Source organism: Leifsonia sp. NPDC077715 (genome assembly GCF_040686855.1).
GTDB lineage: Bacteria > Actinomycetota > Actinomycetes > Actinomycetales > Microbacteriaceae > Leifsonia.
The window spans coordinates 603,670-659,798 of the sequence record NZ_JBFBOG010000002.1; the positions used below are offsets into that span (position 1 = coordinate 603,670).

Below are 56,129 nucleotides of genomic sequence, written 5' to 3' on the forward strand. Positions count from 1 at the left end.
GTCAACAACGCCGGCGTCACGCACCGGGCAGGCATCGCCGACACCGCCCGCGACGACTGGGACCGCGTACTCGCCGTGAACCTGACCGGGCCGATGCTCGGGATGCGCGCCCTCGCACCGCTCATGTCCGCGGGCTCGTCGATCGTGAACGTCGGCTCGGTCGCGGGCCTGAGCGGGCACTACACGGCCGCCTACACCGCATCCAAGTGGGGCCTGCGCGGGCTCTCGCGTGTCGCCGCCACCGAGTACGGCCCGCGCGGCATCCGCGTCAACACCATCCACCCCGGCTTCATCGAGACCGGCATGACCGCGAACGCGCCCGGCGCCATGCGGGAGGCGCAGCTCGACCTCACGCCGCTCGAACGGCTCGGCGAGCCGGCCGACGTGGCGGGCCTGGTCGCGTTCCTCCTGTCGGACGCGGCGGCCTACATCTCCGGCGCCGACATCCCCGTCGACGGGGGCTTCGCCTCGTCGGCCGGCGCCAAGCACCTCGCCGATCGCATCGCCGCCGGCGCCCGCTGACCACAGGCAAGAAGGAGTCCCCTCGTGTTCATGTACTTCCCGACCAACTACGTGTGGAGCCTCGCGGTCGTCGCGACGCTCAACAACGGCGGATACATCGACGAGGTCGACCGCGCGTGCAAGCCGGTGCTGCTCGCCTCGCAGAACGGCGACGATGCCGGCACCGCGGAGCTGTACGCTGCGTGGGCCGCGGTCGCCGACCGGCTGGTCGCGAAGGCCGCAGACGACGAGGCCGCCGGGCGGCGGATCGGCGCGGGCGAGACGTACTACCGCGCCTCCCTCTACACGTCCCAGGCCGAGCGCCTGCAGTCGCCGCGGTGGGAGGGCCGGAACGCCGCCTACCAGAAGTCCATCGACCTGCTGCTGAAGCACGTCGAGCTGAGCCGCATCCCGCTCACCCGCGTCGAGGTGCCGTACGAAGGGTCCTCGCTGCCCGGCTACTTCTACCGCGCGCCGGGCGAGGGACCGCATCCCGTCGTCATCCAGTGGAACGGTCTCGACTCGACCAAGGAGATGATGTACTACTCCGGATTCCCGAAGATGCTCGCTGAACGCGGCATCTCCACCCTCATGATCGACACGCCCGGCTCCGGCGAGGCGCTGCGCCTGCGCGGGCTGACCGCGCGCTACGACACCGAGGTCTGGGCGGCGGCGATCGTCGACTGGATCGAGGCGAACGCGACAGAGCTGAACGCCGACGTCGGCCGGCTCGGCATCGTCGGCTGGTCGCTCGGCGGCTACTACGCGCCGCGCGCGGCCGCCTTCGAGAAGCGACTGAAGCTCGCCGTCGCGTGGGGTGCCAACCACGACTGGGCCGCCGTGCAGGAGGCGCGCCGCAACCGCGAGGGCGAGAACCCGGTGCCGCACTACTGGGACCACGTGTTCTGGGTCTGGGGGGTCGACTCCATGGACGCCTTCGTCGAGAAGACCGCGGCGATGCACCTGAACGGCGTCGCCGAGCAGATCACCGTGCCGCTGCTGATCACCCACGGCGCCGGCGACCGGCAGATCCCGGTGCGGTACGCGCACGAGACGTTCGACCAGGCGGTGAACAGCCCCAAGCGCGAGCTGCGGATCTTCGACGACCCCGAGGGCGGCACCGAGCACATCTCGATCGACAACATGCCGTACGTCGCCGGCATCATCGCCGACTGGGTCGCCGAGACGTTCGAGACGGTGGGCAACGAGGGCTGACGTCAGCGGGCGGCGCCCTCCCGTGCGGCGCCCTCCCGTGCGGCGCCCGCGGCGGAGTCGAGGATGAGGTCGAGTCCCGAGCGGAACGCCTCGATATCGGTCAGCTCGGAGAGGCTGTCCCGGGTCTCCGCCAGCCGCGGATGGCGGTCGGCGTCGACCTCCTGCGGCAGCTCGATCCAGAGGCCGTCGTCGGGTTCCGTCGCCCGCGCGCGGACGGCGGCCGCTCCACCGGCGAAGGACAGCACGAACAGCGAGTAGATGCCGTAGTAGTGCGCCGCCTGCGATCGGTCGAGGCCCGCATCCCGGAAGGCCTGGAGGATGCTCTCGACCAGCCCGAGCTCGTTCTCGCCGCCGGTGCTCAGGTGAAGCGCTTCGGCACCGATGGCCGGGTAGCGCAGGTAGACGTCGAGGGTGGCCTCCGCGTTCCGGAGGAGGAACCGGCGCCAGTCGTCCTCGTCCGCGGACTCGGCGCGGATCATGCCGGTCAGCCGGTCCAGGAGGATGCGCATCAGGCCGTCCTTGCTGCCGACATGCCGGTAGATCGCGGACGGGTCGGCGCGGAGCTCCTTGCCGAGTTCGCGCACCGTGATCGCCGAGACCCCGTCGCGGGCGGCCAGGGTCAGACCGGCGCGCGCGATCGTGTCCACGTCCAGCCGGCCGATCGGGCCGCGGCGCCGGGGCCGGGGAGCATCCGCGCGGGTATCGAGGGCGACATCGTCGGTCATCCCGCCATCATCCCACCTCGCCGAGAAAAATAGACAACGCTGTTGACTATTACGTGGTGCGTCGCCTACTCTCGCTTCCATCGGTCGCGCCGAAGCGGCCGGCGACAGGAATCGCGGAGGGTCGATGAGTGCTCAGCCAGTGCTGCTGACCGGGGGTCGGGTGTTCACCGCCGGTATGGCGGCCCCGCGCCAGGCGGACCTCCTCCTCGAGGGCGGGCGCATCGCGGCGATCGGCGCCGACCTCGAGCCGACCGGCGGCGCGCGCGTGATCGACAGCCGCGGATCGCTGATCGTCCCGGGCTTCCAGGACGCCCACGTGCACCCGATCGTCGCTGGCGTCGAGATGCTGCGCTGCGACCTCACCGCCGCCCGCGACGTCGAGGACTGCGTGCGCATCATCCACGACTACGCGGCCGAGAACGCCGACGCCGAGTGGATCCTCGGCGGCGGATGGTCGATGGACTTCTTCGCCGGCGGCCTGCCCAGCGCGGAACTCCTCGACCGCATCGTCCCGGACCGTCCGGTGTTCCTCAACAACCGCGACCACCACGGCGCCTGGGTCAACACCCGCGCCCTCCAGCTGGCGGGGATCGACGGCACGAGCCCCGATCCGCACGACGGCCGCATCGAGCGGCACTCCGACGGGTCGCCGTCCGGCGTCCTGCACGAGGGCGCCGCCGCGCTCGTCGAGCGGCATGTGCCCGAGGTGGACACGGCCTTCACGGTGGATGCGCTGGTGCGGGCGCAGCAGACCCTCTTCTCCTTCGGCATCACCGGCTGGCAGGACGCCATGGTCGGCGCCGTGAACGGCCTTCCCGACACCATCGAGACCTACGTCGAGGCGCTGACGACAGGCCGCCTCCGCGGCAGGGTGACGGGGGCCCAGTGGTGGCTGCGCGACGATGGTCTCGGGCAGACCGCGGCGCTGCGCGACCGCCGGGCCCTCGTGGCGGCGCTGGGCAGCCCGGACCGCCTGGCGCTCGACACGGTGAAGATCATGGTCGACGGGATCGCGGAGAACTACACCGCGGCGATGACGCAGCCCTACCTCGACGCGGACGGCCGCCCCACCCGCAACAGCGGCCTCTCCTTCATCGACCCCGGGCGGCTGAGGGAGATCGTCCGGGAGCTCGACGCGGACGGCTTCACCGTCCACTTCCACGCGCTCGGCGACCGTGCCGTGCGCGAGGCCCTGGACGCCGTCGAGCACGCGCGCCGCACCAACGGAGCGGCGGGTGGACGCCATCACCTCGCGCACCTGCAGGTCGTCCACGCCGACGACGTCCCGCGCTTCGTCGATGTGGATGCGACGGCCAACATCCAGGCGCTCTGGGCCGCCCACGAGAAGCAGCTGGACGAGCTGACACTGCCGTTCCTCGACCCCGAGCTGCGGCCCCGGCAGTACCCGTTCGGCGATCTGCATCGCGCGGGCGCCCGCTTCGCCGCGGGAAGCGACTGGCCGGTGTCCACCCCGGATCCGCTCGCCGCCATCCACGTCGCCGTGAACCGCACGGCTCCCGGCTCCTCGGCTCCACCGCTCGGCGAGCGCCAGGGCCTCGACCTGGCGACCGCGCTCACCGCCTACACGGCGGGCAGCGCGCGCGTCAACGGCCGCGACCGGATGACGGGCCACCTCCGCGTCGGCGCGTCCGCCGACCTCGCCGTCCTCGACCGCGACCCCTTCCTCGGCGATCCGCTCGCCATCGCGGAGACGCGCGTCTCCACCACCTGGGTGGACGGCGAGCCCGTCTTCACCCGTTCCGAGCAGTAACCCGCCACCGCCGCCTGGAGAAACCATGAAGACATCCACCCTCATCCGCCTGACCGCAGCGTCGGCCGGGCTCGCCCTCGCCGCGGTCGGCCTGACCGGATGCGGCGCGTCGAGCAAGGACAGCGCCCCGACGTCGGCCACGCGCGCCTTCCAGCTCAGTTCCACGACACCGGCGGCGAAGGGGGACATCGACTCCTTCACCTGGTCGCTCCCGGCCGAGCCGCAGTCGCTGGCCTACTTCTACGCGTTCGACTACCCGCCGAACCAGATCCTGGCGAACGTGTGCGAGTCGCTGCTGCGCTGGAACCCGGACCTCTCCGTCTCGCCCGGCCTCGCGGCCTCGTTCTCGAACCCCACGCCGACGACCTGGGTCTACGACATCCGGTCGGGCGTCACCTTCCACGACGGTTCCCCGCTGACGGCGGCGGATGTCGTGGCCAGCCTGAAGATGCACCTGGATCAGAAGGTCGGCTCCTACTGGGCCAGCGCCTACCAGAACGTGACCGACATCGCCCAGACCGGGCCGATGCAGGTCACCGTCACGACGCGCATCCCGGACTCGCAGTTCAACCAGTTCATGGCCGCAGCGCCGGGCGTCATCGAGTCCGCCAAGACCCTCGCAGAGGACGGCCAGGACTACGGGAACCCGTCGAAGGGCGTCAACTGCACCGGGCCCTTCCGGTTCGACAGCTGGAAGCCCGGCTCCTCGATCACGCTCACGCGCTACGACGGCTACTGGGACAAGGATCTGAGAGCGAAGGCGGGCAAGGTCACGTTCGTGTTCCTCGGCGACCCGACCGCCCGGGTCAACGCCTTCCAGTCGGGCGACGTCGACGGCGGCTGGCAGGTGCCGTCGAGCGGCATTTCGAAACTCACCTCGTCGGCCGCCGGAAAGGTCTACTTCGGCGTCAACACCGCGGTGTCCGCCGAGATCGTCGGCAATCAGGAGGGTCCGCTGGGCAACCCGAAGGTCCGCCAGGCGCTCCTGATGGCGACCGACCGCAACGGCATCATCTCGGCCGCGCAGAACGGCTACGCGACCATCGCGAACGCCCTCACCACGCGCTCGGTCTGGGGCGCTTCGGGCAAAGCCGCGGAGGCGAAAGCGTTCGACGACCTGGCGCCCTACCGCTACGACCCGGCCGCCGCGAAGAAGCTCGCGAAGGACGCCGGCGTGAACGGCCAGAAGGTGGTCATCGCGACCTCGCCGGCCACCGTGTCCGAGGGCATCATCGCCCAGGCGATCCAGGCCGCCGCCAAGACGATCGGGCTGGATGCGCAGATCAAGACCATCGCCCCCGACAAGTACGGCGCGCTCTTCGTCGACCCGGAGGCGCGGAAGGGCATCGACCTCTTCTACACCGACTGGTACGCGTCCACCTCCGACCCGATGGAGACCCTCGGCGTGCTCCAGTCCGGCAACTTCAGCAACTACGGAGGCTGGTCCGACCCGAAGTACGACGCGCTCGTGACCAAGGCGCAGGGCGAGCTGGATGCGACCACCCGTGGTGGGACCTCCGCTCAGCTGCAGCAGATCACGAACCAGCAGCTTCCCTGGCTCCCGCTCTACTCGGCGCCGACCACGGTCTGGCTGGGCAAGCGGATCACCGGTGTCGCCCCGTCCATCGACTTCCTGTACTTCCCGTGGGCGGCCACGATCGGCGCGGCCTGACATGCCGGTCTGGCGGAACGTCCTCCGGCACCTCGCCGGGCTCGTCATCACCCTGCTCGTGGTCTCGGCGCTCGTCTTCCTGTGCCTGTACCTCGTGCCGGGCGACCCCGCGAGCTTCCTCACCCAGGGCAGGAACGTCGACCCCGCCACCTTGGCGGCGGTGCGCGCCCACTACGGGCTCGATCAGCCGATCGTCGTCCAGTACCTGACCTGGCTCTGGGGAGTGCTGCACGGCGACCTGGGGCGTTCGCTGCAGTTCCACGACAGCGTCGCGAACCTGATCGGGTCGCGGATCCCGACGACCGTCGAGCTGATCGTGATGGCCGGCGCGATCATCGGGGTGGTGGGGCTCCTCGCGGGGATCGTCGCGGCCGCGAAGAACGGGACCACGCTCGACAAGGGCATCCTGATCGTCCTGAGCGCCTTCTCGGCCATCCCGCCGTTCGTCGCGGCGATCGCCCTGATCTTCGTGTTCGCCGTGCAGCTCGGCTGGTTCCCGGCCTTCGGCGCGGGCGACGGCTTCATCGACAGCGTGTGGCACCTCGTCCTGCCCTCGATCGCTCTCGCCCTGACCTTCATCGCACTGGTCGGCCGCGTCACGCGGACGGTCATGGCCGAGCAGCTGGGGCGGGAGCATGTGGAGGTGGCGACCAGCCGCGGCGTGCGGCGCGGGACGATCGTGCGACGACATGCCCTGCGCAACGCGGTCGGCCCGATCGCGACGGTCAGCGGACTGATCGTGGCGGGGATGCTGGTCTTGACCTCGGTGGTCGAGTCGAGTTTCGGCCTCTCCGGGTTCGGGTCGCTGCTCATCCAGGCGGTCCAGCGCAAGGACTTCCCGGTGGTCCAGGCGATCGTCCTCATCGTCGTGGTCGCGTTCGTCGTCGTGAACGCGGTCGTCGACCTGCTGATGCCGTTCATGGATCCGCGCGCGGCGGCAGGGGCGGCGGCACGATGACCGCGGGCACCGTTCTGGCGGAGCGTGCGCGCTTCCGCATCCCGCACTCCGGCCGCGCCCTCTTCTGGGCCGCCGTAGTCGTGCTCGGGATGATCGTCCTCGCGGCGTTGTTCGCGCCGTTGATCGCTCCGTACGACCCGGACGCGCTCGATCTCGCCAACCCGAACGCCGGTGCCTCCGCCGCGCACTGGCTCGGGACCGACGCGTCCGGCCGCGACATCCTCTCCCGCACGCTGTACGGAGCCCGGATCTCGCTCACCGGTCCGGCGATCGCGGTCGTGGTGACCACGATCGTCGGCATGGCCCTCGGGCTCACGGCCGCCTGGGTCGGCGGCGCCGTGGACTGGGTCCTCACCCGGATCTTCGACATCCTGTTCGCGTTCCCGGCGCTGCTGCTGGCGATCCTGGTGGTCGCTCTGTTCGGGACGGGGACCGTCGGACCGGTGATCGCGATGTGCATCGCCTACATCCCGTTCGTCGCCCGGCTGACCCGGTCGCTGGTGCAGTCGGAGCGCTCGCGGCCCTACGTCGCCGCGTACCGCGTGAACGGCTTCAGCGGCGGGTGGATCGCGACGCGCCGGGTCGCCCCCAATGTCGCCCCGACCGTGCTCGGGCAGGCCGGGCTCAACTTCGGTTACATCCTCATGGACCTGGCGGCGCTGAGCTTCCTCGGCCTCGGGGTGCAGCCTCCGACCTCCGACTGGGGCTCCATGGTGCAGGAGGGCGCGCCCGCCGTCCTGGTCGGCCACCCGCTGCCCGCGCTCGTCCCCGCGGCGGCGGTCGTGATCACCGTCGTCGCCGTCAACATCGTCGGGCAGGAGCTCGCCGACCGCATCGGCGCCGGAGGTGCGTCGTGACCCGGCTGCTCGACATCCAGGACGTGACACTCGCCCTGCACGAGAAGACGCTCCTCGACGGAGTCAGCCTCCATGTCGAGGCGGGTGAGACCGTCGCCGTCGTCGGCGAATCGGGATCGGGCAAGTCGCTCACCGCCCGTCTTGCGCTGGGCCTGCGACCCTCGGGCGCGCAGGCCGGCGGGACGCTGAGGCTGGGCGACGTCGAGATGCTGACCGCCACTCCGGCCGAGATCCTGCAGCAGCGCCGGACCTTCGCATCGATGATCTTCCAGGACCCGCGGGCCGGCATCAATCCGATGTACCGCGTCGGCGCATTCCTCCGGGAAGCACTGGTCGCCCGTGGGGCCGGTCACGAGGAGGCAGGGCGGCGCAGCGCCGAGCTCGTGGAGGCGATGAGGTTGCCGCCCGAGAGCCTGGACCGCTACCCGCACCAGTTCTCCGGCGGGATGCTCCAGCGCATCATGATCGCGGGCGCCCTCACCACCAGCCCGTCGCTTCTCCTGTGCGACGAGCCGACCACCGCGCTCGATGTGACGACCCAGGCCGAGATCATCCGGCTGCTCGCGTCGCTCACGGCGAGCTCGCGCATGGGGATGCTGTTCATCACCCATGACCTCAACCTCGCGGCGGAGCTCGCAAGCCGGGTCTACGTGATGCGCGGCGGGCGGATCGTCGAGGAGGGCGCCACTGCCGACGTGTTCGCGCATCCTCAGGCCGAGTACACGCGGATGCTGCTCGCCGCGACGCCGTCGCTGGACGGCCCGGCCGTCCCGGCTCCGGCGGAGGCGGGCAGGTGCCTGGTGCGGTTCAGCGACGTCGAGAAGAGCTATCGCGTCGGCCGTTCGGACGTCCCGGCGCTACGCGGTGTGTCGTTCGAGCTGCGCAGGGGAGAAGCGCTCGGAGTCGTCGGGGAGTCCGGTTCGGGCAAGTCGACGGTTGCCCGGCTGCTCGTCGGGCTGGAGGAGCCGACCGCCGGGACGATCGAGCTGCCGCGTGATGCCGTCCTGCCGAGGGGCCGGGCGGGACGGCTCCAGCGTGCAGCGGCCGTGCAGATCGTGTTCCAGGACCCCTACCTCTCGCTCGACCCGCGGATCACTGTGCACCGCGCGATCGGCGACGTGCTCCTGCTGCACGGGAAGTGCGCCAGGGGCGGGGTCCGCGAGCAGGTCCTTCGCCTGCTGCACGACGTCGGGTTGCCGGAGGCGGTTCTGGAGCTGACTCCACGCGCCCTGTCGGGTGGCCAGCGGCAGCGGGTCGCGCTCGCGAAGGCGCTCGCCGTCGAGCCGGAGCTGCTGGTGCTGGACGAGGCCACCAGTGCACTCGACGTCTCCGTCCAGGCGCAGCTGCTGGCTCTGCTGGCCGATCTGCGGACGCGTCGCGACCTCACCCTGGTCTTCATCAGCCACAACCTCGCGGTCATGCGCGAGACGTGCGACCGCCTCATCGTCATGCGCGAGGGCGTGATCGTCGAGGCTGCACCGACCGGCGAGATCCTGCGTCATCCGCGTGAGGAGTACACCCGACGCCTCCTGGACGCGGTGCCGAGCGATCATGCAACGGTGGTGAAGCAAGCTGGGCCCGGGGTCTGATCTAGGCTGACGGCATGGCCGGAGGGGCAGCGGATCACCGGAGCGTCGCCGCTCGGGTCTTCGCCATCGCCGACGCCTTCGAGAGCGGTGACGAGCTCACTCTGAGCGAGGTGTCCCGCCGAGCCGGCCTGCCGATCTCGACCACCCATCGGCTCCTGTCCGAGTGGGTCGAGTGGGGCGGCCTGGTCCGGGGAGAGGACGGCCGCTATCGCGTCGGCATCCGGCTGTGGCGGCTCGGCGCGCGGCAGCCGACCGCCCGGCGGCTGCGCGAGGTGGCGCGTCCGTACCTGGACGACCTCCTGGAGGCGACGGGGGAGCACGTCCACCTCGCCATCCGGGACGGCCTCGGCGCCGTCTACCTGGACCGCCTCTCCGGTCGCGGCGCCGTCTCCGTCATCAGCGACGTCGGCACCGAACTGCCCCTCCACGCGACGGGCGTCGGACTGGTGCTGCTCGCGCACTCGGGACCGGAGACCTTCGACGCGGTCGTCGCGGCCGGCCCGCGCAAGTTCCTGCCCAACACCCTGACGGGTGAACGGGAACTGCGGTCCCGCCTCGCGGAGATCCGGGCGACCGGCCTCTCGGTCACGGTCGAGGAGCTGACGCGCGGAGCATTCTCAGTCGCGGCGCCGATCCGGGATGCGGCCGGCGAGGTCGTCGCCGCGGTGTCGATCATCGCGCACGCGGAGCGGAAGGACGAGCCGCAGTTCGCGTTGGGGGTGCGGATGGCCGCTCGCGGCATCACGGACGCCCTGCGGGTGGGCGCGCCGTAGGCGACGGGATTCGTCTTCCACTGGACGGAAACCACACCCCGCACCCCTCCCACCGCGGCGAGCATGGATCCACCTTCCCGATGTCGTGAGAGGCGGAGCATGCGCACCCAGGTCGCAATCGTCGGAGCCGGTCCCGCGGGGCTGCTCCTCGGCCACATCCTGCGCCGTGCGGGCATCGACTTCGTCATCCTGGAGCAGAAGAGCCGCGACTACGTGCTCGGGCGCATCCGCGCCGGGGTGCTCGAACAGGGCTCCGTCGACATCCTGCGCGATCTCGGGCTCGACGCCGACCTGGCGGCGCGAGGGCTCACCCATCACGGCATCTACCTGCAGTACGAGGGCACCCGCCACCACCTCGACTTCGTCGACCTGGTCGGCCGCACGGTCACGGTCTACGGCCAGCAGGCCCTCGTGACGCACCTGCTCGCGGAGCACGACCGTCTCGGCTCCGACGTCCGCTTCGAGGTGGAGGGCGTGAGCCCCCGCGACATCGACACGGACGCGCCGTACGTCCGCACGGCCGACGGCGAGCGGATCGACTGCGATCTCGTGGTCGGCGCGGACGGCTACCACGGCGTGTGCCGCCCGGCCATTCCCGGCGTCACGGCGCTGGAGCGGGGCTACCCGTACGCCTGGCTCGGCATCCTGGCCGACGTGGCGCCGTCGACGGATGACCTGATCTACGCGCTGCATCCCGACGGCTTCGCCATGCACTCGATGCGTTCGCCGCAGGTGTCGCGGCTGTACCTCCAGGTGGACCCGTCGGAGACTATCGACGAGTGGTCCGACGACCGGATCTGGGACCAGCTCCAGAACCGGCTCGGCGTCGACGGCTGGACGCTGCACGAGGGGGCCATCACGGAGAAGTCGATCACCCCGATGCGCAGCTTCGTGGCCTCGACGCTGCAGCACGGCCGGCTGTACCTGGCGGGCGACGCGGGCCACATCGTGCCGCCGACCGGCGCCAAGGGCCTCAACTCCGCCATCGCCGACGTGACCCTGCTCGGCCGCTCGATCGCGGCGTCGTACCGGGGTGACCCGTCGCTCCTGGCCCGCTACAGCACGGCGGCGCTGGCCCGCCAGTGGAAGGTGCAGCAGTTCTCGCAGTGGATGACGGAGATGCTGCACGTGCACCGGGAGATCGAGGATGCGTCGACCCGCGCCTTCCGGTACCGCAGCCAGGTGGGCCAGCTGGAGTACACGACCGGTTCCCGTCACGCTCAGGCGGCGCTCGCCGAGCAGTACGCGGGACTTCCCTTCTGAGGTGGAACGATGACCGAAGCGACCCAGGACCAGATCACCCGCGAGATCGCGGAGGCGCAGGCGGCCGCCGCAGCGGCGGGACCGCTGCCGACGCACCCGCTGCGCGACTTCGCGCCCTACCGGAGTTCGGCGCTGCGCCACCCCACGCATGAGCTGGTGCGCGCGGACCCCGAGGAGATCGAGCTCGCCTCGCCGGCGTTCGGCCACTCGGATGTGGCGCCGGAGGAGAGCGACCTGACCATCCAGCACAGCGGCGAGCCCCTTGGCGAGCGGATCATCGTGTCCGGCCGGGTGCTCGACGGCGAGGGCCGGCCGGTCCGGGGCCAGCTCATCGAGGTGTGGCAGGCGAACGCGTCCGGCCGGTACGTGCACAAGCGCGACCAGCATCCCGCGCCGCTCGACCCCAACTTCACCGGGGTCGGCCGCGCCATCACGGGCGACGACGGCTCGTACCGCTTCGTCACCATCAAGCCGGGGCCGTACCCGTGGAAGAACCACCGCAACGCGTGGCGGCCGGCGCACATCCACTTCTCGCTGTTCGGGTCGGAGTTCACGCAGCGGCTCGTCACCCAGATGTACTTCCCGACCGATCCGCTGTTCGCCCTGGACCCGATCTACCAGTCCATCGTCGACCCGGCCGCCCGCGAGCGCCTGAAGGCGAGCTACGATCACGACCTGAGCGTGCCGGAGTGGGCGATGGGCTACCGCTGGGACATCGTGCTGACCGGCAGCAGGGCGACGTGGATGGAGCCGGAGGAGGGCGACCATGCCTGAACAGACCCCCTCGCAGACGGTCGGGCCGTTCTTCGGCTACGCGCTGCCGTACGACGGCGACGCGGAGGTGGCGTCCAGGGCGGATCCCGCGTCCATCCGCCTCCACGGCACGGTCTACGACGGCGCGGGCGAGCCGGTGCCGGATGCGATCCTCGAGATCTGGGGGCCGGATGTCGCAGGAGCGCCGATCCGCGAACGCGGGAGTCTGCACCGCGACGGGTACACGGTGACCGGATTCGGCCGGGCCGCCGTCGACCGGGCGGGGCACTACAGTTTCACCACCGTGCGACCGGGCGCGGCGGCCGACGGGCGCGCGCCGTACATCCTGGTGACCGTGTTCGCGCGCGGTCTGCTGCACCACCTCTTCACGCGCGCGTACTTCGCGGAGGGCGACCCCTTCCTGGAGCGTGTCCCCGTCGAACGCCGGCGCACCCTGCTGGTCGAGCAGGACGGCGAGCGCAGCTACCGCTTCGACATCCGCCTGCAGGGCGACGACGAGACCGTGTTCCTCGACTTCATGGGAGACGGCCGTGGCTGACGCGTTCGACTGGGGGCTGCTGGAGCCCGCGGGGGAAGGGGGGACGATCGCCTCCGACGACCGCATCCTGGACGCCATGGTCGACGTCGAGCGCGCGCACCTCGGTGCCTGGAGCGCCCTGCTCGGGGCGGAGATCACCTCCACTCTGGATGCGGGAGTCCTGGACCGCGACTCGCTGCTGCGGGAATCCCGGCGCGCGGGCGTGCCCGTGGTCGGCCTGGCGCAGGCGCTGCGCCAGCAGGGCGGCACCCTCGTGCATCAGGGCATGACGAGCCAGGACGTGATGGACACGGCGCTCATCCTGATCTCACGCGACGCTCTGACGGCCGCACGCGCTGGTCTCGTCGCCGCCGGGTCGAGCTTCGCCGCGCTGGCGCGCGAGCACCGCGGGACGCCGTTCGCGGTCCGCACCCTGACGCAGGAAGCGGAGACCACGACCCTGGGAGCGGTGATCGGAGGCTGGCTCGACGTGATCTCCTCCGCCCTCGAGACGGTCGACGCGGTCGCCTTCCCGCTGCAGCTGGGCGGCGCCGTCGGCGACGGCGACGCGTTCGCACGGCTCTCCGGCCACCCGGATGCCGTCTCGCTGCTGCGGCGACAGATGTCGGCCGCGCTCGGCCTCACCGACCCCGGGCGCGCCTGGCACACCGACCGCTCGCCCGTGCTCGCAGTGACGCGCGCGAGCGCGAGCGTCTGCTCGGCGGGTGGACGCATCGGGCGCGACCTCGGACTGCTGGCGCGCGACGAGATCGCGACGCCCATCCACGGCGGCGGCTCGTCCGCGATGCCGCACAAGCGGAATCCCGTGGACGCGGTCCTCCTGGTCGCGAACGGCCTGCGGGTCAGCGGTCCCCTGGCCGTTGTGCAGACGGCGTCGCTCAGCTACGACGCCCGGCCGGCGGGGGAGTGGCACGCCGAGTGGCAGGCCTGGCGCGAGACGCTGCGCCTGGCGGCCGAGAGTGCGTCGCTCCTCGAACATGCGGCGCGCGACCTCGTCGTCCAGGTGCGCCGGCCGGATGGCCCGGCGACGAGTGCCCCGCGTGCGGCGGACGCCGTCGACGCGGCGGTGAGCAGGTTCGAGCAGCTGGCGGAGGGAGGACGATCGTGACCGCCATCCGACTGCGGGGCTCGGTCGCCCCCGCCGCACCCACCGCGGAGGCCGCTCCCCTCCTGGTGCTCCTGCCGTCGCTGGGAACGACGACCGAGTTGTGGGACGGTGTCGTCGCCGAGTTCGCGCAGGCGACCGACCGTCCGCGCATCCTGCGCATCGACCTCCCCGGCCACGGGGCTTCTCCGGCCGCACGGACGGCCTTCACTGCCGGGGATCTGGCTCGGGGCGTCCTCGACGTCGTCGACGAGGTGGGGGGCGGAGCCTTCCATGTCGCGGGCGATTCGCTGGGCGGTGCGGTCGCGCTCGAGCTCGCCCTCACGGTCCCGGACCGCGTGCGCAGCCTGACGATGTTCTGCTCGGGCGCGGCGATCGGCACTCCGGAGGGATGGGCGCAGCGCGCGGCGCAGGTCCGCGCCTCCGGCACCGCCTCGGTCGTGGCGGGCAGCGCCGAGCGGTGGTTCGCGTCCGGCTACCTCGACGCCCACCCGGACGGACCCGGCGGCCGAGCGCTGCGGACGCTGGTCGACGTCGACGACGAGTCGTACGCGCTGTGCTGCGAGGTGCTTGCCGGCTTCGACCGCCGCGCCGACCTCGGAGCGGTCAGCACCCCGGCGGTCATCGTCGCCGGCGCGCACGACGCCGTGACGACACCCGCCCTCATGCGCGAGCTGGCCGACCGCATCCATGGTGCGCGGTTCATCGAGCTGCCGGACGCGGGCCACCTGATCCCGCTGGAGGACCCCGAGGCCGCGGCCGAGCTGCTGCGGACGGCCATCGCCGAACGAGGGACCGCGGAGACCGGGATGCGGGTGCGCCGCGCGGTGCTCGGCGACGCCCACGTGGACCGCGCCACCGCGGCGATCACCCCCGAGACCGCCGCCTTCCAGGACTTCATCACCCGGTACGCGTGGGGCGAGGTGTGGTCGCGCCCGCAGCTGACCCGCTCGCAGCGGTCGATCGCCACGCTCGCCAGCCTGGTCACCGGCGGTCATGAGAACGAGTTCCGGATGCACGCCCGCGCAGCTCTGCGGAACGGGCTCACCCCCACCGAGATCGCCGAGGTCGTGCACCACACCGCCCTCTACGCCGGGCTGCCCGCTGCGAACAGCGCCATGGCGATCCTGCGCGAGGTCTTCGCCGAGACAAATACAGAACAGACGGAGGAGCCGAATGGATAAGACCTACGCGTCGGCGGCCGAGGCCGTGGCCGACATCCCGGACGGCGCCTCCCTCGCCGTCGGCGGGTTCGGCCTGTCCGGCGTCCCGATCGTCACCATCCGGGCTCTGCTTGCGCGCGGAGTCGGCGGTCTGGAGGTCGTCAGCAACAACTGCGGCGTCGACGGCTGGGGCCTGGGCGAACTGCTCGCGGCCGGCCGCATCCGCCGGGTGATCGCGAGCTACATCGGCGAGAACAAGGAGTTCGCCCGGCAGTACCTCGGCGGCGAGGTCGAGGTGGAGCTGACCCCGCAGGGCACGCTCGCCGAACGGCTGCGGGCGGGCGGCGTCGGCATCCCCGCGTTCTTCACCGCGACGGGAGCGGGCACCGCGGTCTCCGACGGCGGGATGCCCATCCGCTACGCGCCGGACGGCTCCGTCGCGGAGGCGAGCGCACCGAAGGAGCTGCGCCCGTTCGACGTCTTCGGCTCCACGCGCGAGTACGTGCTGGAGACAGCGATCCGCACCGACTTCGGCCTGGTGCGGGCGGCGGTCGGCGACCGGCACGGCAACCTGCGCTTCGAGAAGTCCACCCGCAACTTCAACCCGCTCGCCGGCATGGCCGGGCGCATCACCATCGCCGAGGTGGACGAGCTGGTCGAGCCCGGCGTGCTCGGCCCCGACGACATCCACCTGCCCGGGATCTACGTGGACCGCGTCGTCGCGCTGACGCCCGAGCAATCCGCCGACCTCCCGATCGAGAAGACCACCGTCCGCCCCCGCCCGGAAGGAGCCTGAGGATGCCGCGCACCCGCGACGAGATGGCCGCCCGCGCCGCCCTGGAGCTGGAGGACGGCTCGTACGTCAACCTCGGGATCGGGCTGCCCACGCTCATCCCGAACCACCTGCCCGACGGCGTGCACGTCGTCCTGCACTCGGAGAACGGCATCCTCGGCGTCGGCCCGTACCCGTGGGAGGGCGAGGAGGACCCGAAGCTCATCAACGCCGGCAAGGAGACCGTGACCGTGCTCCCCGGCGCGAGCTACTTCGACTCGGCCGCCAGTTTCGGCATGATCCGCGGCGGCCGCATCGCCACCGCTGTGCTCGGGGCCATGCAGGTCTCCGCCGCCGGAGACATTGCCAACTGGGCCGTTCCCGGCAAGATGGTCAAGGGGATGGGCGGCGCGATGGACCTGGTCAACGGCGCGGAGCGCGTCATCGTCGTCATGGAGCACGTCGCGAAGGACGGCACTCCGAAGCTGGTGGAGCAGTGCGCGCTCCCGCTCACCGGTCGCGGATGCGTCGACCGGATCATCACCGACCTCGCCGTCATCGACGTCACCGAGGAGGGCCTGGTGCTGCGCGAGCTCGCACCGGGCGTCACCGAGCAGGAGGTCGTCGCGGCAACCGGGGCGCCCCTGACCGTCGCGCTGGAGGCCGTCGATGCCTGAGCTGCGCGAGGTCGTCATCTGCTCGCCCCTGCGCACTCCGGTGGGGCGCATGGGCGGCGCGCTCGCCCCGGCGCCCGCTCTGACGCTGGCCGAGACCGTGCTGCGCGCGGTGCTCGAGCGGACCGGCGTCGATCCGGCGTCGGTGGAGGGCGTGATCGGCTCCCAGGGCTACCCGACCATGGAGGCGCCCGCGTTCGGGCGCGTCGCCGCGCTGAACGCCGGCTTCCCGGTCACGACCACCGGCTACCAACTCGACCGTCGCTGCGGCTCGGGGCTGCAGGCGGTCATCAATGCGGCGATGGAGGTGCAGACCGGTGCGAGCGACGTCCTGATCGCTCTCGGCGCCGAGTCCATGTCGAATGCGCCGCTGTACACGGAGCAGGGACGGCGCGGGCTCCCGCCGGGCGGCCTGCTGCTGCACGACGCCCTCGCTCGGGGCCGGGAGACGGTCGGCGGCCGGAACCATCCCACGCCCGAGGGCAACGTCGGCTCGGCGGAGGAGCTGCGGCGACGCTACGGCATCCCGCGCGAGGCCCAGGACGCGTTCTCGCTCCGCTCGCACCAGCGCGCCGTCGCCGCGCAGCAGTCCGGCGCATTCGACGCCGAGCTGGTGCCGGTCGTGGTGCCCGGCCGCCGGGGCGACGTCGTCGTCGACCGGGACGAGCATCCCCGGGCCGACACGACGCTGGAGGCGCTAGCAGCTCTCCGCCCGATCCTCGGCCGCTCGGATCCCGAGGCGACGGTCACCGCCGGCAACTCGAGCGGGCAGAACGACGCCGCGGCAGCGGCGATCGTCACCACCCCGGAGCGCGCGGCTGAGCTCGGGCTCACCCCGATGCTCCGGCTGCTCTCGTGGGCGGTGGCGGGGAACGAGCCGCAGGTGTTCGGCGTCGCGCCGGTGCCGGCTGCCAATCGCGCCTTGACGCGGGCCGGACTCTCGTGGTCCGACATCGACGTGATCGAGCTCAACGAGGCGTTCGCCGTGCAGGTGCTCGCATGCCTCGCCGACTGGGGCATCGACGCCGAGGACCCGCGACTCAACCCACGCGGCAGCGGCATCTCGATCGGGCATCCGATCGGCGCGACCGGGCTCAGGATGCTCGCCACGCTCGCTCACGAGCTCCCTGCCCTCGGCGGCACACTCGCAGTCGAGACGATGTGCATCGGCGGGGGACAGGCGCTCGCCGCAGTGTTCGAGCGTGCTTGATGCCCTGCCCACCGCTCGGTGTGGTGCCTATCATGAGCGTGCACGGGCGCCCCGGGCGCCCGGAGGCGATCTTGACGGAGGACCCGAATGGCCTACCTCGAACGACAGACTCCGCTGCCCGACTTCTCGACCGACGCCGTCCATTCTGACGCCGTGCCCGCGCCTGGGAACGAGGTCTCCACCGGAGCCCTTCCCGGGGCCGCGCGAGTCCATGAACTCATCGAGACCGCCCACGAGCGCTATCGCGGCCTGGACGACGGGAAGGTCGCCGACTACATCCCTTCGCTCGGCCGAGCGGATCCGGCCCTCTTCGGCATCAGCGTCTGCGGCGTCAGGGGGCAGACCACGAGCGTCGGCGACTCCGCCCACCCCTTCTCGATCCAATCGATCTCCAAGGTGTTCGTGTTCGCGCTGGTGTGTCACGAACTGGGGCATTCGGAGGTGTCGCGTCGGGTCGGCGTCAACAACACGGGCCTCCCGTTCAACTCCGTCATGGCTCTCGAGCTGAGCGACGGCGACCCTAGGAATCCGCTCGTGAACGCCGGCGCGATCACGACGACGAGCCTCGCGCCCGGCTCGACGGCCGCCGAGAAGTGGGACTTCGTGCAGCGCGGGCTGTCCCGCTTCGCCGGTCGGCAGCTTGAGGTCGACGACGAGGTCTACGCATCGGAGTCGGCCACCAACCAGCGCAACCGGGCGATCGCCCGGCTCCTGCAGAGCTATGGGCGGGTGGAGTTCGACCCGCTTCAGGCGACCGACGTCTACACGAGACAGTGTTCACTTCTGGTCACGGCCGAGGACCTGGCGGTGATGGGCGCCACCCTCGCCAATGGTGGAGTCAATCCGATCACCCGGGAGAAGGTGATCGACGCATCCGTCTGCCGTGACACGCTCGCCGTGATGGCGACGAGCGGGCTCTACGAGTTCTCCGGCGACTGGCTGTTCGAAGTGGGCATCCCCGGCAAGAGCGGGGTCTCGGGCGGTATCGTCACGGTCGCACCGGGCAAGGGCGGACTCGGCACCTTCTCCCCGCGACTCGACCCCGCCGGCAACAGCGTGCGGGGGCAGCGGGCGGCCCGCTTCCTCTCCCACTCCCTCGGGCTCGACATCTTCGCGTCCACCCCCGGTACAGCCTGAGACGAGGGCTCGGATCTGCGACCGCGGTAGCCATTGCAGGTGGCTGCCGAGGGGCTTACCGTGGCCAGCCACAAACCTCTGACTGGGAGTGGAAATGACTGAGAACACTGGTGACACGGGCGCGTCCCGCGTCGTGCGCGGTGAGAGCATCGTGCTGCAGATCACACCATCCGACCTCGTGACCGACCCGCCGAAGGACGCGGAGTTCGTCGGCGTCCTGACCGCGACGACGGAGGGCCGCCCGTCGTACTTCGCCGGCCATCGGATCGACGGCGAAGCGTACGACCGGGTGACGATGGACCTCGGCGACCGGGAGCGCGTCTGGACGAAAGTGGCCGACCTGGGGAACGAGGTGACGTATCGACTGACCACCGCGAACGCGTTCACGACCAGCCGCCCGATGCGGTGAGACGCGCCGCGGGGCCTCCTACTCCGGAAGTGCTGTCCCGGTGAGCTTCGAGGCGAGCGCCCAGAGCGGTTCGGCGACACCGGGGCGTCGGGCGGAGCGGGGCAGTCTCTCGATGCGCTTCGTGGGTCCGACGAGGGCGAGCCGCGAGGGGCCGTAGTACGCGCCCTGGACGGCTGCCGGATCGGCCGCGGCGAACAGCAGCGGCTCGCTGCCCTGCTCGACCCCCTGCGAGGGCAGAAGAGTGCGCTCTCTCGGCGGCCGGGCGCCGCCGTCGAGGTTGCGGCCGGCGGTCTGCAGGTTGGTGCGCGTGTATCCCGGATGCGCGGCGGTGCTGCGCAAGGACCACCCGCGCTCCGTGGCCGTCTGGGCGAGAGTGGTGGCGAACAGGAGGTCGGCCAGCTTCGACTGGGCGTACGCGCGGCTCGCGTTGTACGAGGTGGTCCAGTTCGGGTCGTCCAGCCGGATGCGACCGAAGTTCGCCGTGCCGCTCGACATCGTGGCGACGCGCGGCGCGTCGGATTCGAGCAGGCGGGGGAGCAGCAGCATGGTGAGGGCGAACGGGCCGAGGAAGTTCGTGCCGAACTGGAGCTCGAACCCGTCCGCGGTCGCGATGCGCGTCGGCGGGATCATCACACCGGCGTTGTTGACCAGCGTGTCGACGCGACCGACCCCGGCGGCGAACGCACGGACGCTGGACAGGTCCGCCAGATCGAGTTCGCGCACCTCGACGACCGCATCCGGGTGGGTGGACAGGATCTCCTCCCGGGCGGCCTCGCCCTTGGCGACGGTCCGGACGGCGAGCACGACCTCGGCCCCGGCGCCGGCCAAGCGCTTGGCGGATTCCTTGCCCGTGCCGCTGTTGGACCCGGTTACGATGATTCGACGGCCGGCCTGTGAAGGGACGTTGTACATTCCTGCTCCCATGAGTGTCGGTAACAGACCACTGGTCTGTTAAGCTCACCGTAACAGACTGTCGGTCTCTAAGCGAGGTGTCATGTCGTCGACCGCATTCTCCCGGGCGCGCAGCGAGGAGCAGCGCGCGGCGAGGGCGGCCGCCATCCTCGAGGCGGCGGACGCGATGCTGCGCGAGACGACGGTCGGCGAGATCAGCCTCAACGAGCTCTCTCGTCGGGTCGGCCTGGCCAAGTCGAACGTCCTCCGCTACTTCCCTTCCCGCGAGGCGATCCTGCTGCAGCTGCTGGATCGCGAGACGCGCGCGTGGCTCGACGACATCGAATCCCGGTCGTCCGAACCGCTCACCGACGCGATCGCGGCGGCCGCCGCCGCCCGGCCGGTATTCTGCGACCTGACGGCCAGCGCGTCCGGTGTGCTCGAACGGAACGTCTCCGGTGAGGTCGCAGCCGACTACAAAAGGGCGTCGCTCGCCTCGAGCGACCGGCTGGCCCGCCTGGCGGGATTCGACGGTCTCGAGTCCCCGGGCGGCCTCATCTTCGTCGGGGCGGTCATGCTCGCGATCGGGGGCATCTGGGCGTCATCGCAGCCGACCGAAGGGATGCGCGCGGCCTACGCGCAGCATCCCGAGCTGCGCCCGTTCCGCATCCAGTTCGAGACGGCCGTCCGCGAGCTGGTCGCCACGACCCTCGCCGGCCTGGAGGCGCGGGGTCTCCGCTGAGGCTTTTGCACCGGAGATCTCCCCTTCCGGTACGTTGTGGGCGTGGCGACGAGACGGCCTTCAACGGATGAACCCGCTCCACTCGGCTTCGAGACGGGGCAGGCGTCGATCAGCGGCGACTACCGAGCGGGAAACGAGGACTCGCTGTACACCTCCTCGTGGTCGGCGTTCGTCGCCGATGGCGTGGGCGGCCACGCGGCGGGCGAGGTGGCGTCCGCCACGATCGCCATCCGGCTGGCGTCGATGCTGGACGCCACCGAGGGGCGTCTGCCGGGGGAGGCGCGACTGAGGGAGCTCGTCGCCATCGCCAACGCGGACCTCGCACTGCGTGTGCGGATGGATCCCGCTCTACGGGGCATGGCGACCACGCTCGTCGGCCTGTTCTCCGACGGGGAGCGCGTGCTCGTCGCCCACTCCGGCGACTCGCGGGCGTATCGGCTCCGAGACGGCGCGTTCGAACAGGTCACGGAGGATGACTCGCTCGTGCGCGAGCTGCTGTCCGCCGGAGCCATCGCGGAAGAGCAGGTCTCGCAGCACAGGCTGAGGTCGGTCGTGACCCATGTCCTCGGCGGCGATCCGGAAGACGCGGCAGCACTGCACGTCGCATCGGACCCGCTGCGGCGCGGCGACCGCTGGCTGTTGACGAGCGATGGGCTCACCGACTACGTGCCCGCGGGGGAGATCGCCGAGGAGCTTGACTCCGCAGCAACGCCACAGGACGCTGCCGATGCGCTCGTGGCCCTGGCGCTGCGCCACCGTGCCCGCGACAACGTCTCGGTAGTCGTCGCGGACGTCATCGAGCTCGTCGAGCCTCCGGCATACAGCCCTGTCTTCGGTGGCTCGGCCGCCGCCGATCCCGCGTCCGCGCGAACGCTGGACGGCTGAGTCCATCACGCGCTGCGCGGCGGCCTCGCGACTGATCCTGGTCGCGTTGGAGTCGTCGATCAGGTCGTAGAACGCCAGCATTGGCGACGATTCAGCGTCACGATATCTCCGAGCCTCGGTCTTCCTATATGACTGGTCTTCACAGCAAGTATTGATGTCCAAAATTAGTGAAGCCTTTCCATGGAAAAAGGAGTATCGATGAACGCTCTGTCCGCCTGGGCGCGACATGCTGCGACGGTCGGTCTGGTCGCTCTGCTCTCGGCCGCTACGGTCGCGGCGCCGACGGCATCGGCGTCGGCAGCGCCTGATTCGACAGCCACACCACAGCTCGCAGAGGGGGGAGACAACGACGCCGTCGCGTTCGACTTCGACACCAATCAGCGGATTCAGGACCCGTTCGCGGGCTCGGCCACCACCGGTGGGTACGCACTGTTCGACGGCGCCTTCGTCAACGCCTTCGAGTTCACGGTGAAGCTGATCAGTTCACCGCGCGTCGAGCAGTACCGTTCCACCTTGCAGGCGGTCGCCACGGAGCTGAACAACGCCGGCCTGGCGAAGATCACCATCGCACCGGGAGTCTTCCCGGATGTCCCGCAGCCCGCCGCGAAAGAGATCGTCTTCCGGACAACGACCACGAGCCCGTGCGGGCCAGGGTTCGCTGGTTGTGGCGGACCGTCGCGGGACTTACGCGCCACCGGCGATAGCAACAAGCTGGTTCTTGCAGGCAGCGTGTGGATTTATCCCGTCGTCGACGGGTACACCGCGAACCAGAAGCGGCACGTCGTCGCTCACGAGATCGGCCATGCGTTGGGGCTGCAGCACTACAGTTCCCCGCACAACGGTGTGCTGCAGGTGATGCACCCGAGTGCGTACGACGCGGTCAGCTTCGAGTCCGGCGACCGCGCCGGCCTGCAGTACCTCGCTCGAGACATCCCGCCGTTGGGAACGATCGACACCGTCGCCCAGTCGTCCGCCGGCACGTTGCGGGTCACCGGGTGGGCGTTCGACCCGGACGGCAAGGCGGCGGCCACTGTCCGCCTCACCATTGACGGGGCGACCGTTGCACAAACCCTGACGAACGTTCGACGTAGCGATGTCGAGAGCTACTACGCCCTGCGGAATTCACCCGCACGCGGGTTCGATCTGACGATCTCTGTCGGTCAGGGGCTGCACTCGTTGTGCCTCACGGCACAGAATCTCCCACGATCCACCTTCAACCAAGTCGGATCGTGCCGTGCAGTGACCACCGGGGGCGGCTTCGTAACCTCGCGAATCTCCGGTGCAGACCGATTCGACTCCGCTGTGGCCGTCTCGCGTGAGGCGTATCCCAACACGGCTCCGTCGGTCGTGGTGGCCAGCGGCGAGTCGTTCCCAGACGCCCTGGCCGGCGGCCCGGTCGCGGCCAAGCTCGGCGGGCCTCTGCTTCTCACCCTGGGAGGTTCGCTACCCGCATCGACCTCTGCCGAGATCTCACGGCTCAAGCCTGCTCGCATCCTGGTGGCCGGCGGTACCGCTTCAATCTCGGACGCCGTGGTTGCTGCACTGCAAAAGCTGGCGCCGGTAACGCGCGTGGGAGGAACGGACCGCTACGAGACTTCCCGGAAGCTGGCACTGTACGCATTCCCGTCCGCCGCGACCGTCTACGTCGCATCAGGAGATGCGTTCCCGGATGCTCTCTCTGGAGGCAGCGGCGCCGGCGCTGTCGGTGCGCCCCTGCTGCTCGTGAGCGGTCCCGGAAGCCCGGCCGATCTCGCCACAGCGACGCTCGCGAAGGACCTGCGGGCGACCAAGGCACGCATCGTCGGTGGACCGGCGTCGATCGGGGAAGCCACCGTCACCGCCGTGGCGAGGACGGTCACGGACACCAAGCGGGTCAGCGGCTCGGACCGCTTCGCGACCGCTGTCGCTGTAAGCGCCGACGCGCTGCAGCCGGCTTCCACGAACCGTGCCTTCATCGTCAACGGGATGAACTTCCCCGACGGCCTGGTGGCTGCACCGCTTGCCGCGAAGCTGAAGAGCCCGATGTTTCTCTCGCCGGGCTGGTGCATCGGCTCAGACAGCGTGAACGAAATGGTCCGTGTCGGTGCCAGCAAGCTCACTCTGATCGGCGGGACCGCCGCCCTGACTCCTGAGGTCGCCGCAACCCAGATGTGCGGCTAAGCCCAGAACTCCAACCCTAGAAAGGACGAAGATCATCATGTCATCACACAGACGCACTCTCGCTACGGCGATTGCAGCTTCCATCGTCGCGACGGTGGCTTTCACCGCCCCAGCAGCAGCCCAGACCGACCGGCTCGACGCGCCGCATCTCGTTGGGCGTCTTGCCGGCGGCGACCGCTTCGAAACGTCCGTCGCCGTTTCGAAAGCGGGACACCCCGGCGGCGCCAAAGTCGCGTACATCACGAGTGCCCTCGGCTTCGCCGACGCTCTCTCCACCGCACCCGCGGCCGTGAGTCGCGACGGCTCGCTGCTGCTTACCCAACCATGGGGGATCCCGGCCGCGGTCAGCGCCGAGCTTACCCGCCTGCACCCGGACCGCATCGTCATCGTTGGAGGGACCGCCGCGGTCGGACCCACAGTGGAGCGCGCCCTCACCGAGTTCACCGGAGCCGTGGAACGCGTGAGCGGCGCAGACAGGTTCGCGACCTCGCGAGCCCTGGCGGACACCTTCACCGGCCCTGTGGACACCGTTTACCTGGCAAGCGGATTCGACTACCCCGACGCCCTGTCCGCTGGCGCGGCCGCCGGCGCCAAGGGTGGCCCAGTCATGCTCATCGACCCCCGCAGTGGCGCACTCGATGCTGCCACGAAGGCCGTCATCCGGAAGCTCCAGCCCACGTCGATCGCGGTAGTCGGCGGTACCGCTGCCATTCCCGAGAGCACGGTCACGCAAGCGAAAACGCTTGTCACCACTGTAGTGCGACTGGGAGGAAGCGACCGGTTCGAAACGTCGGCCAAAGTCGCCGACACGCTCCCTGCAGGAACCACGGGATACATCGCCTCCGGCCTGAACTTCCCGGACGCTCTGGTCGGCTCCGTCATCGCCGGCGCCACCAAGCGACCTCTCTATATCACCCAACCCACAAGCCTGACCTGCCCCATCTGGTACAGCATGCTCGACGGCGGCATCACCGATCTCACTGCGATCGGTGGAACCCGCTCCCTCACGGACACCGCCACAAACCCCGGCTGCGATGCCCTGCCTCCAACCGACTTCTCCGACTTCCAAAGCAGCAACTGATTGCGAAGACTAGGCGGACATCGCCGCGTACTCAGCAACCCCGACGGCGTCGCTGAGCGACCTCGATCATGCCCGTCTTCGGTGGCTCGGCTGCAGCGGATCCCACGTCGTCGCGCTTCTTGGACGACTGATCGGGGGTCACCTCGTCTCTCCGGCGAGCAGGTGCTCCAACCGGTCCAGCTGTTGCATCCATCCCGGTTTCAGTCCGGCGAGCATCGCGGTGGTGTCGCCGTCGTCCGCCCCTGCGGCGGTGAGGTGAACCGTGAGCGTCGTCCCGCCGTCAGCAGGCTCGAGGTCCGCCTCCACCACTACCTCGAAGAGCGGCCGGCCGTCGGGCCCGATCGGTGAGAGCTCGAACACGAGCCGCCGGCCGTCGCCGACCTCGCGGACGGTCCCGGTGGAGGCGTACTCGGCCCCATCGCCCTCCCGCAGCACCAGTTCGACCGGCGCGCCGACCCGCGGCGCGATGGCGCAGCGGACGACCGAGAAGTGTCGGGGCGCCCACCAGCGGGCGGCCTCGGCGGCGTCGGTCCATGCCCGCCAGACGGTCTCCGGCGGCGCCGTCAGCGTGCGCTCGAGCCGGACGTCGGCGGTCGTCCCGCCCGAGCGCGCCGCCTCGGCGTAGCGGGCGAGTGCGAGGTCGTCGGGGGTGTCGGCCGCCAGCCCGCGCATCCATTCGGCGAGCTCCGCCAGGGCGTCCCGGTCCAACGCGGCGAGGCGACGGCGGCCCAGCCGCTGGATGCGGACGACACCCACGGACTCCAGCAGCTGGAGGTGCTTGGTGGTCTGCGGCTGCAGTGCACCCAGGTGGGAGGCCAGCTCGCCGACGGTGTGCGGGCGCTCGGCGAGGAGCGTCACGATCCGGAAGCGCGTGGGCTCGCCGATCGCCGCAACCGCCTGCTGCACATCCATGTCGGCTCCCTCTTGACACATTCGTCACGACGAATATATCGTCTGCCTCGTAGTGACGCAAACCGAACCGGAGGAACCATCGTGAAGACCATCGAACGCACCATCCCCGCCCCGCCCGAGACCGTCTGGACGCTGTGGACCACCGCCGGCGGCATCTCCCGGTGGTGGGCTCCCGACGGCTTCCGCACCGACGTCGATCGCATCGATCCGACGCCCGGCGGGGAGCTGGTCTACACGATGACGGCCGAGGATCCGGCGCAGGTCGCCTTCCTGCAGCAGAACGGCCTCCCGCTCGCCACCCAGGCCCGCAAGGTGTTCACCGAGCTCGACCCTCCTCACCGGGTCGCCTACCGATCGCTGATCGACTTCGTGCCCGACCACGCGCCCTACGAGCAGCTGACGACGGTCGACCTGGAGCCGACGGAGGGCGGCACCCGCGTGGTCATGCAGGTCGAGGAGCTGCATGACGACGTCTGGACCGAACGCCTCCTCGCCGGCCGGGCCAATGAGCTCGACAACCTGGCGCGTCTGGTCGCGGCGTCGGAGGACTGAGGCGGAGGATCCGCGCTCAGTCGGCGATCACTCCCCCTCGTCGGGGAACCCCGTCGACTCGCGGCCGACGATACGGAAGTCCGGCCGCACCGTGCGCGGCGGTTGGCGCTCGCCCTTCTCGTTGATGCGCTCGATGAGCAGGTCGACGGCGATCCGGGCGATCTCCATCCGGCCCGGGTCGACCGTGGACATCGACGGCAGCGAGTACTGCGATTCATCGATGTTGTCGAAGCCGATGACCGCGACGTCGTCGGGCACGTGGACTCCCGCCTCTCCCAGCGCGCGGAGGACGCCGAGGCCCAGCGTGTCGTTGAGTGCGAACACCGCGTCGAAGTCCACGTCGTCGGCGAGAAGAGCCCTGGTCGCGGCGGCGCCGGACTGCCGGGTCCAGCCCTCGACGCGGCGGACGAGGAGAGGATCGAACGGGATCCCGGCGCGCTCCAGGGCCTGGCGGTAACCCTGGAGCCGGAGGTTCGCCGAGCTGGCGACATCCGGGCGCTCGTCGACCTCGCCGACGACGGCGATCCGACGGCGACCGATACCGAGCAGGTGCTCGACGGCCGCCTCGGCGGAGGAGCTGTTGTGCATGGTGACGTGATCCGTCGGGCCGCCGAAGATCCGCTCGCCGAGGAGGACGAGCGGGAAGTCGACGTCGAGCAGGTCGACGTCGTCCTGGTCGAGGCTGACCGGGCTGAACAGCATCCCGTCGATGAAGCGCAGCCGTCCGCCGGTGAGCGACTGGATCTCTGTCTCGCGAGCCTCGTTGGTCTGTTCGACGACCACCCCGAGCCCTCGCTCCTGCGCGGCCTGGATGACCGCGTCCGCGAGCTCGGCGAAGTAGTTCTCGCGGAGCTTGGGCACGCTCAGCCCGATCACGCCGGTCCTGCCCGATCGCAGCCCGCGCGCCGACAGATTCGGGCGGTAGCCCAGCTCGGCGATCGCCGCCTGGACCTTCGCCCGCGTCAGAGGGCGGACGTACGGGTAGTCGTTGATCACGTTCGAAACGGTCTTGGTCGACACGCCAGCGGCCCGGGCGACGTCGTGCAGGGTTGTTGTCATTGACGCTCCTTCGCGCGGCCCATTCACAGTACCGAAAACTGCTTGACACGCATGCGCTTAGTAGCCATAGTCGTATTTACAACGTGGAAATGCAACGTTGTAAACAGCGATTCCGCATCCGTGGGAAAGACGGATGCGCGGCCGTCGATGTCGACGACATGCCGTTATCGCGGCATTGCGGTGCACCAACAATGAGGTTCAGCATCCGAAAGGAATCGAGCAGTGAACAGAAGAAGAGTGATCGCCGTCCTGGCGAGTCTCGTGGTCGCGGGAGTACTGGCCGGTTGTACCGGCGGCGGTGGAGGCACGAGCACCGACGGCGCCAACGCGAACACGTCCAACTGCACGAACAAGATCGTGAAGAAGGACGCCCCGGTCGTCACGCTCTGGGCGTGGTATCCGAACACGCAGAAGGTGGTGGACAACTTCAACAACGCCCACGACGATGTCCAGGTCTGCTGGACGAACGCGGGCGCCGGCGGCGCGGAGTACGACAAGTTCCAGACCGCGGTCAGCGCGGGCAAGGGCGCTCCGGACGTCGTCATGCTCGAGGCCGACCGGATCCCGACCTTCCAGGTGCAGGACGCGCTCGTCGACCTCAAGGGGCTCGGCTACAACGACGTGAAGGACAACTTCAGCGACGGAGCGTGGAAGGACGTCTCCGTCGGAGGCGGCGTCTACGGCGCCCCGATCGACGGCGGTCCGATGGGCATGATCTATCGCACCGACGTCTTCCAGAAGTACGGCATCACACCTCCCAAGACCTGGGACGAGTACGCCGCGGCGGCTCAGAAGGTCAAGGACGCCGGCGGCCCGCTGTTCGGCGACTTCCCGGCGAACCAGCCCGCCTACGTGACGGCCCTGCTGTACAACAACGGCGCGACTCCGTTCACCTACAACACCTCCAACAAGGGCACGATCGGCATCAAGCTGAACGACGAGAAGTCCAAGCAGGTGCTCGACTACTGGGCCGGACTCGTGTCGAAGGGGCTGGTCGGCAAGCAGGACCAGTTCACTCCCGAGTACATCTCGGGTGTGATCGGCGGCAAGTACGCCACGTACCTGTCGGCCGCGTGGGCGCCGGGCTACCTCCAGGGCGCCGGCGTGGGCAAGGGCGCCGACGCGGGCGTCTGGGCGACCGCTCCGCTCCCGCAGTGGGATCCGAGCAACCCGATCTCGGTGAACTGGGGAGGCTCGGCGTTCTCGGTCACCAAGCAGGCCAAGGATCCCAAGCTCGCCGCCAAGGTCGCCTTCGGCGTCTACGCCGATGATGCGTCGCTCAAGGACGGGTGGGAGAACCAGATCATCTTCCCGCTCAACCTCAAGGTGCTGAAGGACCCCGCGTTCGTCAACGCCGAGGTGAAGTTCTTCAACGGGCAGCAGGCGAACAAGGAGGTCTACGTCCCGGCGGCCAACGCCTACAAGGGCATGGTGTACACGCCGATCGGGCAGTACTACTACTCCGCGTTCACCAAGCAGATCGCCGCGATCAACGACGGCTCCAAGTCGGGCTCCCAGGCAGCCGATGCGCTGCAGGCCGACGTCGTCAAGTACGCGAAGGAACAAGGGTTCACCGTCAAGTGACCCGACGTGGAGGGTCGGCCCGACGAGGGCCGGCCCTCCGCGATCCCTTCCCGATCCGGAGGAATCATGACCGCAGCAACCGCAGACAGCGTCGAAGCGCGTGACAGCACCGCCAGACCGCCGGGACGTCGGCGCACCATCACCGCTCGCAGGAACTCCATCGGCTGGCTCTTCGTGGGACCGTTCGCCGTCATCTTCCTCGGCCTCCTGGTCCTGCCGATCGGCTACGCGCTCTACCTGAGCCTGTTCCAGAAGTCGCTCATCGGCGGAACGAGATTCGTCGGGTTCGAGAACTACCTCAAGGCGTTCAGCGACCCCTCGTTCCTGAGCGGGGTCCAGTTCGTCATCACGTTCTCGCTGGTCCTCATCCCGCTGCAGATGGCGGTCTCGCTCGCCATCGCCCTGATGCTCGACATCGTCGTCAGCCGGTTCGCACGGTTCTCGCGGCTCATGATCTTCCTGCCGTATGCGATCCCCACGGTCATCGGCGCGTTGATGTGGGGGTTCCTGTACAGCGAGAACTTCGGGCCGCTCGCGGACATCTTCGGAGCCTTCGGCAAGCCGGCGCCGGACTTCCTCAGTACGAGCCTGATCTTCTACGGCCTGCTCAACGTCGTGACCTGGCAGTGGGCCGGGTACTACATGATCATCATCTACGCCGCGCTGCAGGGAGTCGACCCGACGCTCTATGAGGCGGCGCGCATCGACGGCGCGTCGCAATGGCAGATCATCTTCCGGATCAAGATCCCCCTGGTCGCGCCGGCCCTCGTGCTCATCCTCGTCTTCGCTCTCATCGGCACGCTCCAGTTCTTCAACGAACCGAAGATCCTGCAACCGCTCGCCGCCGGTGCCATCCCGAACGACTTCACGCCGAACATGTACGCGTACCAGCAGGCGTTCTCGCTCGCGAACTCCAACTACGGTTCCGCGATCTCGTTCGCACTCGGGGCTGTCGTCTTCGTCTGCGTCTACATCTTCATGTTCGCGACCCGCAAGAGGGGAAACATCCTGTCATGACCACCACGAACCTGGAGCGCAAGCGTGCGACGCGGACACCCGGCGGTGTGCCGATCCAGATCGTGCTCGGCGTGCTCGTCGTCTACTTCCTCATCCCCTTCTGGTGGGTCGTCGTCAACAGTTCGAAGAGCACGGCCGAGCTCTTCGGCGGAGGTCCGGCGCTGTGGTTCGGCTCGAACGTCGACTACCTGGGCAACCTGGTCGCCCTCTTCACCTACGACGGCGGCATCTACGGGCGCTGGCTGCTGAACTCGGCCCTCTACGCTGTGGTGGGAGGTCTGGGCGCGACTGCGCTCTGCGTGCTCGCCGGCTACGGCTTCGCCAAGTACCGGTTCGCCGGGCGCCGTGCATCCTTCTCCATCCTGCTCGGTGCGGTCATGGTGCCGATGACGGCGCTGGTGATCCCAACGTTCGTGCTGTTCTCGGTCGCCGGGCTGACCAACACCATCTGGGCCGTCATCATCCCGAGCCTCCTGAACCCGTTCGGGGTCTACCTGATGGCGGTGTACACACGGGACGCGGTGCCCGACGAGCTGCTGGATGCTGCGCGGGTCGACGGCGCCGGGGAGTTCCGTGCCTTCTTCCGGGTCGCGCTGCCGCTCCTGCGTCCCGCGATCGTCACGGTGCTCTTGCTCTCGGTGGTCGCCTGCTGGAACAACTACTTCCTCCCGCTCGCGATGCTCTCGGACAACCGTCTCTTCCCGGTGACGGTCGGCATCGGTCTGTGGCAGTCCACCGCGTCCACCTACGGGGCGGCCGGCGGCCAGAGCCTGTGGAGCATCATCGTCCTCGGATCACTCGTCTCGGTGATCCCGCTGATCATCGCCTTCCTGACCCTCCAGCGATACTGGCGAGGGGGGCTGGCCATCGGCAGCCTGAAGTAGCCGCCACCCGCGCTCCGCCCCTGCCGCATCGACCACTCGAGGAACCGTGACTTCTGCACATCTCACCATCGACCCCCACTTCGTGGTCGGTCCGATCAACCGCCGACTCTTCGGGTCGTTCGTGGAGCACCTGGGCAGGTGCGTCTACGACGGCATCTACGAGCCCGGCCACCCGGAAGCCGATAAGGACGGGTTCCGCGACGACGTCGCCGCGCTCGTGCGAGAGCTCGGCGTGACGACCGTGCGCTACCCGGGCGGCAACTTCGTCTCCGACTACCGGTGGGAGGACGGGGTCGGGCCGGTGGACCAGCGCCCGCGACGACTGGACCTCGCCTGGCACTCGACCGAGACCAACGAGGTCGGGCTCGACGAGTTCGCGCGCTGGCTCCGGAAGGTCGACGGCGAGCTCATGTACGCCGTCAACCTCGGCACGCGCGGTATCGAGCACGCTCTCGACGTGCTGGAATACGCCAACCACCGAGGCGGCACGGAACTGTCGGAGCGCCGGATCGCGAACGGTTCGCGCGAGCCGCACGACATCCGGGTGTGGTGTCTCGGCAACGAGATGGACGGTCCGTGGCAGGTGGGCCACGGGACGCCGCGCGAGTACGGGCGGCTCGCGGTGAAGACCGCACGGGCGATGCGGCAGTACGACCCGACGCTGGAGCTCGTCGTCTGCGGCAGCTCCGGCGCCGGGATGCCGCTCTTCGGAAAATGGGAGCGCATCGTGCTGGAGGAGACCTACGACGAGGTCGACTTCATCTCGTGCCACGCCTACTACGAGCCCGTCGGCGGCGACCTCGAGAGCTTCCTCGCCTCCGCCGTCGACATGGACCGCTTCATCGACTCGGTGGTCGCCACCGCCGACCATGTGAAGGCGGCGCGTCGCAGCGACAAGACGATCAACATCTCCTTCGACGAATGGAACGTCTGGTACCAGTCGCGGTATGCGGAGGTCGACCGGATCACAGACATCGACGACTGGCCGGTCGCCCCGCGGATCCTCGAGGACACGTACTCGGTCCTGGACGCCGTGGTCTTCGGCAACCTCCTCATCTCGCTCGTGCGGCACGCCGACCGGGTGACCGCCGCGAGCCTCGCCCAGCTGGTGAACGTGATCGCGCCCATCATGACGGAGCCCGGGGGAGGCGCCTGGCGGCAGACGACGTTCTTCCCGTTCGCCACGATGTCGCGGCTCGCGCGTGGCACGACGCTGGAGCTCAAGCTCGAATGCCCCACCTATCCGACCGAGCGCTACGGCGAGGTGCCGATGGTGGACGCCGTCGCCACGCACGATCCGGAGAGCGGCGACACCGCCGTCTTCCTGGTCAACCGCAGCATGACCGACACCATCGAGATCGGCATCGACACCAGTCTGCTCGGCGACGTCTCGGTCGAGTGGATCCAGACTCTCCACGACGACGACATCCACGCGGCCAACACGCTGGCCGACCCGGAGCGCGTCGGCCTCAAGCCCAATGACAGCGCCCGCGTGCTCGAGAACGAAGTGCGCGTCTCGCTACCGCCGGTCTCGTGGACGGCGCTCACGCTGCGCTGAGCCATTCGGAGCGTCAGGCGATCTCGGCGATGTCCGCCACGAGTCCCACCAGACCGTACGCCGTGGCGATGTCGAGGTCCGGATAGCCGAACGTCCGCGGGCCGCGGCGCTGGGATCCCGGAATGAGGAGAAGCCGCTCCATCATCTCCGTCAGGCGGACGTCCACTTCGAGGTCGACCAGGTCGGGGAGGGCGAATCCGCCGTGGTCGGAGGCGAGCGCGAGCTCGGCGGCCTCCTCGATGAGCGAGCAAGCGGCCGTCGGATGCAGGCTGTCCGCGGCCCGCACTCCGAGCGCGCGCTTGACCGTCACCGTCGTCACACCGGGAAGCAGGTCCTCCGCCTCCTCGGTCGCCGCGTCGTCGCCGGTCACCAGCACGGTCCTCGCCCCGTAGGAGCTCGCCACCGCTGCGCTCAGACCGATCTCGCCGACGACCGTCCCGTTGACCCGGACCGCATCGATGGTGCGGCCGCTGAGCGTGTGCGGGAGGACGGCGTCGGCGAGGCCCGCTCGACCGTGGTACCCGATCAGGAGGAGCGCGTCGACGCCGCGATCGACTCCGGCGACCATGTCCAGCGGGCGGGGAGTACCCCGGATCAGCCGCGCTCGCGGGTCCAGGCGGTCCGGCAGGAGGTTCAGTCCCTTCGCGTGAGAGTCGGACACCGTGACCTCGGCATGCTCGTCGGCGGCGAGAACGCCCCGCACGGCGGCGGAGGCCTCGTCGGTCATCAGCTCGCGTGCGCGCTCCCAGCCGGCGGTCCCGGGGGCGATGTCCGACCGGTCGACGACCCCGGCGACGCCTTCCATATCGACCGACACCAGTACGCGCATGGGACCACACTACGGCCGGGTGAGGAATGCGAGTTCGACGATCCATCGGGTCTTGCGCTTCTCCGTGCGCGGATCGGTCAGGTAGATCTCGCACCGGGAGGCGAAGGCCTCCCCGCGAGGATGCGGGTGCGTGTCCAGGTGCAGCCCGTGCTCCTCGACCCATCGGTGCAGCGCGCGGTTCGCCGCCATCGACCGTGCGCGGTAGGCGAGCACCGCGTAGTCTCCGGCGGGCAGCGATCCGGCCGTTACCCGATCATCGACGACGTCGGACTCGGCCACGACGCCGACCTCGATGTCCATCGTGTCGGACATGTCCACCACGTGGAGGCGCAGGAAGAACGGCCCGTCAGGGGTCACGCCGTGACCGTCGAGCCAGTCGATCAGCTCCGCCAGGAGTCGATCCCGGTTGGACAGCATCGTCCGGAAGGGGACGGTCTCGCGGATGCCGAGGGTCTTCAGCTCCGGCCGGGATTCCAGCGCCGGGCCGCTGACGATGTCCAGTTCGTCGGTCCTCATGCGGGAATCGTGCCATACCCCGCCGTCATCGGCACGGATCACGCCGCAGGCGGCTGCAGGGTCGCGCCGAGTCCGACGAGCGCGCCGTACAGATCGGGTACGCCCCACCACTCGGCTGCCTGGCCGTCGTCGAAGCGGAGCACGTGCATCGCCTCGAAGGTGACGGTTCTGCCCGTCGCCCGAAGCCCGATAAAAGATCCGGTGTGGGTTCCGGACCAGGTCACCCGTCCTGCGATCTTGTCGCCCTCGACGACGGTGTCTTCGACCACGCATCGCAGAGGCGACAGACTCTCGTGCATGGCGTGCATCCACTGCACGATGCCGGCGGCTCCGGGCGGCTGGCCGGGCAGCGCGCTGTGATCCACGATGCTCGGGCTGATGGATGCCGTCAGGGCGTCGGTGTCATCGGCTTCGATGGCCGCGATGAGGCGTACGTAGGACTGACGTAGGTCGGCCGCGTTCCGCATGGCTCCTCCTTGAACGGCGGATGTGCAGCGAGACGACCGTGCGGCCGAGTGGCTGCTAGGGCCAGATTGGCCGCCGCGGGGTCGGTGCACAAGCCTGAACGAGGACCGGATCACACCAGCGCCGCGACCGCCATCGCCGCGACAGCGAGCCCGCCGAGGGCGGCCTCCGCGCGATCGAGCCGGCGCGTGCGGGGGCGCGCCACGAGCCAGGCGGAGTACACCGAGAAGGCGAGCGCCGCTGCGCCCAGCACCAGGGGAAGCCAGGCCGCTCCGGCGGTGTGGCCGACGTGGGCTGACAGCGTCGCCTCGGTGGTCGCGTGGCCGGCACGAGGGTGGGCGGACATGACGAGGAGCAGCCCCGCCATCAGCAGGCCCTGGAGCGAGCGGTGCACGCCCATGGTGCGGTGGGCGTCGCGGGCGCCGGCGGCGTCGCCGGCCCGCTGCCGAGTCCGCGCCGCGGTCGCGATGGCCAGCGCGACCAGCAGGGCCGCCCACGCGACGGCAGGCAGGAGCGGCGCAGGCAGGACCATCGTGTCCGTCATGGCTGCGAGCATGGCCAGCATCCCGAGCCAGGCGGTGGCCGATCGCCGGTCTCGGCCGCCGGCGAGGCAGCATGCTCCCAGGGTCGCCGGGAGCATGCTGCCGAGGTGGAGCGCCTCGACCATCAGTGATGGTGGTGACCGTCGTGGCCGTGACCGGAGTGGCCGCCATTGCCGGGCGCGCAGTGGTCCGGTGCCTCCGCCGGGACGTTGAGGGCGGGGTTGCGGCCGAAGAAGCCGTAGGGCTTCAGCGTGAACTTGGCGTAGTCCACGGGCATCACCGGCCAGTCCTCGACGCGGGGGAAGTGCGTCGGTCCGAACGTGTGCCACAGCACGATGTCCTCGCCGTCGAGCGGGCGGTCGGCGGCCATGTAGGCCGGCAGCCCGTCGCCTCCCGGGTTCTGGTTGACGAACTCGCCCGCGGGGTAGCGCTCGTCCGAGGCGTACTGCGTCACCCAGACCTGCTTGGTGGTGAAGGCGGCACGCGCGGTGACGGAGGCGGAGGGGTCGGCCATCAGCGTCGGGTTCTGCTCGGCGTGCAGCACGTAGCCGGTCGGGCGGCCCAGGCGGTTGGTCTTCTCGGTGTTGACGATGTGCCAGGTGCGGCCGACGGAGGCGTCGGCGTCGCGGGCGCCTTCGGCCTCGCTGCGGATCCGCGTGGTCCGGCTCGTGAAGGCGTTGCCGTACGGGTTCCCCTCGCCGATGGGGAGGCGCACCGCATCCACCTCTTCGACGGCGTTGGCGAGCCCGTCCACCATCATGTCGAGGCGCGCCGAGAACAGGTGCTGGTGGTAGGGCGCGCCCAGTCCCGGCGCGACCTCACTCGCCGTGGGCGAGCCCTCGATGTAGGAGGAGGTGAACAGGATGCCGGTGAGCTTCGCCTCGCACTCGATGGTGCCGTCCAGGTAGAGGTACCAGTAGAAGCCGTAGTCGTAGTTGCCGACGGTGGTGAAGAAGCTGATCACGAGACGGCGGCTTCGTCGCACCTCGTTCGCGCCGGTGAAGAGGTCGGTGTGCTTCCAGAGCGTCCCGTAGTCCTCCTCGTGCATGCAGATCGCGTTCTCGATCGTGCGCGGCCGTCCGAACTCGTCGGAGAGGACGGCGTCGAAGTACCGGATCTCGCCGAGGCAGTCGCAGCCGAGGGTGAGGGAGTTGGCGAAGCGTCCGAACAGGTACTCGCCGGTGTCGAAGTAGTTCTGCCAGTAGCGCGTCGGCGACGGGTCGGCGTACGGCACCACCATCTCCGCGATGGACGCGCGGTAGATGACCGGGCGCACCTCGCCGTCCTGGTCCGGATCGGCGAAGGAAAGGTTGCGCAGGATCAGGCCCTCGCGGGCGTCGAAGCCGAGCGAGAAGGACCAGTTCGCCCAGGTGACGGCGTCGCCGTCGACCGAGAAGCTGGGCCCCTCCGGCTGGGTGATGGAGATCGGCTTGAGGGTGGTGAGGGGAGCGGGGCGCTCGGACTCGAGCTGGAAGTTGCCCGGCTCCTCCGGCACGGGAAGGGGAGCGGCGTCGACGACCTGGGTGACCTCCTTGGCGATGACGTCGACGTAGGCGCAGAGGCCGTCGACCGGGTGCGCCCACGGGTGGTCGTCGGCGTGATCCATCCGGAAGGCGAAGACGCGGATGATGCGCCGGCCCTCCTCTCCGGCGATCGGGTACGAGCCCGGGGACAGCGGCGCGTAGACGACGTGCTCGGGGTCGAGGCCCCGGGCCGCGAGCGCGGCGAGCCAGCCCGCGTCGGCCTCCAGGATGCCTCCGATCGCCTCGAACTCCTCCTCGAGGATCGGCACCTGACCGCGGGAGCCGTCGATGGGGACGAGGGTGACCACGTCGTCCTTCGTGAGCGAGACCGTCGCATCCCAGCTGGCGCCGGTGGACACGTCCAGCAGCAGCGCGCGCGCCTCGCGGTCGGGGACGGGGCCGCCGTCGAGAGCGGCGAGCACGTCCGCCTTGTCGGGCTCGAGCAGCCCGACGTAGACGAACCGCGTGGTCGGGGAGACGAGACCCGCGATGCCGAGGATGCGGGTGACGTCCTCGATCTCGGCCGCGGTCAGGCTGGACAGCACTCCCGCGGGCGTTCCGGGGCCGGAGGACAGGGTGAGGGGCAGTTCGGTCGTCATTGCGGGTGTCTCCTAGGCGCTGATGGTGTCGATGATGTTCTCGTACGCGGCGCGGTTGCGGCGTCGGAGGATGGCGGCCTGCACGATCCCGATGACCGGGAAGGCGAGCATGGCCAGGAAGAAGGCGATCGAGAGCGGGCCGACCACAGGCGTGCCCTTAGCGTCCACGTCGCCGATGAGGAGCGGGAAATTGTCGACGATGATGAGCGTCACGCCGACGAGCCCGAGGAGTCCGATGACCGGGGCGATCACGGTCCGCCAGAGTCCGGCGCCGGTCTTCTTCCTGGCGAAGTAGACGATCACCGCGAGGCAGGTCAGGGCCATCAGGACGACGATGGCGAGGGTCGCGATGCCGCTGAACCAGGTGAACACCTGCAGCACCGGGTCGAGCCGGAACAGGGCGAACGCGGCGATCAGCACCGCGGCCGTGACCGTCTGGACGAGCGACGACACGTACGGCGACGAGTGGCGGCCGTGAACCCGGCCCAGCCGCGCCGGGAAGACCGAGGCGTTCGACATCGAGTGCTGGTAGCGGGTGACGACGTTGTGGAACGAGAGCACGCACGCGAACAGGCTGGTGACCAGCAGGACGTTGACGATGACACCGCCGACGGTCCCGAGGTAGTGCACCGCGGTGTTGACGATGAAACCGCCCGTGTCCTTGGCCACGACATCCACGATGTTCGCGGGGCCCCAGCCCATGACGAGCGCCCAGGAGGTGAAGGTGTAGAACAGCCCGATCGCGATCACCGCGATGTAGGTCGCCCGCGGGATGGTCTTCTCCGGCTCCTTGGCCTCGTCGCGGAAGATGGCCGTCGACTCGAAGCCGATGAACCCGGCCAGCGCGAACATGAGGCCGATGCCGGGCGAGCCGGACAGCACCGTGGCCGGTTCGAACGGGGCGAGCGACAGTCCCGTGGCGCCGCCGGTGGCGATGATCACCAGCGACAGCACGATGACGATGCCGACCTCGGCGATCAGAAGCACGCCGAGGACGCGCGAGCTCAGCTCGATGTGGCGGTAGCCGAGGACTCCCACGAGCGCGATCATCGCGAGCGAGTACACGTACCAGGGGAGGTCGGGGCCGTGCAGGGCGACGACCGACGACTCGAGGGTCGCGCCGAGGTACCCGTACACGGCGACCTGGACGGTCGTGTACGTCAGGAGCGCGAGATAGGCGGCGGCCAGCCCGAGCGGGCGTCCCATCCCGTACCCGACGTAGGTGAAGAACGCGCCGGGCCGGGGGATGAACCGGCTCATGGCGCTGAGCCCGACCGAGAAGAACAGCAGGATGACCGCACCGATCGCGAACATGCTGGGCACGCCGGCGCCGTTCCCGAGCAGCACGGCGACGGGGAAGCCGCCGCCGATCACGGTGAGCGGGGCCGCCGCAGCGACCACCATGAACACGATCGAGCCGACGCCGAGCCGGCCGGAGAGCTGGCGCGCCGCGCCGGGCCCCCGGACCGCGGTGGGCGCGCCCAGCAGAGCCTGAGGCTCCTGTGCTGCCGTCATGGGAATCTCCTCCAGGAGTGGTGGGATGGGTGCGGCCAGTCTCGATGGCCGGTGTTGCACCCGGATTCCGCTCCCGTGAAGAGTCGGCGCTCGCCGAATGAGACGCCCGTGTCGCATTCGGCGGTCACCCGATCGTGACGGCGGTGAAACGCGCCCGCAACACGCGCTGCATAGCCTCGCGGGCAGGAGCAGCACGTGACCGCACTGAACAGGACGGCCCTCAGCCGAGCGATCTCCGACCCGCGGCCGGTCGATGGTCTCCCGTCGCGCTCGCCGATGGCCGGGCTGGACCGCCGCAGCCTCGGCTTCGTCGACGTGCTCGCCCAGTCGGTCGGTGCGGTAGCACCCTCCGCAGCCGCCGCGACCTGCCCGGCCCTCGTCGCGGCGCGTGCGGGCTCGGGGACGCTCCTCGCATTCCTGCTCGCCGGTGTGCTCGTCGCCCTCGTCGCGTACGCGGTCAACCAGTTCACCCGCCGGATGGCCGCGACGGGATCGCTGTACACCTTCGCCGCACGGGGTCTCGGCGTCCGGGCGGGCTTCGCCACCGCCGCGGCGATGCTGGTCGGTTACGGATTCGTGGCGATGTTCGCGTTGCTCGGGGCGGCCTACTACACCCTGACGCTGCTTCGGCGGACGGAGCCCGGGGTCGCGGGGTCCGAGCCGCTGGTGGTCGTGCTGCTGCTGGTCTTCGGGGGCGTCTGCCTGCTCGTCCTCTGGCGCGGCATCCGGATCTCCGCGCGGGTCACCCTGGTGATCGAGCTGGTGTCGATCGCGGCCATCCTGGTGCTCATCGGCGTGCTGTTGGGCTCGGTCCCGCACACGTCGTTCTCGGCCGTCGCCGTTCCGCACGGAGTGACCGGGACGCAGCTGGCCGCAGGCACGACGGTCGCGATCACCGCGTTCGTCGGCTTCGAGAGCGCGGCGACCCTCGGGGTGGAGGCCCGGAAGCCCTTCGCCACGGTGCCGCGGACCATCCGCTGGACAGTGATCGCCGCCGGGGCCCTCTACCTCCTGTCGGCGTACACGCAGCTCGCCGGCTTCGACGCGTTCGGCGGCTCGCTCGCGAACAGTTCCAGCCCGGTCAACGACCTCGCCACCCGCGCCGGCGTCGCCTGGATCGGCCTGCTGCTCGACGGCGCACTCGCGTGCTCCTTCATCGCGTGCGCCCTCGCCTCGACGACCGCGCTCGCGCGCGTGCTGTTCTCCCTCGGGCGCGAGGGGATCGCTCCCCGGGCACTCGGCCGCACCCACCGCCGTTTCCGCACGCCGCACGTCGCGCTCGCCTGGGGCGTCGCAGTCGAGGTCGTCGTGCCGGCGGCCCTGGTGCTGTGCGGGCTGGACCCGTGGCAGGCGATGGGGGTCATCGTGGTGTGCGCGGCGGCCGGCTACATGACCGCTTACACGCTCGTCTCCGTGGCGACGCCGTTCTTCCTGCGTCGTATCGGCGAGTTCACGGTGGGGCCGGCCGTGGCCGCGGGCGTGGCCGCGACCGGTCTGGTGGCGGCTCTCGCACTCGACATCTGGCTGGAGGCGTCCGGCCCGCGGTGGCTGGCGGTCCTCATCCTGGCCGCGACCGCCGTGGCGGCCCTTCTCGCGTACGCGGTCTGCCGCCGCACGCGCACCGTCGCGCTGACGCGGATCGGGTTGTACGACGAACCCACGCCGAAGGATGTGCTCGGCGGCGCACCATGACTGCGGTGAGCGAGCTCAGCGGTCGGCAGCCGGGTGCGATCCACAGCGCGCTCGCCGTCTTGGAGGCCGTCGCCCACGCCGGCCCGGGGGTCACCGCGCAGCAGCTGTCGGACCAGTTGGGCCTGCCACGGGCGACGACCTACCGGCTGATCAACCTCCTGGTCCAGGACGAGTACCTGATCCGGATGCCCGACCTGCGCGGTTTCGCGCTCGGGCGGAAGGTCGCGGAGCTGGCCGGCGTGGCTCATGCTCAGGACGCCGCCCTCTCGGTCCGGGAGACGCTGGCGGAACTGCGCGGACGCATCCGCGGCGGCGTCCACCTCGCGGTGTTCCGCGACGGGCACGTCGTCCCGATCGATGTGGACCCCGACTTCCCGCTCTCCGACCCTCGCCGCATCTCGACGGACCTGTCCGTGTCGGCGCTGGGGAGGCTCCTGCTGGCGGAGCGGGCCTCGCGCACGATCCCGTCGCCGACGCGCTACACGACGCAGGAGGGCGAGCTGACGCCCGGATTCGGGTGCCTGGCGATCCCGGTGCGGGGGCGGGACGAACGGCTGGTCGGGGGACTTGCGCTGGCGATGCCGGCGGCGCGGCTGGCGGACAGGGACGGGCTGCTCGCGCTGGTGGCGGAGTCCGCGGCGCGGATCGGGGTGTTGATCGGGGAGTGACGGGTGCGCGAGGGGCGCGGACCACTCCGCGCCCCTCCGGCTCTCAGTGCGCCACCACCGGCTCCGGCGCGTCCGTCGGCGCGCCCGCCTCGCCGCGGTCGATGGACGCCGGGGCCGCCGCGCGGCGGCGGTACAGGAAGGCGGTCAGCACCGCGCCGAAGGCGAAGAAACCCGCTCCCCACCAGTACGCCGTGGCGTAGCTGTGCACCGCCGCCTCGGCGACGACCGACGGGGTCGGGGGCAGGTGCGCGGCGAGGTAGTCGGTGGCGGCGGTCGCGGCGAGGGTGTTGAGGAGCGCCGTGCCGATCGATCCTCCGACCTGCTGGCTCGTGTTGACCATCGCCGAGGCGACGCCGGCGTAGCGGCGGTCCACGCCGAGCGTCGCGGTCTGGATGGCCGCCGGCATCGTGGAGCCCATGCCGAAGCCCAGGATCATGAGCGGCGGCAGGAGGTCGGCCGCGTAGTTCGCGGTGACACCGAGGTGCGTCAGGTAGACCATGCCGGATGCGGCGATGGTCATGCCGATCGGGACCATGACCTTCGGGCCGAAGCGCGGCACGAAGATGTTCGTCGACAGCTGCGCGGCGAGCACCAGCATCACGATCATCGGGAGGAAGCCGAGGCCGGTCTGGATGGGCGTGAAGCGCAGCGTGGCCTGGAGGTAGTAGGTGACGAAGAGGAAGATCCCGAACATCCCGGCGCCGGCGATGAGGATGGCGCTGTAGGAGGCGCCGCGGTTGCGGTCCAGCACGATGGGCAGCGGGAGGAGGGGATGCGCGGCCCGGCGCTGCCAGAGCACGAAGGCGATCAGCAGCACACCGGATGCGGCGAGGAACGCCCACGACAGCGGTGAGTCCCAGCCGTCCGACTCGGCGTTCGAGAAGCCATAGACCAGGGAGAACAGGGCGCCCGAGACGAGGAGCGTGCCGGGCACGTCCAGCTTCGGCCGTGGTCCGCTCCGCGGGACGGACGTGACGAAGACGGCCGCGCCGGCGATCGCCACGATGGCGATCACCACGTTGATGTAGAGGTTCCAGCGCCAGTCGAGCTGTTCGGTGAGCACCCCGCCGAGGAGGAGTCCCACCGCGCCGCCCGCACCCGCGATGGCGCCGAAGATGCCGAACGCGCGGGCGCGCTCCTTCGGGACGGTGAAGGTCGTGGTGAGCACGGCGAGGGCGGTCGGGGCGAGCAGCGCGCCGAACGCGCCCTGGAGGGCACGCGCTCCGACGAGCATCCCGAACGTGCCGGCGGCGCCGCCCAGCGCCGACGCGCCCGCGAAGCCGATGAGGCCGATGATGAAGGCCCGCTTGCGGCCGATGAGGTCGGACAGGCGACCGCCGAAGAGCAGGAGGCTGCCGAAGGCGAGGGAGTAGGCGGTCACGACCCACTGCCGGTCGGCGTTCGAGAAGCCGAGGTCGGCCTGCGCCGAGGGCAGGGCGATGTTGACGACGGTCGAGTCGAGCACGACCATCAGCTGGGCCAGGGCGACGGTGACGAGCGTCCACCAGCGCCGGGTGGAGGGCGCGGTCGCGTCGGGTGCGGCCGTCGGTGAGGAGGGGGAAGTCTGCGACATGGGGGTCAGCATATACGAAACCGGCAAGTTCCGGATCTCTTTTGTTCAGAAATTCATCTAGACTTTATTGCGTGACGGACACTTCAGCCCCCGCGACGAAGCTCGGGCGCAAACGGGACCACACCCGCGACCCCGAGATCCTCGACGCCGCCCTCGACGTGCTGGCCGAGGTCGGCTACGACCGCATGACCATGGACATGGTCGCCGCCCGTGCGAAAGCCGGGAAGGCGACGGTCTACCGCCGCTGGCCGTCGAAGGCCGACCTGGTCGTCGAGGCGGTCGCGTGCATGAAGAAGTCGGACCTCGACCCGTCCGACCTTCCCGACACCGGAACGCTCCGCGGCGACCTCATCGCCATCATGAAGCCGCACAACGTGGTCGACGCCGAGAAGAAGCTGCGGGTCATGGCCGGCCTCGTCTCGATGCTCGCCGAGAATCCGGAGTTCGGCGACGCCGTCAACGCGGCCATCGTCGAACCGCGCGCCGCGATCAACCGCAAGCTGCTGCAGCGGGCCGCCGACCGCGGTGAGATCCGGCCCGACGCCGACATCGAGCAACTGGCGCTGCTCGGCCCGTCCATGGCGTCGTACCGGGTGCTGGTGCTGCGCAAGCCGGTCGACCGCGCATTCCTCATCAAGATGCTCGACGACATCCTGCTGCCTGCGGCGGGGGTGCGGGAGCAGACGGCGGCAAGTCAGTAGCCTGACCGACATGAGCATGGAGCCCGAGCCGGTACTGGACCTCACCACCCTGACCCCGAAACGCGCCTACGTGCTGCGGTCGCCGACCGGGGAGGAACTGCTCGCGGTCTTCGGCGGTCCCGCGGAGGACTCCGACGGCGCGACGTTCTTCGCCCACGCACCGGGATTCGATGGCGAGGTGACGGTTCTCCCCGCGGACGGATGGAGCGTGCTGCGGGAGCATCCGGCGGCCGCCGAGTGACCGACACCATCCACGGAGCCGAGTCCGCTCGCCTCCAGCAGGCCGAGGACGGCACGGCGGCGTGGCGGGACTGGGGGCCGTACGTGTCCGAGCGGGCCTGGGGCACGGTGCGGGAGGACTACAGCGCCGACGGCGACGCCTGGGAGTTCTTCCCTCACGACCACGCGCGCAGTCGCGCCTACCGCTGGAACGAGGACGGCATGGCCGCCTTCTGCGACCTCCGGCAGAACTGGTGCCTGGGGCTCTCCCTGTGGAACGGGACCGACCCCATCCTGAAGGAGCGGATGTTCGGGCTGACCGGTCCGCAGGGCAACCACGGCGAAGACGTCAAGGAGTACTGGTGGTACCTCGACGGCACGCCGACGCACTCGTGGAACACCTGGCGGTACCACTACCCGCAGGCGGCCTTCCCGTACGAGGACCTGATCGAGACGAACGCGAACCGGGGGCGGCTCGAGCCGGAGTACGAACTCGTCGACACCGGGGTCTTCGACGACGGCCGGTACTGGGTGGTGACGGTCGACTACGCGAAGGCCGGCCCGCACGACCTGCTCATGCGCATCACCGTCGAGAACGCTGGCCCGGACACCGCGTCGCTCCACGTGCTGCCCACCCTCTGGTACCGCAACACGTGGTCGTGGGGTTACGACGTGGTCAAGCCGGAACTGCGGTGGGACGGCGGGACGATCGTGGGCACCGGACCCGGCGGGGCCGTCACCCTCGTCGGCGACGGCAGCCCGGATCCGCTGTTCTGCGAGAACGAAACGAACACCGGCCGGCTCTTCGGCGCCGCGGACTCGCCGGCGTACCCGAAGGACGGGATCAATGACCACGTCGTGAGCGGCGCCGCGACGGTGAACCCGGACCGGGTGGGCACGAAGAGCGCTCTGCACTACGAGCTCGCCCTGGGGCCGGGGGAGACGCGCGAGATTCTGGTGCGGCTGACGGCACCGGATGCGGAGCCCCGCGCGGCGGCCGACCCCGGCGCGTCGGGCTTCGGTGAGGGGTTCGAGGAGGTCATGCGCCTCCGCAAGGCCGAGGCCGACGCGTTCTACGCCGCTATTCCGGGGAGCCCATCGGACGCCGACGAGGCCCGCGTGATGCGCCAGGCGTTCGCCGGTCTGCTGTGGTCGAAGCAGTACTTCCACTTCAACGTGAGCAAGTGGCTGGACGGCGACCCCGCCGGTCCGCCCCCGCCGAGCGGCCGGGGCATCGTCCGCAACGGCGACTGGCGGCACTTCGACGCCGACGACGTCATCCTCATGCCCGACCCCTGGGAGTACCCGTGGTTCGCCTCCTGGGACCTCGCCTTCCACTGCGTGACCATGGCGCACATCGACCCGGCCTTCGCGAAGGCGCAGCTCGTCCTGCTGCTCCGCGAGTGGTACATGCACCCGGACGGCCAGCTGCCCGCCTACGAGTGGAACTTCTCGGACGTCAATCCGCCCACCCACGCCTGGGCGGCCCTCCAGGTGTTCCTCATCGACGGCGGGACGGACGAGCGGTTCCTCGCCCGCGTCCTGCACAAGCTGCTGATGAACTACACGTGGTGGACGAACAGCAAGGACGCCGACGACGACGACCTGTTCGAGGGCGGCTTCATGGGCCTCGACAACATCGCACCGCTGAACCGGTCGACGCTCTCCCCGAGCGTCGGCACGCTGGAGCAGGCGGATGCGACCGGGTGGATGGCCGCGTACGCGCTCGACCTCCTGGAGATCGCCCTAAGGCTGGCCCGCTCGGACGACGTGTACGAGGACATCGCCGTCAAGTTCGCGGAGCAGTTCCTGCGGATCGCGGCCTCCGCCAACAGCTCCGGGATGTGGGACGAGGACGACGCGTTCTTCTACGACGTCCTGCACCTGGCGGACGGGCGCGACGTCCCGCTGAAGGTGCGCTCCTTGGTGGGCCTGGTTCCCGTGGTCGCGTCCTTGGCCTTCGACGACCCCGGGATCCGGACCCTCCCGGAGTTCCGCACCATCCTGCGCCGGTACCTCGACAGGCACCCGGAGCTGGGCGCGGCCTTCCACGCCCGACGATTCGGCGGGCATGCGACCTATCTGCTTGCGCTGGTGTCGCCGGAGCGGCTGACGAGCGTCCTGAAGGAGGTCTTCGACCCGGCCGCGCTGCTCAGCGACCACGGCATCCGGGGCGTCTCCGCGTACCACCGCGAGCACCCGTTCGTGGTGGAGGTCGGGGGAGTCGAGGCATCGGTCGACTACGAGCCCGCCGAATCCACGTCCGCGCTCTTCGGCGGCAACTCGAACTGGCGCGGACCGGTGTGGTTCCCGCTCAACGCCCTCCTGATCGCATCCCTCCGCCAGTACGACGCGCACGGCGAGACCGGCGTGCGGATCGAGGACCCGCTCGGCTCGGGGACCTCGCTCACGCCCGGCCAGGCGGCGGAGGACCTCGCTCAGCGCCTGATCGCGCTGTTCCTGCCGGGCCCCGACGGTGTTCGTCCGTCGGATGCGCGCTATCCGCTGCTCTCCGCCGACCCGCGGTGGCGCGACAACATCTTCTTCTACGAGTACTTCGACGGCGACACCGGGCAAGGACTGGGCGCCTCCCACCAGACCGGATGGACGGCGATGGTGGCGCACCTCATCCTGACGCGGAGGCGCGGACGGTAGCGGTTCGGTTCATACGACCGGGCGCGTGCATGCACAGGTGCGGCGGCTAGCTTCCCTGCATGGACGAACCTGTTCTGCTGCTGCCCCAGAAGGCCGCCGCGTACCTGGGGATCTCCGAGCTGGCCGTCCACCGGCTGATCGCAGCGGGGAAGATCCGGACGGTCTTCTTCCGCGGGGTCGTCCGCCTTCCGGTCTACGAGTTGGACAAGTACCGGGAGAGCGAGTCAGCCGACTGATCGACGACGGCCGTCGCGAGCAGGTCGCCGACGAGCGGGCCCATCGTCAGCCCGGCCGCGCCGAAGCCGGCGTTGACGTAGACGCCGTCGACGCCGTCCAGGGCGCCGACCGTGGGCAGCTCGCCGTCCGGGAGCGGGCGGAGGCCGACGCGGGTCTCGATCAGGGTCGCGTCCGCGAGGCCCGGCGCGACCGAGAGCGCGTTCTCGAGCACCTGTCGTTGGCCCTCGGCGGTGACGCGCGGATCGAATCTGCTGCCGGTCTCCCGCGTGGCCCCGACCGCGACCCGGGAGTCGTCGAAGGCGACCAGATAGTGGCTGGCGACGGGATGGACGGACGGCCAGTATCGGGTGTCCGCGTTCCCGACCCGGAGGTGCGTAATCTGACCGCGCTGCGGCTCCACGCCGATGCGGCGACCGAACGGCTCGAGCAGGCTGTTCGTCCACGCGCCGGCCGCGATGACGAGCGCGTCCGCCTCCACGGGGCGCCCATCCACCTGTACCGTCCAGCCGCCCGCGTCGGTCGCGGACACGGTCGCCGAGCCCGGGAGCACGGTCGCTCCGAGCGCCTGTGCTCCCGCCAGCAGGCCGGCGCGCAGCACCCTCCCGTCCACGCGGGCGCCGCCCGAGATGTGGATGCCCGCGAAGCTGTCCCCCAGCGGAGGGAACAGTTCGCGGGCGCGCTCGGCCGAGACCCGTGAGACCTCGCCCATCGATGCCGCCGTTGCGCGACGCGCGGCCAGGCGCTCCTCGACCCCGTCGATGACGGCGGCGTCGCGGTTGACGACGAGCGCTCCGGACCGCCGGTACCCGATGTCGTGCACGCCGACGTCCGACAGCTGAGCGATGAGGTCGGGGTAGAAGTCGGCGCCGGCGGCGTACAGGTCGTAGAACTCGCCGTCGGCGGCGGAACTCCACGGCTGGATGATGCCCGCCCCGGCCGCCGTCGCCTGGCCGGTGAGCTCGGCGTCCACCAGCGTGACGGCGACCCCGCGCCGGCTCAGCGCGAACGCGGTCGAGGCTCCCGCCACTCCGGTTCCGACGACGATGGTGGATCTGGTGTGCATGCTGCTCCCTCGGGACGGATGGCCGGCTGGCCTCCATTCAAACGGATTCCGTCTCCCCGTACTCGGCGCGGCGGAGCAGAATGTCCCCGACGAGAGCACCGGTTCGCACTCAGGAGGAGCAGGGCATGTCCGCATCCACCGCCGTAACAGCCGCCCCCGAGCGTCTGCGCCGCCGATCCCGCGAAGCGCTCATCGCCCTGGCCGTGCAGTACCTCCTGGGCATGGCGGCGAACCTCATCGGCGAGCCGGAGGGCGGGTTCGCCGTGGCCGTCGACTGGATCGTCATCATCCTGCACGTGCTGATCGCGATCGGTCTCGTCGTGATCGCGATCCGGCTGCTCCTCGCCGCCCGCCAGGCGCAGCTGGGCGTGCGCCTGGCGGTGTGGGGGCTCGTGGTGATCGCGGTCACCTTCCTGGCCGGGGTGCTCACGATCTCGTTCGGGAGCGACTGGGCCTCCTACGTGATGGCCGCCGGCTTCCTGGTGGCGGCAGCGCTCTACGCGGGCACGTTCCTCGCGTCCTACCGGGCGGAGACGACCGCCCGCGGGTAGTGCGCCGGCCGCAATGCGTCAGCGCGAGCCGGTCGTGAGGTAGCGGCCCAGCGCCTCGATCAGGCCCTTCGTGCCCTGCTCGCGCCCGACGCCGTCCTCCCAGAAGCGGTCGAAGAAGACACCGTGCTCGGTGTGGGTGAAGCTCGTCCCGCCGTCGACCGGGTCGAACTCCAGCGAGGCCACCGAGGTCGACATGTGCTCGCCGTCCAGCCACATGTCGTAGGTGGTGACGATGCGGTTGTGCTGGACGATGTCGGTGTAGGTTGCCACGTACCGGGAGACCGGTCCGTTGTGGAACTTGGCCTCGGCGATGTCGATACCGCCGACGCGGAAGTCGAAGGCCCACTCGCGGGTCTCCTCGAAGGCGTCGCCGGCGCCCCACCAGCTCAGCTTCTCGGCCTCGTCGGCGAACGCGTCCCAGACGCGCTCGATCGGGGCGGGGTAGTCGCGGCTCAACGTGAACCCGGAGCGCGCGAGTCGTCGTCCTGTCGTCATGGCTCGGTCCTGTCTCTAGCGGGTGAGCGTGACGTGGATGACGCCGCTCTCGGCGACCTCGGACGTCACGGCGTAGGTGGAGTCGAACCCGGCGAGGTCGTCGAAGATCCGGTGCCCGCGGCCGAGGAAGATCGGTGCGACCATGAGGTGCAGGTCGTCGACCAGCCCGGCGCGGAGGAAGTCGCGGGCGGTGCTGTAGCCGCCGCCGATGCGCACGTCTTTTCCGGACGCGACCTCCGTCGCCTCGGCCAGCACCTCCTCGACGGTCGTGTCGCGGAAGTGGAACGTGGTGCCGCCCTCCATCTCGATCGGCGCTCGCCCGGCGCTGTGAGTGAGCACGTAGACCGGTGTTCCGAAGGGCGGCCGGTCGCCCCACCAGCCCTTCCACTCCGGGTCGTCGGGGAAGGAGTGGAAGCCGAACATCCCGGCGCCCATGATCTCGGCGCCGATGTTCTCGAAGAAGGCTCTCCCGTACGCGTCGTCGACGCCCGTCGTGCCGGCGCCGGAGGTGTCGCCGAAGATCTTCTCGCGGAAGGTGCGGGTGGCCGCCCAGGCCGCGGTCAGGCGGCCCCAGTCGGGGCCCATGGGGTTCTCGGGTGAGGCGCCGTCGGGCTCGGGCGTGTAGCCGTCGAGCGAGGCGAAGAGGTCCATGCGGACGCGGGTCATGTCAGTTCTCCTTCGGAGCGGTGCGGATGAGATGGATGCCGAGCTGGTCGGCTTGACGCTCGGCGGGCGTTCGCTGCTCGCCCAGCCAGACGTGGAGGATGTCGAGCGCTCCCGGCCGGAGGCTGACGGTGCGGACGCGGCCGTGCTTCTCGGAGACGACCACGCCGGCGCGCTCGAGGATGCCGAGGTGCTGCAGGAACGAGGGGAGCGCCATCGGGAACGGCTCCGCCAACTCCGACACGACCGCGGGCGCTTTCGCCAGCCGCTCGACGACGGCGCGTCGCGTGGGATCGGCGAGGGCCCGGAGCAGGGCGTCCAGCTCGGCGGAATAGTTAGGCACATACCTAACTATGAACGTCCCGAGTCTGGAAAGCAAGAGCCGTGAGCGGCGGCGCCGGGTGCAGAATGCGGACATGAGCGAATCCGTCGTGCTCGTCACGGGCACCTCCTCCGGCATCGGCCTCGCGACCGCCGTTCATGCGGCGCAGCGTGGCCTCCGCGTCGTCGCGACCATGCGGGACACGGGGAGAGCCGGCCCCTTGCGGGCAGCGTCCGAGGCTGCGGGTGTGGAGACAGACATCCAGGCCCTGGACGTGACGGATGCGGACTCGATCGAGGCCTGCTTCGCGTACCTGCGGTCGACGTACGGTCGTCTCGACGCGGTGGTCAACAACGCCGGTGCCGGCCACCTCGGCAGCATCGAGGTCGAGTCGCTTGCGGCTGTTCGCTCGGTGATGGAGGTCAACTTCTTCGGCGTCGTCGCGGTGACGAAGGCCGCATTGCCCCTCCTGCGGGAGGCCGGCGGCCGGCTCGTCACCGTCTCCAGCGTCGGCGGCGTCGTCGGGCAGCCCTTCAACGAGGCGTACTGCGCCGCGAAGTTCGCGGTCGAAGGTTTCATGGAGTCCCTGGCGCCTGTCGCGTCCGCTCTGGGAGTGCGCGTGACGGTCGTGGAGCCGGGAGCCGTGAGCACGGAGTTCGTCTCGAACGTGCAGGCGCAGGAGCCGCTGCCGGTGCAGGGGACACCGTATGCCGACCTCCTCGACGCCTACCTCGCCCGGACCGCGGCCGCCTTCGATCCCGCCGCCGCTCAGACCGCGGACGGTGTGGCCGAGGCGATCGTCGCGGCCTTGACCGACCCGGATCCGGCTGCTCGCATCCAGACGTCCGACGCCGCCCGGGGGTTTGCGGGCATCAAGCTGAGCGATCTGGACGGCTCGCACGTGCAGAACGTGACCCGCCACTGGATCGCCGGCGCCTGAAGGTCAAGACTCCCACAATCGCGGTCCTCTCCTCTTCCCCGCCCGCGAATAGCCGCTGACCCCCTCCCGAATCCAGCATCGCCGCAACGTTCCGTAACCACGAAACAGTGCGTCATCGTGACTGTTCATCGTCGGCGAAAGCTGGCGCAATGGTGCCCGTTCCCCGGAAGAGGAAGGGGCGGGAATGGGTCGATACATCGCGCGGCGGCTGGGCCAGGCCGCGTTCGTGCTGGTGGTGGCGTACGTCGTCAGCTACCTCGTGCTGTGGGCGCTCCCCGGCGACGCCCTGGCCAGCATCACCGGAGGCCAGTCCAGCGACCTGAGCGCCGAGCAGATCGCCTCCATCCGCGCCCAGTGGGGGCTGGACCAGCCGGTGCTCGTGCGCCTGGGCACGGCGGCGCTGCACGCGGTCACCGGCGACTTCGGACGCTCGTTCGTCTCCGGCCGCCCTGTGACCGACCTGATCGCCGAGAGCCTGCCGGCCACCTTCGAGATCGCCGGGCTCGGCTTCCTGATCGCGCTCGCCGCCGGCACCGGGATCGCCGTGGCGGCCACCCGCACCCGGTCGCGCCGGCTGCACGGGCTGCTGCTCTCGCTTCCGCCGCTCGGGGTGGCCATTCCGTCCTTCTGGCTGGGGCTGCTCCTGATCCAGTTCTTCTCGTTCCAGCTGCCGATCTTCCCGGCGACGGGCAACGACGGCGTCATCAGCGCCGTGCTGCCGGCGATCACGCTCGCGGTTCCGACCAGCGCGCTGATCGCCCAGCTTCTGGCACAGGGCCTCGACCGCGAGCTGCGTCAGCCGTACACCGACACCGCCCGCGCGAAGGGCGCGTCCGCCGGCCGCGTGCAGCTGCGGCACGCCTTCCGCAACGCGGCGCTTCCGGCGCTCACGATCGCGGGGCTCGTGGTCGGAAACCTCCTCGCGGGCTCGGTCGTGACGGAGACGGTGTTCGGGCGCACCGGTGTCGGCCGCTTGACGGCGGACGCGGTGGCCGCGCAGGACATCCCCGTGGTCCAGGGCGTCGTGGTCTTCGGAGCACTGGTCTTCGTGACCGTGAACCTCGCGGTCGACCTCCTCTACCCGCTGCTCGACCCGCGGATCGTGACGGCGCGCACGACGCGTCCGGCTCGTGCGACGGCGGTGACGGCATGACCGAGGGCATCGTGGAACTCGCCCAGCCGGTGACCGCCGCGCGGGCCGCCGACGCCGGCCGCTCCCGCTGGGCGACGGTCGCGGGATGGCTGCGATCGCGCCCGGGCGTCGTGATCAGCGCGGCGTGGCTCGTCGTCCTCCTCGTGGCGGCGATCGCACCGACGCTTTTCACGTCCACCGACCCGCTCGCGATCTCGAGCGCGATCCGGCAGCCGCCGTCGGCGGAGCACCCGTTCGGCACGGACGCGATCGGCCGCGACCTGTTCTCGCGCGTCGTGCACGGCGCCGGCCTCTCGCTCGGCGCCGCCGCCATCGCCGTGCTGGTCGGGGTGCTCGCCGGCATCGTGCTGGGTCTGGTGGCCGGGTACCGCGGTGGCTGGGTGGACGCCGTGCTCATGCGGTTCACGGATGTGCTGCTGGCCATCCCGGGGCTCCTGCTCTCGCTGGCGTTCGTGGTCGCGCTCGGATTCGGGACGGTGAACGTCGCGATCGCCGTCGGCGTCACCGCGGTCGCGTCGAACGCCCGGGTGCTCCGCTCGGAGGTGCTGAAAGTGCGCAACAGCGTCTACGTCGAGGCGGCGGTCGCGGGAGGTGCGGGCCGGCTCCGGGTGCTCCTGCGGCATGTGCTCCCGAACTCGATCGCGCCGCTGCTGGCGCTGGTCGCCCTCGACTTCTCTGCGGCCATCCTCGCCATCTCGGCGCTCAGCTTCCTCGGCTACGGGGCGCAGCCGCCGACGCCGGAGTGGGGCGCGCTCGTCGCGAACGGCCGCGACTTCCTGGCCACCGCCTGGTGGCTGACCACGCTGCCGGGGCTGGTGATCGCGCTGACCGTCCTGGCAGGCAACCGCCTGTCCCGCGCCTTCACGACGGAGGGACGCCGATGAGCGCGCTGCTCGAGGTCGCGGACCTGCGGATCCGCTACCGTGCCGGGCGTCACGACGTGGAGGCGGTGCGCGGCATCGGCTTCACCGTGCGGGCCGGCGAGCGCGTCGCGGTCGTGGGCGAGTCCGGCTCCGGCAAGTCGACCACGGCCGCCGCGATCGTGCGGCTGCTGGCGCCGAACGCGACGGTGGAGGGACGCATCCGCTTCGACGGGGACGATGTCTCCGCGCTCGGCGCCCGCGCCTTCCGCGGGCTCCTCGGCCGCCGGATCGGCTACGTGCCGCAGGACCCGACCGTGTCGCTCAACCCGGTGAAGACCATCGGCGAGCAGGTGGCCGAGGTGCTGGCCATCCACGGCCTCGCGGACCGGCTCGCGGCCGCCGCGCACGCGGTGGAGGCGCTGGAGCGTGCGGGTATCGACCGCCCGGCCGAGCGGGCCCGGCAGTACCCGCATCAGTTGTCGGGCGGCCAGCGCCAGCGCGTCCTGATCGCCATCGCGCTCGCCGCCGGACCGCAGCTGGTGATCGCCGACGAGCCGACCAGCGCCCTCGATGTCACCGTGCAGCGGCGCATCCTCGACCACCTCGACGAGCTCACCGCCGATGCCGGCGCCTCGACGCTGCTCATCACCCACGACCTCGGCATCGCCGCCGACCGGGCCGACCGCATCCTGGTGCTGTCCGGCGGCGAGCTGGTCGAGGAGGGGACGCCGGATCAGGTGCTCGGGTCGCCTCACCACGCCTACACGCGCGCGCTGCTGGCCGCGGCGCCCAGCCTCAACACGTCGGGAGGCACGTTCCTGACCCGCGCCCGCGCCGGCAGCCCCGGGCACGAGGCCGCGTCGGCGCCGCTGCTCGTCGCCACCGGACTCGTCAAGGAGTTCGGCGCGAACCGGGCCGTCGACGGCGTCGACATCACCGTGAACCGCGGCCGCACCCTGGCCCTGGTCGGCGAGTCCGGCTCGGGCAAGACGACCACCTCGCGGCTGGTGCTGCGCCTCGAGGAGGCGACCGCCGGACGCATCGAGTTCGACGGAATCGACGTCACCCGAGCCCGCGGTGCTGCCCTGCGACGTCTGCGCCGCCGCATCCAGGTCGTGCACCAGAACCCGTACGCGTCGCTGAACCCGCGGCTTCGCGTCGGCGACCTGGTCGCCGAGCCGCTGCACTCGCACGGCATCGGCACGCGCCGCGAACGGGACCAGCGCGCGCGCCACCTGCTCGACCAGGTCGGGCTGCCCGCACGGGCGGCCGACCGGCGTCCGGCCGAGTTGTCGGGCGGCCAGCGCCAGCGCGTGGCGATCGCCCGCGCGCTCGCGGTGCAGCCCGAGCTGGTCGTGCTCGACGAGCCGGTTTCGGCGCTGGATGTGCGGGTGCAGGCGCAGGTGCTGGACCTGCTCGCCGGACTGCAGGCCGAGCTCGGCGTCGCCTACCTCTTCATCAGTCACGATCTCGCGGTCGTGCGCCAGGTGTCCGACCACGTCGCCGTGCTCCACGACGGCCGCGTCGTCGAGACCGGAACCGTCGACGACGTGTTCGACGCCCCGAACCACCCCTACACACGCGACCTGCTGGATGCCATCCCGGGCCGCGACGCATCACTCACCCCAAGGAGAACAGCATGACCATCCCGCACCTCCGACGCATCGGCGCCGGAATCGCCACCGCCGCGGCCGCCGCGCTCGTCCTGTCGGCCTGCGCCGCGGGCGGATCCGCCTCGACCGGCGCCGCGTCCGCCTCGGCGAAGCCCGTCGACGGCGGCGACCTGACCTTCGCGCTCGCCAACGACCCGATCACGCTCAACCCCACGGCTCTGGGCAGCGGCAACGACACCCTCTACATCGAGCGGCAGCTCTTCGACTCGCTGACCGAGCAGGACCCGAAGACCGGGAAGATCATCCCGGGCCTGGCGACGAAGTGGCAGGCGAACGCCGACGCCACCCAGTTCACCTTCACCCTGCGCAAGGGCGTCACCTTCTCGGACGGCACCCCGCTGAGCGCGGCGGTCGTCAAGGCGAACTTCGACGACATCGTCGCCAACGCGACGAAGGCCGTGAACGCCGTCACCGCGCTGCCGGGCTACGCCGGGACGACGGTCGTCGACGACTCCACCGTGACGGTCGCGTTCGCCAAGCCGAACGGCGCCTTCCCGCAGGCCGCCTCGTCCGTCGCGCTGGCGCTGCTGTCGCCGAAGTCGCTGGCGATCCCGTTCGACGACCGCGCCACCGGCAAGGGCCTCAGCGGCACCGGACCGTTCACGCTCGAGAGCTACACCAAGAACACGTCCGTCGTCCTCAAGAAGCGCGCCGACTACGCCTGGGCGCCCGACGACTACGCGAACCGCGGCGCCGCGCACCTCGACACGGTGACCTTCACGATCGTCCCCGAGGCGGGCGTGCGAACCGGCGGCCTGACCTCGAAGCAGTTCGACGCGGTCGGCGGTGTGCTGCCCCAGGACATCGCCACGCTGAAGACCCAGAAGTCGGGTCTCATCATCCGCCCCAACCCCGGCATCGCCTTCGGCCTCACCGCCCACGCGAAGCCGGGCTCCATCCTGAGCGACGAGAAGGTGCGCACCGCGCTGCTGACCGCGATCGACCGGAAGGCCGTGCAGCAGTCGGCCCTCACGCCCGACTTCAAGGTCGCGACCAGCGTCCTCGCGGCGAACACCCCCGGCTGGGTCGACCTCAGCGAGAAGCTCACCACCGACCAGAAGGCCACCCAGAAGGCGCTCGACGCCGCCGGCTGGAAGAAGGGATCGGATGGCATCCGCGAGAAGGACGGCAAGCGCCTCACCCTGAACCTCGGCTACATCTCCAACTTCAACCCGAACCAGTCGATCGTGGAGCTCATCCAGCAGCAGCTGAAGCAGGTCGGCGTCGAGGTGAAGGTCTGGACCGGGACGGTGCCGCAGTACCTGGCCCAGTCCAGCGCAGGCGCCTTCGACCTGGCCTACGGCAACCTGTCCCGCGCCGACGGCGACGTGCTGCGCACCCAGTTCCTCAACACGCTGCCGTCCAACACCGTCAAGGGCTACACCGACCCGACGCTGCAGCAGCTGCTGCTCGGGCAGCTCGCGACGGCCGACCAGGCGAAGCGCAACGAGATCGCGCAGCAGGCGGGGGAGCGGATCATCGACCTCGGCTACTACATCCCCGTCGTCGAGCTCACCACGGTGCTCGGCACCGCGCCGAACGTGCACGGCATCGTGCTCGGCGGGGACTCGCGCCTCGGCTCGCTGGTCGACGCGTACAAGACCAAGTAAGGGGAACGTCATGAAGGTCATCGGTCTCGACCTCATCGCCAACGCGCCGCGCGGGGAGGGGCAGCCCGCCCCCTCCCCGCGGGAGCGGCTCGCCGAGGTGGTCGCCGACGCCCAACTGTTCGAGGAGCTCGGCTTCGACGGCTTCGCCGTCGGGGAGCGGCACCATGCGCCGTTCCTCTCCAGTTCTCCGACGGTGCTGCTCGGTCACCTGGCGGCCGTCACCTCGCGCATCCGCCTGTTCACCGGCGTCACCCTGCTGTCGGTGCTCGACCCGGTTCGGGTCGCCGAGGACTACGCCACCATCGACCACCTGTCCGGCGGACGGCTCGAGCTGATCATCGGCAAGGGCAACGGGCCGGAGCAGGCGGAGCTGTTTGGCATCGAGCGCACACAGGCGTGGGAGACGCTGCGCGAGAACTACGCGCTGCTGCGGCAGCTGTGGTCGTCCCGCGCCGTCGACTGGGGCCCGCCGGCCGGCGCGCCGGGCGTCCGGCACTCGCCGCTGCGCGGAGCCGACATCCAGCCGCGTCCGCTGCAGTCCCGCATCCGGGTGTGGCATGGGTCGGCGACCTCGCCTGCGTCCGTGGAACTGGCCGCACGGCACGGCGACCCGATCTTCTCTGCCAATGCC

55 protein-coding genes (2 of these 55 only partly in view) are annotated in these 56,129 nt (G+C 70.3%); 40 read left to right on the forward strand and 15 right to left on the reverse strand.

Features of this window, described 5'->3' with window-relative positions; genetic code table 11:
- On the forward strand, positions 1–522 hold the 3' portion of the coding sequence (locus AB0P25_RS09955) for an SDR family oxidoreductase (protein WP_363807011.1). The gene continues 264 nt to the left of window position 1, outside the view; the window shows 522 of its 786 coding nt (coding positions 265–786); its start codon lies off the left edge, out of view; it ends in the stop codon at positions 520–522.
- 30 nt (positions 523–552) lie between these two features.
- Positions 553–1,716 carry a prolyl oligopeptidase family serine peptidase gene (locus AB0P25_RS09960; protein ID WP_363808050.1) on the forward strand — a complete coding sequence of 388 codons (1,164 nt, stop codon included), beginning with the start codon at positions 553–555 and terminating at the stop codon, positions 1,714–1,716.
- A 2-nt stretch (positions 1,717–1,718) separates the two neighbouring features.
- On the opposite strand, the gene AB0P25_RS09965 is transcribed toward AB0P25_RS09960, so the two are convergent.
- Complete coding sequence (locus tag AB0P25_RS09965; protein WP_363807012.1) at positions 1,719–2,441, reverse strand: TetR/AcrR family transcriptional regulator; 723 nt, start codon at positions 2,439–2,441, stop codon at positions 1,719–1,721.
- Positions 2,442–2,565: 124 nt separating this feature from the next.
- Between AB0P25_RS09965 and AB0P25_RS09970 the strand changes: the two genes are divergently transcribed.
- From AB0P25_RS09970 to AB0P25_RS10045, 16 genes are all read left to right on the forward strand, one after another.
- Entirely contained in the window at positions 2,566–4,212 is a 1,647-nt protein-coding gene (locus AB0P25_RS09970) for an amidohydrolase (RefSeq protein WP_363807015.1), read from the forward strand.
- Positions 4,213–4,237: 25 nt separating this feature from the next.
- Positions 4,238–5,884, forward strand: coding sequence for an ABC transporter substrate-binding protein (locus AB0P25_RS09975; RefSeq protein ID WP_363807017.1), 1,647 nt, complete (start codon positions 4,238–4,240; stop codon positions 5,882–5,884).
- 1 nt (position 5,885) lies between these two features.
- Positions 5,886–6,842 (forward strand): ABC transporter permease, encoded by a 957-nt coding sequence (locus tag AB0P25_RS09980; protein ID WP_363807019.1) that lies wholly within the window; start codon positions 5,886–5,888, stop codon positions 6,840–6,842.
- The gene (locus AB0P25_RS09985) at positions 6,839–7,699 is read left to right on the forward strand and encodes an ABC transporter permease (protein WP_363807021.1); all 861 of its coding nucleotides are present in this window, start codon (positions 6,839–6,841) and stop codon (positions 7,697–7,699) included. Before AB0P25_RS09980 ends, AB0P25_RS09985 begins: the two co-directional genes overlap by 4 nt.
- Positions 7,696–9,288, forward strand: coding sequence for an ABC transporter ATP-binding protein (locus tag AB0P25_RS09990; protein ID WP_363807023.1), 1,593 nt, complete (start codon positions 7,696–7,698; stop codon positions 9,286–9,288). The genes AB0P25_RS09985 and AB0P25_RS09990 overlap by 4 nt, the downstream gene beginning before the upstream one ends.
- A gap of 14 nt (positions 9,289–9,302) precedes the next feature.
- Positions 9,303–10,061 (forward strand): IclR family transcriptional regulator, encoded by a 759-nt coding sequence (locus AB0P25_RS09995; RefSeq protein WP_363807025.1) that lies wholly within the window; start codon positions 9,303–9,305, stop codon positions 10,059–10,061.
- Positions 10,062–10,160: 99 nt separating this feature from the next.
- On the forward strand, positions 10,161–11,324 hold the full coding sequence (locus AB0P25_RS10000; protein WP_363807027.1) for a 4-hydroxybenzoate 3-monooxygenase: 1,164 nt from the start codon (positions 10,161–10,163) through the stop codon (positions 11,322–11,324).
- A gap of 9 nt (positions 11,325–11,333) precedes the next feature.
- The gene (gene pcaH / locus AB0P25_RS10005) at positions 11,334–12,098 is read left to right on the forward strand and encodes a protocatechuate 3,4-dioxygenase subunit beta (protein ID WP_363807028.1); all 765 of its coding nucleotides are present in this window, start codon (positions 11,334–11,336) and stop codon (positions 12,096–12,098) included.
- Positions 12,091–12,636, forward strand: coding sequence for a protocatechuate 3,4-dioxygenase subunit alpha (gene pcaG / locus AB0P25_RS10010; protein ID WP_363807030.1), 546 nt, complete (start codon positions 12,091–12,093; stop codon positions 12,634–12,636). The genes pcaH and pcaG overlap by 8 nt, the downstream gene beginning before the upstream one ends.
- Entirely contained in the window at positions 12,629–13,744 is a 1,116-nt protein-coding gene (locus AB0P25_RS10015; protein WP_363807031.1) for a lyase family protein, read from the forward strand. The genes pcaG and AB0P25_RS10015 overlap by 8 nt, the downstream gene beginning before the upstream one ends.
- Positions 13,741–14,925: an alpha/beta fold hydrolase gene (locus AB0P25_RS10020; protein WP_363807032.1), complete on the forward strand. Its 1,185-nt coding sequence runs from the start codon at positions 13,741–13,743 to the stop codon at positions 14,923–14,925. Before AB0P25_RS10015 ends, AB0P25_RS10020 begins: the two co-directional genes overlap by 4 nt.
- Positions 14,918–15,700, forward strand: coding sequence for a CoA transferase subunit A (locus AB0P25_RS10025; protein WP_363807033.1), 783 nt, complete (start codon positions 14,918–14,920; stop codon positions 15,698–15,700). The genes AB0P25_RS10020 and AB0P25_RS10025 overlap by 8 nt, the downstream gene beginning before the upstream one ends.
- Before the next feature lie 2 nt (positions 15,701–15,702).
- On the forward strand, positions 15,703–16,353 hold the full coding sequence (locus AB0P25_RS10030) for a CoA transferase subunit B (protein ID WP_363807034.1): 651 nt from the start codon (positions 15,703–15,705) through the stop codon (positions 16,351–16,353).
- Complete coding sequence (locus AB0P25_RS10035) at positions 16,346–17,560, forward strand: acetyl-CoA C-acetyltransferase (RefSeq protein ID WP_363807035.1); 1,215 nt, start codon at positions 16,346–16,348, stop codon at positions 17,558–17,560. The genes AB0P25_RS10030 and AB0P25_RS10035 overlap by 8 nt, the downstream gene beginning before the upstream one ends.
- 87 nt (positions 17,561–17,647) lie before the next feature.
- Complete coding sequence (gene glsA / locus AB0P25_RS10040) at positions 17,648–18,697, forward strand: glutaminase A (RefSeq protein WP_363807036.1); 1,050 nt, start codon at positions 17,648–17,650, stop codon at positions 18,695–18,697.
- Positions 18,698–18,791: 94 nt separating this feature from the next.
- Positions 18,792–19,106, forward strand: coding sequence for a hypothetical protein (locus AB0P25_RS10045; RefSeq protein WP_363807037.1), 315 nt, complete (start codon positions 18,792–18,794; stop codon positions 19,104–19,106).
- 18 nt (positions 19,107–19,124) lie between these two features.
- Here the strand turns inward: AB0P25_RS10045 and AB0P25_RS10050 are convergent, their stop codons facing one another.
- The gene (locus AB0P25_RS10050) at positions 19,125–20,030 is read right to left on the reverse strand and encodes an SDR family NAD(P)-dependent oxidoreductase (protein ID WP_363807039.1); all 906 of its coding nucleotides are present in this window, start codon (positions 20,028–20,030) and stop codon (positions 19,125–19,127) included.
- A 70-nt stretch (positions 20,031–20,100) separates the two neighbouring features.
- Between AB0P25_RS10050 and AB0P25_RS10055 the strand changes: the two genes are divergently transcribed.
- The 4 genes from AB0P25_RS10055 (at position 20,101) to AB0P25_RS10070 (ending at position 24,865) form a co-directional block, all read left to right on the forward strand.
- Positions 20,101–20,739 carry a TetR family transcriptional regulator gene (locus AB0P25_RS10055; RefSeq protein WP_363807040.1) on the forward strand — a complete coding sequence of 213 codons (639 nt, stop codon included), beginning with the start codon at positions 20,101–20,103 and terminating at the stop codon, positions 20,737–20,739.
- A gap of 42 nt (positions 20,740–20,781) precedes the next feature.
- Positions 20,782–21,624 carry a PP2C family serine/threonine-protein phosphatase gene (locus tag AB0P25_RS10060; RefSeq protein ID WP_363807042.1) on the forward strand — a complete coding sequence of 281 codons (843 nt, stop codon included), beginning with the start codon at positions 20,782–20,784 and terminating at the stop codon, positions 21,622–21,624.
- Positions 21,625–21,822: 198 nt separating this feature from the next.
- On the forward strand, positions 21,823–23,784 hold the full coding sequence (locus tag AB0P25_RS10065; RefSeq protein WP_363807043.1) for a cell wall-binding repeat-containing protein: 1,962 nt from the start codon (positions 21,823–21,825) through the stop codon (positions 23,782–23,784).
- Between the two features lie 94 nt (positions 23,785–23,878).
- Positions 23,879–24,865, forward strand: a complete 987-nt coding sequence (locus AB0P25_RS10070) for a cell wall-binding repeat-containing protein (protein WP_363807045.1) — start codon at positions 23,879–23,881, stop codon at positions 24,863–24,865.
- A gap of 138 nt (positions 24,866–25,003) precedes the next feature.
- Here AB0P25_RS10070 and AB0P25_RS10075 read toward each other — a convergent pair whose 3' ends face one another.
- Positions 25,004–25,777, reverse strand: coding sequence for a metalloregulator ArsR/SmtB family transcription factor (locus AB0P25_RS10075; RefSeq protein ID WP_363807046.1), 774 nt, complete (start codon positions 25,775–25,777; stop codon positions 25,004–25,006).
- Between the two features lie 81 nt (positions 25,778–25,858).
- Between AB0P25_RS10075 and AB0P25_RS10080 the strand changes: the two genes are divergently transcribed.
- On the forward strand, positions 25,859–26,329 hold the full coding sequence (locus AB0P25_RS10080) for an SRPBCC domain-containing protein (RefSeq protein ID WP_363807048.1): 471 nt from the start codon (positions 25,859–25,861) through the stop codon (positions 26,327–26,329).
- A 27-nt stretch (positions 26,330–26,356) separates the two neighbouring features.
- Here the strand turns inward: AB0P25_RS10080 and AB0P25_RS10085 are convergent, their stop codons facing one another.
- Complete coding sequence (locus AB0P25_RS10085; protein WP_363807050.1) at positions 26,357–27,388, reverse strand: LacI family DNA-binding transcriptional regulator; 1,032 nt, start codon at positions 27,386–27,388, stop codon at positions 26,357–26,359.
- A 222-nt stretch (positions 27,389–27,610) separates the two neighbouring features.
- Between AB0P25_RS10085 and AB0P25_RS10090 the strand changes: the two genes are divergently transcribed.
- The 4 genes from AB0P25_RS10090 to AB0P25_RS10105 all read left to right on the forward strand — a co-directional run bounded on the left by AB0P25_RS10090 (position 27,611) and on the right by AB0P25_RS10105 (position 32,431).
- Positions 27,611–28,972 carry an extracellular solute-binding protein gene (locus tag AB0P25_RS10090; protein ID WP_363807052.1) on the forward strand — a complete coding sequence of 454 codons (1,362 nt, stop codon included), beginning with the start codon at positions 27,611–27,613 and terminating at the stop codon, positions 28,970–28,972.
- A 66-nt stretch (positions 28,973–29,038) separates the two neighbouring features.
- On the forward strand, positions 29,039–29,989 hold the full coding sequence (locus tag AB0P25_RS10095; protein WP_363807054.1) for a sugar ABC transporter permease: 951 nt from the start codon (positions 29,039–29,041) through the stop codon (positions 29,987–29,989).
- Positions 29,986–30,873 carry a carbohydrate ABC transporter permease gene (locus AB0P25_RS10100; protein ID WP_363807055.1) on the forward strand — a complete coding sequence of 296 codons (888 nt, stop codon included), beginning with the start codon at positions 29,986–29,988 and terminating at the stop codon, positions 30,871–30,873. The genes AB0P25_RS10095 and AB0P25_RS10100 overlap by 4 nt, the downstream gene beginning before the upstream one ends.
- Before the next feature lie 46 nt (positions 30,874–30,919).
- Complete coding sequence (locus AB0P25_RS10105; RefSeq protein ID WP_363807056.1) at positions 30,920–32,431, forward strand: alpha-N-arabinofuranosidase; 1,512 nt, start codon at positions 30,920–30,922, stop codon at positions 32,429–32,431.
- A 13-nt stretch (positions 32,432–32,444) separates the two neighbouring features.
- Here AB0P25_RS10105 and AB0P25_RS10110 read toward each other — a convergent pair whose 3' ends face one another.
- The 6 genes from AB0P25_RS10110 to AB0P25_RS10135 form a co-directional block, all read right to left on the reverse strand.
- Positions 32,445–33,260 carry a M55 family metallopeptidase gene (locus AB0P25_RS10110; RefSeq protein WP_363807057.1) on the reverse strand — a complete coding sequence of 272 codons (816 nt, stop codon included), beginning with the start codon at positions 33,258–33,260 and terminating at the stop codon, positions 32,445–32,447.
- 9 nt (positions 33,261–33,269) lie between these two features.
- Positions 33,270–33,776 carry a GyrI-like domain-containing protein gene (locus tag AB0P25_RS10115; protein ID WP_363807058.1) on the reverse strand — a complete coding sequence of 169 codons (507 nt, stop codon included), beginning with the start codon at positions 33,774–33,776 and terminating at the stop codon, positions 33,270–33,272.
- A 38-nt stretch (positions 33,777–33,814) separates the two neighbouring features.
- Entirely contained in the window at positions 33,815–34,243 is a 429-nt protein-coding gene (locus AB0P25_RS10120) for an ester cyclase (protein WP_363807059.1), read from the reverse strand.
- Between the two features lie 110 nt (positions 34,244–34,353).
- Positions 34,354–34,908, reverse strand: a complete 555-nt coding sequence (locus AB0P25_RS10125) for a hypothetical protein (RefSeq protein ID WP_363807060.1) — start codon at positions 34,906–34,908, stop codon at positions 34,354–34,356.
- A complete protein-coding gene (locus AB0P25_RS10130; protein ID WP_363807061.1) occupies positions 34,908–36,905 on the reverse strand; it encodes a primary-amine oxidase in 1,998 nt (665 codons plus the stop codon). The genes AB0P25_RS10125 and AB0P25_RS10130 overlap by 1 nt, the downstream gene beginning before the upstream one ends.
- Positions 36,906–36,917: 12 nt before the next feature.
- Positions 36,918–38,420, reverse strand: coding sequence for an APC family permease (locus tag AB0P25_RS10135; RefSeq protein ID WP_363807062.1), 1,503 nt, complete (start codon positions 38,418–38,420; stop codon positions 36,918–36,920).
- Positions 38,421–38,615: 195 nt separating this feature from the next.
- Here AB0P25_RS10135 and AB0P25_RS10140 point away from each other — a divergent pair, with 195 nt between their 5' ends.
- Positions 38,616–40,112 carry an APC family permease gene (locus AB0P25_RS10140; protein WP_363807063.1) on the forward strand — a complete coding sequence of 499 codons (1,497 nt, stop codon included), beginning with the start codon at positions 38,616–38,618 and terminating at the stop codon, positions 40,110–40,112.
- The gene (locus AB0P25_RS10145) at positions 40,109–40,780 is read left to right on the forward strand and encodes a helix-turn-helix domain-containing protein (protein WP_363807064.1); all 672 of its coding nucleotides are present in this window, start codon (positions 40,109–40,111) and stop codon (positions 40,778–40,780) included. The genes AB0P25_RS10140 and AB0P25_RS10145 overlap by 4 nt, the downstream gene beginning before the upstream one ends.
- Before the next feature lie 43 nt (positions 40,781–40,823).
- On the opposite strand, the gene AB0P25_RS10150 is transcribed toward AB0P25_RS10145, so the two are convergent.
- Positions 40,824–42,353 (reverse strand): MFS transporter, encoded by a 1,530-nt coding sequence (locus AB0P25_RS10150; protein WP_363807065.1) that lies wholly within the window; start codon positions 42,351–42,353, stop codon positions 40,824–40,826.
- A 71-nt stretch (positions 42,354–42,424) separates the two neighbouring features.
- Between AB0P25_RS10150 and AB0P25_RS10155 the strand changes: the two genes are divergently transcribed.
- Genes AB0P25_RS10155 through AB0P25_RS10170 form a run of 4 tightly spaced genes read left to right on the forward strand, consistent with a single transcriptional unit; the run spans position 42,425 to position 46,164 of the window.
- Positions 42,425–43,054: a TetR/AcrR family transcriptional regulator gene (locus AB0P25_RS10155; RefSeq protein WP_363807066.1), complete on the forward strand. Its 630-nt coding sequence runs from the start codon at positions 42,425–42,427 to the stop codon at positions 43,052–43,054.
- Between the two features lie 10 nt (positions 43,055–43,064).
- Complete coding sequence (locus AB0P25_RS10160) at positions 43,065–43,295, forward strand: hypothetical protein (RefSeq protein WP_363807067.1); 231 nt, start codon at positions 43,065–43,067, stop codon at positions 43,293–43,295.
- Positions 43,292–45,928, forward strand: coding sequence for a glucosidase (locus tag AB0P25_RS10165; RefSeq protein WP_363807068.1), 2,637 nt, complete (start codon positions 43,292–43,294; stop codon positions 45,926–45,928). The genes AB0P25_RS10160 and AB0P25_RS10165 overlap by 4 nt, the downstream gene beginning before the upstream one ends.
- Positions 45,929–45,987: 59 nt before the next feature.
- Positions 45,988–46,164, forward strand: coding sequence for a helix-turn-helix domain-containing protein (locus AB0P25_RS10170; RefSeq protein ID WP_082889045.1), 177 nt, complete (start codon positions 45,988–45,990; stop codon positions 46,162–46,164).
- On the opposite strand, the gene AB0P25_RS10175 is transcribed toward AB0P25_RS10170, so the two are convergent.
- Complete coding sequence (locus AB0P25_RS10175; RefSeq protein ID WP_363807069.1) at positions 46,122–47,228, reverse strand: FAD-dependent oxidoreductase; 1,107 nt, start codon at positions 47,226–47,228, stop codon at positions 46,122–46,124. The genes AB0P25_RS10170 and AB0P25_RS10175 overlap by 43 nt on opposite strands.
- A 125-nt stretch (positions 47,229–47,353) precedes the next feature.
- On the opposite strand from AB0P25_RS10175, the gene AB0P25_RS10180 reads away from it, so the two are divergent.
- The gene (locus AB0P25_RS10180) at positions 47,354–47,779 is read left to right on the forward strand and encodes a hypothetical protein (RefSeq protein ID WP_363807070.1); all 426 of its coding nucleotides are present in this window, start codon (positions 47,354–47,356) and stop codon (positions 47,777–47,779) included.
- Positions 47,780–47,797: 18 nt separating this feature from the next.
- On the opposite strand, the gene AB0P25_RS10185 is transcribed toward AB0P25_RS10180, so the two are convergent.
- The 3 genes from AB0P25_RS10185 to AB0P25_RS10195 are packed head-to-tail and all read right to left on the reverse strand — an operon-like array spanning position 47,798 to position 49,280.
- Positions 47,798–48,274: an SRPBCC domain-containing protein gene (locus tag AB0P25_RS10185; RefSeq protein ID WP_363807072.1), complete on the reverse strand. Its 477-nt coding sequence runs from the start codon at positions 48,272–48,274 to the stop codon at positions 47,798–47,800.
- Positions 48,275–48,289: 15 nt separating this feature from the next.
- A complete protein-coding gene (locus AB0P25_RS10190) occupies positions 48,290–48,940 on the reverse strand; it encodes a dihydrofolate reductase family protein (protein ID WP_363807073.1) in 651 nt (216 codons plus the stop codon).
- Between the two features lies 1 nt (position 48,941).
- Positions 48,942–49,280, reverse strand: a complete 339-nt coding sequence (locus tag AB0P25_RS10195) for a metalloregulator ArsR/SmtB family transcription factor (RefSeq protein WP_363807075.1) — start codon at positions 49,278–49,280, stop codon at positions 48,942–48,944.
- Positions 49,281–49,353: 73 nt separating this feature from the next.
- Between AB0P25_RS10195 and AB0P25_RS10200 the strand changes: the two genes are divergently transcribed.
- The 6 genes from AB0P25_RS10200 to AB0P25_RS10225 form a co-directional block, all read left to right on the forward strand.
- On the forward strand, positions 49,354–50,199 hold the full coding sequence (locus tag AB0P25_RS10200; protein WP_363807077.1) for an SDR family NAD(P)-dependent oxidoreductase: 846 nt from the start codon (positions 49,354–49,356) through the stop codon (positions 50,197–50,199).
- 184 nt (positions 50,200–50,383) lie between these two features.
- The gene (locus AB0P25_RS10205) at positions 50,384–51,352 is read left to right on the forward strand and encodes an ABC transporter permease (protein WP_363807078.1); all 969 of its coding nucleotides are present in this window, start codon (positions 50,384–50,386) and stop codon (positions 51,350–51,352) included.
- Positions 51,349–52,236: an ABC transporter permease gene (locus AB0P25_RS10210; protein ID WP_363807079.1), complete on the forward strand. Its 888-nt coding sequence runs from the start codon at positions 51,349–51,351 to the stop codon at positions 52,234–52,236. Before AB0P25_RS10205 ends, AB0P25_RS10210 begins: the two co-directional genes overlap by 4 nt.
- The gene (locus tag AB0P25_RS10215; protein ID WP_363807080.1) at positions 52,233–53,858 is read left to right on the forward strand and encodes an ABC transporter ATP-binding protein; all 1,626 of its coding nucleotides are present in this window, start codon (positions 52,233–52,235) and stop codon (positions 53,856–53,858) included. The genes AB0P25_RS10210 and AB0P25_RS10215 overlap by 4 nt, the downstream gene beginning before the upstream one ends.
- Positions 53,855–55,498 carry an ABC transporter substrate-binding protein gene (locus AB0P25_RS10220; protein WP_363807082.1) on the forward strand — a complete coding sequence of 548 codons (1,644 nt, stop codon included), beginning with the start codon at positions 53,855–53,857 and terminating at the stop codon, positions 55,496–55,498. The genes AB0P25_RS10215 and AB0P25_RS10220 overlap by 4 nt, the downstream gene beginning before the upstream one ends.
- A 10-nt stretch (positions 55,499–55,508) precedes the next feature.
- Positions 55,509–56,129, forward strand: the 5' portion of a protein-coding gene (locus AB0P25_RS10225) for an LLM class flavin-dependent oxidoreductase (protein ID WP_363807084.1). Its footprint extends 261 nt past the window's final position; only the first 621 of its 882 coding nucleotides appear in the window; the start codon lies at positions 55,509–55,511; its stop codon lies off the right edge, out of view.

Bases quoted from the DNA above. Each gene is read 5' to 3' on its own strand.
- AB0P25_RS09960 (WP_363808050.1), top strand. From the start codon at position 553: ATGTACTTCCCGACCAACTACGTGTGGAGCCTCGCGGTCGTCGCGACG.
- AB0P25_RS09965 (WP_363807012.1), bottom strand. From the start codon at position 2,441: ATGACCGACGATGTCGCCCTCGATACCCGCGCGGATGCTCCCCGGCCC.
- AB0P25_RS09970 (WP_363807015.1), top strand. From the start codon at position 2,566: ATGAGTGCTCAGCCAGTGCTGCTGACCGGGGGTCGGGTGTTCACCGCC.
- AB0P25_RS09975 (WP_363807017.1), top strand. From the start codon at position 4,238: ATGAAGACATCCACCCTCATCCGCCTGACCGCAGCGTCGGCCGGGCTC.
- AB0P25_RS09980 (WP_363807019.1), top strand. From the start codon at position 5,886: ATGCCGGTCTGGCGGAACGTCCTCCGGCACCTCGCCGGGCTCGTCATC.
- AB0P25_RS09985 (WP_363807021.1), top strand. From the start codon at position 6,839: ATGACCGCGGGCACCGTTCTGGCGGAGCGTGCGCGCTTCCGCATCCCG.
- AB0P25_RS09995 (WP_363807025.1), top strand. From the start codon at position 9,303: ATGGCCGGAGGGGCAGCGGATCACCGGAGCGTCGCCGCTCGGGTCTTC.
- AB0P25_RS10000 (WP_363807027.1), top strand. From the start codon at position 10,161: ATGCGCACCCAGGTCGCAATCGTCGGAGCCGGTCCCGCGGGGCTGCTC.
- pcaH (WP_363807028.1), top strand. From the start codon at position 11,334: ATGACCGAAGCGACCCAGGACCAGATCACCCGCGAGATCGCGGAGGCG.
- pcaG (WP_363807030.1), top strand. From the start codon at position 12,091: ATGCCTGAACAGACCCCCTCGCAGACGGTCGGGCCGTTCTTCGGCTAC.
- AB0P25_RS10025 (WP_363807033.1), top strand. From the start codon at position 14,918: ATGGATAAGACCTACGCGTCGGCGGCCGAGGCCGTGGCCGACATCCCG.
- AB0P25_RS10030 (WP_363807034.1), top strand. From the start codon at position 15,703: ATGCCGCGCACCCGCGACGAGATGGCCGCCCGCGCCGCCCTGGAGCTG.
- AB0P25_RS10035 (WP_363807035.1), top strand. From the start codon at position 16,346: ATGCCTGAGCTGCGCGAGGTCGTCATCTGCTCGCCCCTGCGCACTCCG.
- glsA (WP_363807036.1), top strand. From the start codon at position 17,648: ATGGCCTACCTCGAACGACAGACTCCGCTGCCCGACTTCTCGACCGAC.
- AB0P25_RS10045 (WP_363807037.1), top strand. From the start codon at position 18,792: ATGACTGAGAACACTGGTGACACGGGCGCGTCCCGCGTCGTGCGCGGT.
- AB0P25_RS10050 (WP_363807039.1), bottom strand. From the start codon at position 20,030: ATGGGAGCAGGAATGTACAACGTCCCTTCACAGGCCGGCCGTCGAATC.
- AB0P25_RS10055 (WP_363807040.1), top strand. From the start codon at position 20,101: ATGTCGTCGACCGCATTCTCCCGGGCGCGCAGCGAGGAGCAGCGCGCG.
- AB0P25_RS10065 (WP_363807043.1), top strand. From the start codon at position 21,823: ATGAACGCTCTGTCCGCCTGGGCGCGACATGCTGCGACGGTCGGTCTG.
- AB0P25_RS10075 (WP_363807046.1), bottom strand. From the start codon at position 25,777: ATGGATGTGCAGCAGGCGGTTGCGGCGATCGGCGAGCCCACGCGCTTC.
- AB0P25_RS10085 (WP_363807050.1), bottom strand. From the start codon at position 27,388: ATGACAACAACCCTGCACGACGTCGCCCGGGCCGCTGGCGTGTCGACC.
- AB0P25_RS10095 (WP_363807054.1), top strand. From the start codon at position 29,039: ATGACCGCAGCAACCGCAGACAGCGTCGAAGCGCGTGACAGCACCGCC.
- AB0P25_RS10100 (WP_363807055.1), top strand. From the start codon at position 29,986: ATGACCACCACGAACCTGGAGCGCAAGCGTGCGACGCGGACACCCGGC.
- AB0P25_RS10110 (WP_363807057.1), bottom strand. From the start codon at position 33,260: ATGCGCGTACTGGTGTCGGTCGATATGGAAGGCGTCGCCGGGGTCGTC.
- AB0P25_RS10115 (WP_363807058.1), bottom strand. From the start codon at position 33,776: ATGAGGACCGACGAACTGGACATCGTCAGCGGCCCGGCGCTGGAATCC.
- AB0P25_RS10120 (WP_363807059.1), bottom strand. From the start codon at position 34,243: ATGCGGAACGCGGCCGACCTACGTCAGTCCTACGTACGCCTCATCGCG.
- AB0P25_RS10125 (WP_363807060.1), bottom strand. From the start codon at position 34,908: ATGGTCGAGGCGCTCCACCTCGGCAGCATGCTCCCGGCGACCCTGGGA.
- AB0P25_RS10130 (WP_363807061.1), bottom strand. From the start codon at position 36,905: ATGACGACCGAACTGCCCCTCACCCTGTCCTCCGGCCCCGGAACGCCC.
- AB0P25_RS10135 (WP_363807062.1), bottom strand. From the start codon at position 38,420: ATGACGGCAGCACAGGAGCCTCAGGCTCTGCTGGGCGCGCCCACCGCG.
- AB0P25_RS10145 (WP_363807064.1), top strand. From the start codon at position 40,109: ATGACTGCGGTGAGCGAGCTCAGCGGTCGGCAGCCGGGTGCGATCCAC.
- AB0P25_RS10150 (WP_363807065.1), bottom strand. From the start codon at position 42,353: ATGTCGCAGACTTCCCCCTCCTCACCGACGGCCGCACCCGACGCGACC.
- AB0P25_RS10160 (WP_363807067.1), top strand. From the start codon at position 43,065: ATGAGCATGGAGCCCGAGCCGGTACTGGACCTCACCACCCTGACCCCG.
- AB0P25_RS10170 (WP_082889045.1), top strand. From the start codon at position 45,988: ATGGACGAACCTGTTCTGCTGCTGCCCCAGAAGGCCGCCGCGTACCTG.
- AB0P25_RS10175 (WP_363807069.1), bottom strand. From the start codon at position 47,228: ATGCACACCAGATCCACCATCGTCGTCGGAACCGGAGTGGCGGGAGCC.
- AB0P25_RS10180 (WP_363807070.1), top strand. From the start codon at position 47,354: ATGTCCGCATCCACCGCCGTAACAGCCGCCCCCGAGCGTCTGCGCCGC.
- AB0P25_RS10185 (WP_363807072.1), bottom strand. From the start codon at position 48,274: ATGACGACAGGACGACGACTCGCGCGCTCCGGGTTCACGTTGAGCCGC.
- AB0P25_RS10190 (WP_363807073.1), bottom strand. From the start codon at position 48,940: ATGACCCGCGTCCGCATGGACCTCTTCGCCTCGCTCGACGGCTACACG.
- AB0P25_RS10200 (WP_363807077.1), top strand. From the start codon at position 49,354: ATGAGCGAATCCGTCGTGCTCGTCACGGGCACCTCCTCCGGCATCGGC.
- AB0P25_RS10205 (WP_363807078.1), top strand. From the start codon at position 50,384: ATGGGTCGATACATCGCGCGGCGGCTGGGCCAGGCCGCGTTCGTGCTG.
- AB0P25_RS10210 (WP_363807079.1), top strand. From the start codon at position 51,349: ATGACCGAGGGCATCGTGGAACTCGCCCAGCCGGTGACCGCCGCGCGG.
- AB0P25_RS10215 (WP_363807080.1), top strand. From the start codon at position 52,233: ATGAGCGCGCTGCTCGAGGTCGCGGACCTGCGGATCCGCTACCGTGCC.
- AB0P25_RS10220 (WP_363807082.1), top strand. From the start codon at position 53,855: ATGACCATCCCGCACCTCCGACGCATCGGCGCCGGAATCGCCACCGCC.